Below are 45,675 nucleotides of genomic sequence, written 5' to 3'. Positions count from 1 at the left end.
GTCTGGTAACGGTCGGCTCCGGAAAGTTTCATCACTTTGCCGGACATATCGCCGGAGAAGGTCATCACTTCGCACTGCGGAGCGACGATCTTCACAGTTTTCGCCTTCGAATCGAGCGTGATCTGCCCGCCTGCACTCGTGATGACTCCGTTTTTCCCGAGCTTGTCGAGAGCGGCGCGGGCGGCGACAGGAAGCCTTTCCTCCCAACCGGCATTAAGCGCATCGACCTTCCACACGCCGGGGAACGAAGCGGCGGCGCCGAGCGTGCCGATCCGGCCGTAGAGGCCGAGTTCGGTGAACTCTGCCGGATAATCGCCGGCGCTTCCCGGAGTTCCTGCCAGCGCGCGAATCTGTTCCGGAGTGCAGGTAAAGGCGAAAGCCGGCCCGGCGGGACGAATAAAACCGCGCATGAAAAGCAGATTGCTGATGCGTTCCGCCAGCTGCGCCTGCGGATCGTTGACGTGATCGAAGCCGCGCGGTACATCAACCGTTTTCATGTAATCCCGACTGTGCGACCAGGCGAACCGGTAGAGTCCGTCCCAATCCTGCAGTCCGGCGTAGCCTCCAATCAGCGGAGCCGCTTCAACCCGATACGGATTCGGGTTGCTGAAATTGAATTCAGTAACTGTGTACGGCTTGCCGAAAATCCTTGCCGGCATCATATCCCGCGGGAGCTCCGCGCGATTTGCAATGCACGAATTATTGTTGAAACCATACGGCAGCTGCCAGTCTTGCACCGGAAAAGACGGCCCATCCCAATACTGGTGATTGTCCACGAAATCCAGATGCTCGCGCACTTCATTCATCGTGAACTTGCTGAGCATGTTGAGGTCGGTGATCAGCGCAGTCAGCTTCAGCTCCTCCTTCAGGAAGCGTTTCTGCTCCTCAATACTCCTGATCTGGAGGTCGTTCAGAAATTCGATAAAGAGACCGCCGCGGGAGGCGCGGTTCTCCGGCGTGTCGAGTCCTTTCGTCTTCAAATACTCGACATATTTTTTCTCGAAAAGCGGAACAAGCGCAGAATTACTGTTCCAGCCGAGGATAAGCGGATTTTCATTTACGAGATTCAGCGAATAGAGCGCCGGGTCCTCCGCGTAGGTCAGGCCGGTATACGGATTCCGGTGAGTCAGCAGCCGCCGGGCGAACTCCTTCCAGTTATCCATCGCCGATTCGCTGATCGGAATCAGGGTCTTCATCGCGAAACCATGCAGAGAGTACCCTTTGAACTCCTTCACATCTTTGTTTATATCGACGATACGACTCGCGTAAAGGTCAAGGCAAAGGTAGATGCCATGTTTTTTGAGTTCTGCGAACAGATAGTCGAACTCATCAAGCGCTTTCGGGTTGAAAGTCAGCTCCGGGCGGAAATCAAGCAGTTCGTTTTCAAAGTGGTGAAAACGGAGCGAGTTGTATCCGAGCCGGGTCAGCTTCGCCACGAAATCATCGGCAAGCGCCTTGTCGAGGCAATTCGACGAGCCGACCAGATTAGTACCGAAGAACCGGATTCGTTTTTCCGGCGCATCACGGAAGGCGAAGTGGCCATCTTCGGTGACAATGACCGGACCGTATTTGCCGGCCGGAGCGTCGAGGTAAACCGAAAAATCGAGCGCCGAACCCGCCACGGTATTGCCGTTGAATTCCAACGGCAGCCAATCCTTGCCCTCGGCAAGGTACGACGGAGTCTCGACCTGCCGGAGATTCAGCATGCGATCGCCGAGTGCGGCACCGACAATCATCCAGACGGCGTTGGAACCGTCCGCTGCTTTGAAAGTCAGCCTGGACGGAGTGGCACCGACCGAAAACTGCGACAGGTAAAGCCCGACGAAAGACTCCTCTTTTTCCCCGGTCCAGGCGACGGCGCCATTTTCAAGACTATAGGGCGGCCACCAGTTACCGACATCGCGGCCGGCACGCACCGGAATTTCTTTCGTTCCGCCATCAGCATACTCCGCAATGATCGTGCCGATCGGCATCTGCGCCGGCGTCCAAGCTGAAGCGTGCAGCAAATACAGATACCGGAACCCCTTGCCAGCCCCGTCGGGCGCAACGCTTTTCTCCGCCGGGAATTTTTTCTGCCCGGATGAAAGCACGAGACAGGAACGCCCGCCGTTCCGTTCCGGATCGACGATATCGAAATCGATGCCGAAAACAGAGAGTTTTCCGAACTTCATCATACGCAGATCGGCGGCCGGTCCCTGATCAGTCCAACCGCCCTCCCCATCGTTGGGCGTCTCATCCCTGAACCCCATATTGAACGCCTCTTTGAGATCAATCGGCACGATACGCGGCGATTCGACCTGAATGCTCAAGTCGATGGAAGCCTCGCCGATTTTTCCGGAAACCGGAGTCGTCCCAAGTCTGAACTCGTAATACCGGCTGCCCCATTTCCGGTTGTCCTGAATCTGCAGCAGGAAGTCGCCTTCAATAACAACAGTCCTGTCGCCACTGCCGAACCGGAGCGAACACACCTTTTGGCTGAAAATGGAAATTTTCTCGAACTCTTGCGGCAATACAATCTTTTGACCATCAGCCCAAACATCACCCGCTTCGCTGCTCGGCATGATCATGGTCAATGCAAGAACCGCGGTATCCACCGGCGGGACCGCCGTGAAACGGGCGGAATAGGCGATTCGGCCGTTTTCGGCCGCAACCGCCGAAATCGCGGAATGGAAGTTCTTCCATTTGCCGGAAGTCTTGAACCGCTCGGGACTGCGCTGCGGGAATCCGGCGTCCACTTTGAAATTGTCCGCCTGAAGAGTTTCACTGCGCCAGTCGGAGGCATACCAGGTCCAATGCAGAGTGAGTTTTCCGACGGTCAGGTTGCCGAGGTCATCGACGGCGGGGCTGACAGGCAGCCGGTCGGCAGCCGCAACTGCCACGGCCAGCAACACCAGCAGACCGGTAGTCAATTTCTTCATCATCACCCAAACTTTCTTCTCGTCCAATCTCATTCGGCAGCCCAGGCGATATCTTCTTTCGGGCAGGTGGTCTCTTCCAATTTCCCCTCGTTCGCCATCGATGCATGACCGTCTCCCCAGGCGGCGGAGAACCCCGTACTGCTATGTCCGCGCCACGGAGCGCTTGCCCAGCCGCAGACAGTCTTCAGATAAAGTCTCGCCCAAGGCTCTCCCTGATCATTTCGCCCGTCGGCAAGAAACAGGAAGTTCGACGGCTGCTTTATCGGCTTGAAATTAATCGCGGAATGGCTTGCATCGCGAATAATCCGGTAGGGGCTGGCCGACGACTCGCCATAATATGTTCCATTGATCTTGACCGCGCCCAAATAATTAGCGGGATAGGCGAACATATTGATCTTCCAGTCTTCCACTCCTCCAGCAAGGTTTCCCGCAGAGAAGTTGACATCGGGGCAATTGAGCGCCTTCCAGTCGCCGCGTCCGACCAAACCGGCTTTGAACAGAGCTCCCGCCCATTGTTCCCAGTCCCCCTCGCAAGTGATCATGCCGTTGTAACTGTCGAGATACTGCTGCGTATAAAGCATCATCTGTTTGAGATTGCTGATGCAAGTGGTTCCGCGCGCTTTCTGGCGCGCCTTGTTCAGCGCCGGAAGCAGCATACCGGCCAGAATCGCAATAATCGCGATCACGACGAGCAACTCAATTAAAGTAAATTTTCTTGTTTTCATTTTGTAATCTTTCCTTTATTCCTCATAAATTAAAGTCATTTTCCTCACTGCAATCAAGCAGACTATCAATAACAATTAAACTATCTTTCTACCTCGTCTTTTTCCCGTTGAATTAATTCTCTCCCATGAATGCTTATTGATTTCAATCGACAAACCGGCGTTTTATTTATTTTATTATGACGGATTCACTTCCCAAAGTCAAGCGATCTTCCAGAAAAATCAGATTAAATCGAATTAAGCCACTTTAATTCACTTTTGCCGGAATACATAAATCAGCAATAAAGACCATCGCAGAGTCGGACTTGATCCGGGCAACGCGGCTTAAAGCGGTTTAATCTGATTTACGGCGCTTTTCATCACGGCGTCCTTGACTTCCCGGAGAAGATGACGTATACTGTAAAAAACACATCCTGTTTCGGAGTTGACGGCATGGTTATGAATCTGGAAATCAATACTGCGGTTCCGCACGGCGAACTCGCCAAATCTCTGGCGGACAAGTTGCGCTTTTACATCGCCGACACGCCGGTCCCGGTAGGCGGGCGGCTGCCCTCCAACCGGGAGATCGCCCGCTGCGCCAACGTGAGCCAGGTGACGGCCCGGATGGCGGTGATGTCGCTGCTCCGGGAGGGGATCGTTGAAACGCGCGGGGGCTGCGGCACCTACGTGGTGAAGCATCCCGCCGAACTGCCGCTGGGCCGCACCGGAAAACCGCGGCGGATCGGCATCGTCCTCTCCCCGTGGGATTCCGAAGCCGAACTGGTCTGGAATATCCGCGACCTGCTTTCCGAGGTGATCGGCAGCATCAGCGCCGGGGAGTGCAAGCTGGTGATCCTGACCTACGCGCAATGGCAGGAGTACGCCGCGACCGATCCCGCCCGGGTCATTCTGGAAAACGGCCTTGACACATTGGTCTGGTTCTATGCCGGATCGTGCGAAATCGCCTTCATCGCCCGCATGGAGCAGCAGGGCGTGCGGCAACTGCTGTTTCACCGCCGTCCTCCCGGACTGCACTCACCGGCGATCTTGTACGATGACGCGGGCAGCATCGGCGATATTCTGTCGCAGCTTTCGGAGGAGGAACGGCACCGGACGCTGATCATCTCCGGCGATCCGGCCATGCCGCCGTACAGCTACCGGCTCGACGCCTGGAAGCAGCAGTGCGGCAAACCGGACGCCGACCGGCTGCTGACTCTGCCGGAGGCCCCTTTCCCGCAGTGGACCGGACTGGTTCTGCGCCACGAACTCGAACGGCTGAAACCCAAAGCGGTGGTGGACTTCGCCGGATATATCAATCCGCTGTCGAAACTGGGAGAGGAGTTCTTCCGAAAGCTCGGCCGACCGAAGATTTTCAGCTTCACCCCGCCTGCCGCGTGGCAGGGCGAACACCAACTGCACTACACCTGCTACGAACCGGAACCGCGCGCCATGAGCAAGGCGCTCCGCAGTTTCTTCCAATTCGGCGAAATGGCGGCAACCGTTTACCTGCCGCTGTACCGCCGCCAATACTGAGGAATCCGGCTCATGAAAGTGTTTCAGGAAGGATTGAGGCTGCTGCTCGAACTGGCGCGCCGCCGGGGCGCTCCCGCAACGCCTTCCTCGCTGTCGGAAGCGGTCGGCATCAACCCGTCCACCGCCCGGAAGCTGCTTGAGGATCTGGTTCTGACCGGATTCGCCGAACAGAGTTCCAAGCGAGGCGGCTACACCCTCGGCCCGTCGGCGGGTTATCTTCTCTGCGGCGGGCGATACCGGAATGAGGAACAGAAAAAGTGGGTCGCTCCGCTGCGGGAGTACGCCCTCGGCCATCAACTGCCGGTGCAGATTTCGATGCAGCTGAATTCCGGACGCACCGTCCTGCTGGCGTTCGACGGGAACGGCACGGAAACAACCGGCGGCTTCCCACCGTTTCTGGACGATCTGTACACCTCCGCCGCCGGTCGGCTGCTGCTGGCGCTGGCTCCTGAAACCCGCCGCATCCATCTGATCTGGGAGCACGGCATTCCCGCCGCCGCCCAGTGGCCGGAAGTCGCCGGGGACAAGCAGAAATTCACCGCCGAAATCACCGATATCCGCCGGAACCGCTCCGTGCGGTTCGCCGGGGAAACCGCCTTCGCTTTTTCCGATGAATTCGTCCTCTCCGCTCCAGCGGCCGGGGAACATGAACTCCGCCCGCTGGCGGCGACGCTTGCCGGCGAAAAACTCCCGTAATCCGCCCTTTCCGCAGGCTCCGCGCTTTACAGCCGCCGAAAACCGGCTATATTACAACAAAGGGAATCGGAGTCCCGGAAGAGGAGGAATCAATGGAATATCGCATTTATCGGGAAAATATCCGGGTACGGCACCGCGAAGCGGACCGCAACGGCCGGTTGAAACTGTTGAGCTGGTTCGACTTCCTGCAGGAGGCCGCGGCCAACCATGCCGCCCGGCTCGGCGTCGGGCTGAACGCCCTGACCGAACGCGGCCAGCTCTGGGTGCTCTCGCGCCTGAAGCTGGAAATCCGCCGTTCGCCGCAGATCGGAGAAGAACTGACCGTCGAAACCTATCCGAGCGGCGTGAACCGGTTGTTCTTCACCCGGGAATTTCAGGTTTTCGACAAAAGCGGCGAAGTGATCGCCCGCGCCTCCAGCGCGTGGCTGCTGCTGTCGGCGGCCAAATTGCGACCGCTGCGCCCGGATCAGCTCCCCTGCCCTCTCCCCGACAACTCGGATCTGCCGGTCCATTTCCGGCTGGACGAAAAACTGCCGGGGGACGATGCGCTTGCCGAGGAGTTTGCGGTGCCGGTCCGCTTCTCGATGGAGGATGTCAACGGCCATCTGAACAACGCCGAATACGCAGGGCTGGTGCAGGATTACGTGATGTGGAAAACCGGTGAGGAGCCCCACTTCCAAATCGTCGAGCTGGCTTTCCTCTCCGCCGTCCGCGCCCCGGCCTCGCTGCATATCGCCGGGGCGGTCGACGGGAACCGGCTGTTCGTGCAGGGACGGAATGACGAAGGCGCGCTGAGTTTCACCGCCCGCGCCCTCTTTCAAAGCTGATCCGGCCGCGCTCCGCCGGGACAAACGCATTCCCCCGCGACGGAGCGCCATTTCCGCCAGCCCCATGCGGCCAGAACCGCCAGCGCCCCGAACGGAAGGCGGTAGCCCCAATCTTCATAATGATAGAGATTCTGCTCCGTCATCACGCCGCACGCCGAAGAAAACTCCGCCAATGCGAACAGCGTCCACAGAAACCTGCGCCGGAAGCAGCCGCTTCCCCAGATCACGATCAGAGCCGCCGGTTTCAGCAATCCGCTCAACAGATTCCAGAATTGCAGCCAGATGAACCCCGCGCTCTTGTTGGACCAGTCCCAGCGGTCGGCCTCCTTCATCCCGTCCTGAATCGAGAGCGAAACCGGCGGCAACCGCCATGTCGCCACGCCCTCAACTTCCAGCCGGTCCTCCCGCCACCGGAGCCCCTGCACGGCACCGCAACCCGAGGCGAGCATTTCGCCATGCCGGTTGCGCAGCACAACCAGTCTGGAGGATTCGCCGCCGGACGGTGTCCCGGCCTGCAAAGGAAGCGCATAGATTTCAACCCGGTAGGCCCCGCAGGGAGAATTTTCAACTTCAAGAAGCCGCGCATTTGCGTGACATCGGTGCAGCACCACCGGAACCGCCGCAACAGCCGATACCGCAATCAGTGCGCTCCACGCAATCCAGTTGCGCCGGAATCCCCGCAGGATCGCCCCGCAGAACCGCTCCGCCAATCTCATGATCCGGGCCAACATCTGCCGCCTCCTTTCCATTCACCCTATTATACTGTCTTCACGCAGAAAATACCACTGCCTGCTCCGCAAAAAACACAAAAAAAGAGCAGCCGCAACGACTGCTCTTTTTCGATATTGCCGCAGTTCGGCGAAGCGTCAGCGCTTCGAGAACTGGAACCGGCGGCGCGCTCCCGGCTGACCGGGCTTTTTGCGTTCCTTGACGCGGGCGTCGCGGGTCATCATGCCGGCCGCCTTCAGGGCGGGACGGAGCGTTTCATCCATCTTCACCAGCGCGCGGGCGACACCGTGACGGAGCGCACCGGCCTGACCGGCCATGCCGCCGCCGACGATGCTGGCGACGATATCGACTTTGCCTTCGGAATCGCTGGCCTTCAGGACCTGCGCGACATAGCCGCAAAGCGCTTCACTGTTGAAGTATTCGTTCATTTCCTTGTCGTTCACGACGACTTTGCCGGTGCCGGCTTTGATCCGGACACGCGCCACCGCGCACTTACGCCGACCAGTGGCCCAAATTTCATCAGTCTTCTTAACCATAGCGATCCATTACTCCACAGTAACTTTAGTCGGCTGCTGCGCGGTGTGCGGATGTTCCGCGCCGGCGTAAACCTTGAGCTTGCTGAACTGAGCGCGGCCGAGACGGCCGTGCGGCATCATGCCCCAGACCGCGTCCTTGATGAAACGTTCGGGGTTGCTGGAACGCAGTTCCTTGGCGGTGCGTTCCTTGCGGCCGCTGCGGTACCCGGTGTAGTCCACGTAGACCTTCTCCTCGCCCTTGCGGCCGGTGAAGACGGACTTCTCAGCATTGATGACGATGACGAACGCGCCGGTATCGACGTGCGGAGTATAAGTCGGCTTATCCTTGCCGCGCAGCGCATTCGCGATGCGGACGGCGAGACGGCCAACCGGAGCTTCCGACGCATCGAACAGCAGGTATTCCCGCTGGATTTCGCCGGTTTTTGCCAGATAAGTTTTCATAACTTGTAAATGCCCGTAATAAATGATTGTTTTCCTACGCTGCCGCCCGGATACGAAGTGTTTCGCACATCACCCCATACGGACGAACCGTGAAAATTCCCGTTCCTCCATCCGGCAGTGATGATCGGGTACCGCGTTCAGGATTCCACAAGATTTTATTAAAATATCACACTTTTCAGAAAATGCCAGCGGCTTCCCCGTGAAATTTCCGAAAAAATCGGCGGCGGGAACGCGTCACGGCGCCGGAGTACGGAATATAGCCGCTCTCCGGCTGTTTTTCCACGGCTGCGCCCGATTTTTTTCCGCGCCGGGTTTGATATCGGCGGTTCCGGCGCTAAATTATAATAATAATGTATGATCACGCGGGGAACCTTATGGTAAAATTGGCGGAACGGGCAATTCTGATTCAGGAGTTCGACGGCAGCCGGACCGTATTCGATCCGGTCGGACTGCAGACCAGACTGATCAACTGTTTTCTGGCGGCGGGCCTGCGCGAATCCAGCTATATGGCGGAGGATATCGCGCTGGCGGTCGAATACACGCTGCTCAACAGCCCGCGCCCGGATTCCGTGTTCGGCCGCGGCGAGCTGGGCGCCGCCGTGGTGCGGATGCTTGAGGAAACCGGCTTCCCCGACGTCGCGGCGCTCTTCCGGCGCAACGGCGGCGAAACCACGGTCACCATCGACGCCGAGCCCGGCCCGGTCACCGATCTGCTGCACAAATTCCTCGCCTGCCCGCCGGAACGCTTCCAGCGGGTGGTCGATCAGGTCTGCAATGCAACCCGGCAGCTGAACATCAGAAGCGCCAGCCCGCATCTGCTGCTGGAACTGGCCCGGTACTACGAGCGGCTCGCCGAATCCGAACAGCCGCCCGCGGAGGTCATGGAAGCCGCCGCCGCCCACACGGTCAGCCAGTCGGAGATCACCGCGCTGCTGCCGCCGGAGGTGCGCGAACTGGTCGATGCCGGAGTGATCCGGGTCAACGGGATTTCCACGCTATTTCCCTGCATCCGCTTCTTCTTCATCATGAACCGGTTCGCAGAGAAATTCGCTTTGACCGCCCCGGTCACCGAGCTGGAGATCGGGCCGCTGCTCTACCGGATGAGCGCCATGCTGGAAAAGGCCCGCGCCGCGATCGAAGCCAGCCTGAAAACGCCGGAACCGCTGCCGCTCTATCTGGCGGTGCCGGACATGCTCGACTTCATCGTCGTCTACCTCGGCGGCGAGCGGAGCCGTTCCGAGAAGCTCGGCCGGGAGCTGGCGCGCGCGCTGGCGGCGGATTTCACCCGCGACGTCTACAAGCTCTCGATCAGCTGACGATGAGTTGCCTGGAACAACTGACCCGACTCGGGCTGAACGGCAGGCAGGCCAACGTCTACATCGCGCTGCTGCAGCTCGGCACCGCCTCCGCGATCGAAATCGCCAAGGCGACCCGCTACAAGCACCCGACCGTCTACGACGTGCTCGACGTGCTCAAGGAACGGCGGCTGGTCGCGGAGAGCTTCTCCGGCGGACGCAAGCTCTTCACCGCCGAAGACCCCGAAAACCTGCTCGAGGAGGAGAACCGCCGCCGTCAGGCGCTCGACGCGGTGCTCCCCGATCTCAAGGCGCTGTACGACCAGCAGGCGCACCGTCCCAGAGTGCGCTTCTATCAGGGCGAGGAGGCCTACCGCGCGATCAACCGGCAGCTGCTGAATGTGAAGTCCGGGGAGTATTTTTACTTCGGTTCTGTGCAGGAGATGTTCCAGTTCTGCACGCCGCGCGACCATGAGGAGTACGTCAAAGAGCGGGTGCGGCGCGGCATCCGCTCCTACGCGATCCGGGTCCGCTCCCGCGAGGTGGACTGGGACTACATGCGCCCCGGAGAACAGAACCTGCGGCAGGTCCGCTACCTGCCCCGCAATATCTTTGAGGACGTGGCTTCGCTTTATCTGTTCGACGACACCGTCGCGGTGATGTCCGCGCTCAAGGAGAACTATTCGATGAGCATCGAGAGCCGCGAACTCTTCACGCTGCTCAAAACCATCTGGAACTGCATGTGGGAGACCGCCGAAGAGTAGAACCTCCTTCGGCCCTTTCTTCTCCTCTCTCAAGTAATTTTCGCTGAAAATATCGATCCGGGCTTGACATTTCGCTTTCAATCTGGTATAATTATAGTACCAGATAAAACAAAGGAACAATTCGTCATGAATCCGGTTTTCGACAAAACGGGAAGCCTGCACAAGACGCTGGCGTATGAAATCCTCTCCGGCTTCTATCCGGCCGGCTCGAAGCTGCCGAGCGAACGTGACCTCAGCGAAAAATACCGCATCAGCCGCAACACCGTAAGGTTGACGCTTGAGGAGCTTGAAGCGGCGGGAGCGATCCGGCGGCGGCCCCGTTCCGGCGCGGTCGTCACCGCCGACGCCCCGGCGATCCTGAGAGCCGCCCCGGCGGCACAGGCCGAACTTTCGGCGGCGCTGATCCTGCCTCCCGACCAGATTTCAAACCCGGTCGTGCAGGCGATTTTCACGGTGTTCTGCAAATACTGCTCGGAAAAGGTGCGCATTTCCGTCGTTTTCATCGACCAGCTCGCCTCGGAGGATTTCCGCAGCCTGCGCGCCGACATGGCGATCCTGTTCGCCGTACCGGAAGCCGCGGTCCGCCGCAGACTGGCGCAGCGGATCGGACGCCTGGTCCTGCTCAACGCGACGGCCGGCGACTGCGACTACATCGCGCCGGACAACCGGCTGGCCGGACGCCTGATCGCCGAGCACCTGCTCGAATGCGGCCACCGCTCCATCGGCGGGGTCACCTTTGACGACCGCGACCCCGGCAGCGATTTCCGGCAGCGGCTCGACGGCTGCGCGGAAGTGTTCGACGCGGCCGGAGCGGCGCTGCACCTGACCCGGATTTCCGCGTTGAAATTCAGCGACGCCAGATTCCGGCGCAAATTGGTCGAACCGATGGTGAAAGCGGGACATTCCGCGCTGATCGGCGGCTGCGACGCGATCGCCGCCGAACTCTGCGCCGCCGTGTTCGCCGCCGGGAAACGGGTTCCGGCCGACGTCAGCATCGCGGGGTTCGACGACCAGTTCTACACGCAGTTCATGCTTCCGGCGCTGACCACGGTGAAATACCCGGCGGAAGCCATCGGCATCCACCTCGCCGCCGTCACCGACGAGTTGCTCGCGGGCCGCGACGGGCATATCCGCAAACTGGTTCCCCCGATTCTGGTCAAACGCGCATCCATCCTGAATTTACCACACAGAACTGAAGGAGAAGAAGAATGAAACCTCATTTCATCCCGAACCGCAACCGATTCCGGAAAGAACCATATTTCACTCTGATCGAGTTGCTCGTCGTAATAGTGATCATCGCCATTCTCGCCTCCATGCTGCTGCCCGCGCTGAACCGCGCCCGGGACCGCGCCCGGACCATCAACTGCATCGGCAACATCCGGCAGATCGTTTCGGCGCTGAACTTTTATGCCGACGACAACGGCGACTACTTCCCGCTGTTCCGCGACGGCGACGGCACGGGCAGGTACTGGATCAACCGCCTCACCGACGGCAAGTACGCACCGGAACCGCAATGGGTTGACCGCAGCTACGCCAAGACCTCCCGCGCCCGGCCGACGATCTTCCGCTGCCCCGCCGAAGTGCAGACCAATTCGGGGGATTACGGCGTGCCGATCAGTTGGAGCGCCGGTCAGCGCGATTCGTATGAAAAGATTTTTTTCGACCTGCATGTGAAACGCGGCGGCGTGCGGCGCCCCTCCGCCACGCTGCTGCTGGCCGACGCCCGGGAATACCTCTCCCCCGGCGAGGAACGTCCGGCCATCTGGATTTACGTCAGCGCCGAAAGCTATTACAGCCCCTCCCCCCGCCACAACGGAACCGCCGGCATCGGTTTTTTCGACGGGCACGCCGCCACCGTGCGCTATGCCGACCTGCGGGCGAACACCAACAATATTTTCGGGAAACTCAATCCATGATGAAACTTTTTTCGTTTTCGCTTCTGCTGTTCGCCGTTTCCGCGCTTCCGGCCGCTCCGAGCTGGATCTGGCTGCCGGACCGGAGCCGCTCCGCCGCTTTCCGCAAGACCGTCACACTTGATGAAGAGGTCCGTTCCGCCGTGTTTCACATCGCCTGCGACGGGCGCGCCCTGCTCTACATCAACGGCAAACTGCCGTTCCGGGGAACCGATACGCCGTGGCTTAATCTGGCCGTGCTGAAAGTGCAGCGCTACGACCTCGGCAAGGCTTTCACCAAAGGGGAAAACGTATTCGCCGTCACCGCATGGCCGGGCGAACACGGTGCGGGCTTCATCTGCAAAGGGGAAATCGTATTGAAATCGGGCAGGACCGTCACGGTCGACTCCGGGCCGTCGTTTCTGGCCTTCGACCGCGAATCGCTGCGCGTGCCGGGCGAAGAACTCTGGCAATCGCGGAATCCCTCCGGCTGGAACCTGCCCGGAGGCGATTTTTCCCACTGGAAACCGGCGAAAGTTCTCGGCCCGGCGGAACACCCCTCCTACCGCGACCGGGTGGACACCGCGCCGCTGCGGCGCGACGACTGCTTTTCCGCCGCCCCGGAGAAACAGGGGCGGCTGATGCTGGACGATTTCTCCGACATCTCCAGCTGGCTCGGCGGCCCCCGCCGGGGCCACGCTCCCGCCGCGACCCGGCCGGTCCATTTCAGCTTCGGTTCGGTGCCGGCTCCCGAACGCGACGACGGCTTCTGCGGCGAACTGCGGTTCGCGTTCCGCGAAAAGAACGGCGTGGCGGCCTTCATCAAAAACGCGGTTTACCAGACCTGGAGCCGTCCCGCCGCAATCACCTTCGCCGCCGATCCGGCGGGCCGCGACGGCGCGCTTTCGTTTGAATTCGAGGACAAGGCGGGAAAGCGGTTCCGCACGGCTGAGCTCGCCGTCAGCGGCTCCGGCTGGAAAAACTACACGCTGCCGTTCGACCGCACCACCGTCCCGGAGTTCGACCGGCTGGCTTTCCCGGTCGCGATGCGCAGCCTGCAATTCCGGCTCCGGGAACCGGGAAACGGCGTGATCCGGCTCGACGATATCGCCTATCTCGCGGATGTCTCCAATCCGCGCAAGCAGCTTGAAATCCGCTCCGAATACCGGCAGCTCGCCCATGCGCCGGGCGAACGGGTCCGGCTCGGCTTCCGGGTCCGGAACGCGCTCGCACGGTCGGTGGAGTGCCGTTTCGAGCTGCGCGTCTTTTCACCGGAAGGCGAGCTGCTGCGCCGGCAGCGGGCTTCCGCCGAAATCGGCGCGGCGAGTGTGCAAATGATCCGGTTCGATCTCGACGGCTTCTCCCGGATCGCCCCCTACCGGATCGAGCTTGCCGCCGACAACGGCAGTGTGCGGAACACCTTTCAGGGATGGCTCGGCGTGTTCCGCCCCAACGGACGGCGGCTCAATCACGGCCCGATGTATTTCGGCATCGAGGACCAGGAATTCCACACCGCTCCGTATGAGGCCGGGCTTCACGTCGAATGGATGAAGCTGCTCGGCGTCGACCTGCTGCGCGGCATCTTCATGGGCGGCGCCGCCCAGTACGAACGCGGCGCGCAAACGGGGCTGGAAGCGTTTGCGAAACTCTGGCGGCCCCACTTCGACGCGGGACTGGAGCTGCTGCTCGACTATGCCGCCGACGTGCCGCCGTGGACCATCTCCGACGCGAAAAAGAAGAACGACCCGAACTGGCACCGCAACCGGATGTCCGACCTGCCGGAGATGCTGGCCGAGCATATCGCCGACGTCGCGAAGTTCATCGCCGTCCATCCGCAGATCAGATACTTCGAATGGCTCAACGAACCGGATCTCGGCGGCTTCGGCGGCACCGCCGACGAATACATCGCCAGCCTGAAGCTGGTCTATCCGATCCTGAAACAATACGCGCCTCAGCTCAAGGTGACCACCGGCGGCATGGTCGTGACCCACCCCTACGGCAAGCCGGGCTTCACCCGGCGCGTCTACCGCGAATGCGCCGACTTCTACGACGTCGCCGCCTTCCACTGCCACGACGACATCGAAACCTACAAGCGGTATCAGGCCGAAATCGAAAAACTCGCCCCCGGCAAGCCGGTCGCCAACACCGAAGCGGGCAGCCGCTCCTACCAGAGCGCCCCTGAGCTTTTCTTCATACAGGCGGCAGTGCTGGTCAAGAAGATCGCCTACGCGAAAAGCCGCGGCTCGGAGTTCTACATCTGGTTTATGCTGCAGGATTACTGGGATAAATACGTGAACGCCGACGACTCCTTCGGCCTCGTCACCGTGGACAACCAGCCCAAGCCCTCCTTTCTCGCCTACAACGAACTGATCCGCCGGCTCGCCGGCCTCGCACCGGCTCCGGCGGCGGAGCTTGATCCGAGGCTTGAAACGCTCCGTTTCACCGGCAAGGAGCGGGAAGTCTTCGTCTGCTGGCCCCGACAGGATTCCGGGAACTTCCTGTTCGCGCTGCGTTCCGGAGCCGACGTGGTACGGACCGATATTTTCGGTTCCTCCGAAACCATCCGCCCCCGGAACGGCATCGCGATGCTCACCAGCTCCGCCCTGCCCTTCTACCTCTCGGCTCCGCCCGGAGCCGTATCACCGGGAATCCAGCCGCTGACGCCGCGCGGCCGCCGGTCGGGAATCCCCGGCGGAAGCTGTCGCTGCCGCTTCACCCTCACCAATCCGTTGCCGGAAACCGCCTGTTTGGAATTGGCCGTCAACGGTCGAAAGCTCGCACGCCGCCTGGAGCCGGGCGCTTCCGCCGATCTGGAACTGCCCCTGATCATTCCGGCGGATGCGCTTCCGGGTACGGTTGCGAAAATTCCGGCACGGCTCCGGCTCGGAGAAACCGAACAACCCGCCGAACTGGAAATCGCCGTCGCACTGCCGGTGCCGCCCGCCGGAACGCCGCCTCATCCGCTGCGGCTCGACTCCGCCGCGCAGTTGACCGAACTTGCCTTCGATCCGGTCACACCTCGCTGGAGCGGCCCGGACGACCTGTCGGCAACCATCCGGATCAACCACGACATGAAGAACCTGCTCTTTGACATCGAAGTACGCGATCAGGAACACTGTACGCCCTTCGACGGAGACCGGATCTGGAAGAACGACTCCATTCAGGTCGCCCTCTCCCCGGAGGACGGCAAACAGGTTACCGAACTGACCGTCTCCGGCTCCACCCGCGACCGGGCCGCCGTCTGGCGGCATCGCGCCCCCGACGCCGCACAGAAAGGAAGCTGGCCGATTCAGGCGGAAGTGGTCCGCGACAGCGGCGTCACCCGCTACCGGTTCGCGGTTCCGCTCGCGGAAACCGGTATTCCGGCCCACTCCGGCACCCGGTTCCGGCTGTCGCTTCTGGTCAACGACAACGACGGCGGCAAACGCCTGCGGCTGATGGAATTCAGCCGCGGCATCGAAAACGATAAATCACCGGAGCTGTTCGGCCGGGCCAGACTCCTGTGATCCCCCCTTACTGGGCGGCGCTGAATTTGTGTTCCATTTCGGCATAAACGCCGCTCTGCGCCATCAGCTCCCGATGGGTGCCGATCTCGGCGATCCTGCCGTCCTTCATCACCACGATCCGGTCGGCGTCACGAATGGTGGAGAGGCGGTGCGCGACGATGAAGGTGGTACGCCCCTTCACCAGCCGGTCGAGCGCCCCCTTGATCTGCGATTCGGAATCCACGTCCAGCGCACTGGTCGCTTCGTCGAGAATCAATACGCGCGGATCGCGCAGCAGCGCGCGGGCGATCGCGATGCGCTGCTTCTGACCGCCGGAGAGACGCGCGCCGTTTTCGCGCACCTGCGTGTTCAGCCCCTCCGGCAGCGAATCGATCAGCGTCATCAGGTCGGCGTTGCGCACCGCGTCCATCAGCTCGAACTCCGTCGGGTTGGCTCCGTAACAGATATTGTCGCGGATCGTGCCGTCGAAGAGCAGCGTCTCCTGCGTGACCACCGAGATAAAGGTGCGGTAGCTGCGCAGATCCAGCTCGTTCATATCGCGTCCGTCCAGCAGCAGCCTGCCCGCCGTCGGCCGGACGAAGCCGATCACCAGATGGGCGATCGTGGATTTCCCCGCCCCCGACGGCCCCACCAGCGCGATGGTTTCGCCGGCGGGCACATGCAGGCAGATATCCTCCAGCGCATGCGCCTCGCAGCCCGGATACTGGAAGCTGACGTGGTCGAATACAAAATCACCGGTCACCGTGGTCACCTCCGGCTTGTCTTCGTTCAGCTCGATATCGGGGCACTCCAGCACTTCGCCGATCGACTTGACCGACTCCATGCCCTTGGTGATCGCGGGCAGGCAGTTCATCGCCGCGAGCACCGTGCCGGTGATGGTGCCGAAATAGTTCGCCAGCAGCCCGATGTCGCCGACGCCGATCTTCAGGATGCCCTTTTTGTACAGGAACGCGATCAGCACCAGCGTGAAGAGGTTGAACAGCATCAGGATCACCCAGTTCACCGAACCGAAGATCGAGTTCACGTAATCGACCTGAAGCCCCGCCTTGCGGATCTCTTCCAGCCGCCGGTCCACCCGGCTGATCTCCACGTCTTCGACGTGGTGGGCGCGGGTGATCGGAATCAGCCGGAGCATTTCAGTGACCCGCCCGGACATATCCTCGATGCTTTTGCGGAACTCCCGGTTGGTCTGCGCCATGCGCTTGCGGATCGCGACGTAAAGCACCACCGCCAGCGGCACCGCCGCCACGTAGAACACAATGAACAGCGGCGCCTTGATCGCGGTCACCGTCACCGCCACCGCCAGCGTGCAGATGATGTGCGGCACGGTGTCGAGCAGCATGCGGGTCATGTTTTCGATGCTCTCCACATCTCGCGTGACCTTGTTCTGCAGCGACCCCATCTTCGACGAGGTGTGGTACGGAATCGAGAGATGCTGAAGCCGGGTGCAGAGCGCCGACCGCAGATTGCGTTCGACGGTGCGGCACGGCACGCTCATCAGCCACACGTAATACATGTGGGTCGGGATGTTCTGCACAATCACCACAAAACCGATACCGAGGATCCAGTAAAGCCGTTGGTAGAACACCTCCGGCGGCAATCCGCTTTCCGTGATCATATTGACGACTTCCGCGGTCAGGATCGGCAGCACATAAGCCGGTGCGGCCTTGACCACATACATCAGCCAGACCATCAGGAAGCGCAGCTTGTACCCGGCATAAAAACCGAGATAATTCTGAAATGCCCGACGATTGCGATATTCGCGATGGAGCAGCTCTCTCATATAAAAACCTGAAACTATTAAACCTGAACTCAATTCAATCCACGAAAAAACAAACCAAAACAGGAAAGACGGATACGATCAGCATCGTATCCGTCTGAGCCATCCGAGGTGGAGAAAGAACAACCTGTCCGGCACGACCGGAAAACATAAACAATATCGGTAGCGCGCGCGGCACTCCGCCGCGCCGAACGAATACCCGTTTCTGTTGTAACTCCGCCGGTTCATATTCTCACACACCATACATCCGGATGAGGTTTTCAGGACCATGCACCAAAAAGCGGCGGCCCCGACGGACCGCCGCACCGGGTTCCATCGATCAGATGACCGTCAGCTCCGTCTCGCCGTCGAACAGATGGGCGTTCGGCAGCAGCACCGCAAAGCTGACCTGCTCGCCGACCTTGACCTGCCGGTGGGGATCGACGCGGGCGATGAAGGTGTTCTCGCCGGTGTTCAGGTACACGAACGTCTCCGAACCCATCGGCTCGATCACCTCCACCCGGGCGGTCACGCGCGGCATGCCGGGAGCCTCCTCGGCCTGCTTGGTGCCGATATCCTCCGGCCGGACGCCGAACGTCATTTTCTTATCCGCATAGGGAGCGATCTTCTCTTTCCACTCAGCCGGCACCTCGAACTGGAAGCCCGGCTCGACGAACATCAGCTTGCCGTCCTTGTGCACGATCATGCCGTCGAAGAAGTTCATCGGCGGCGTGCCGATGAAGCCCGCCACGAATTTGTTGCACGGGTGATCGTACAGGTCGATCGGAGCCGCGACCTGCTGCACCACGCCGTCCTTCATCACGCAGATCCGGTCCCCCATGGTCATCGCTTCGGTCTGGTCGTGGGTCACGTAGATCATCGTGCTCTCAAGATGCTGGTGGAGCTTGGAGATTTCGGTGCGCATCTGCACGCGCATCTTGGCGTCGAGGTTCGACAGCGGTTCGTCGAAAAGAAACGCCTTCGGCTTGCGTACAATCGCGCGGCCGACGGCGACGCGCTGGCGCTGGCCGCCGGAGAGCTGTTTCGGACGGCGCTCAAGGTACTCCTCAAGCCCGAGAATCTTGGCCGCCTCCTTCACGCGGTAATCGATATCCTCCTTGGAGAAATTGCGCAGCTTCAGCCCGAACGCCATATTGTCGTACACCGACATGTGCGGATACAGCGCGTAGTTCTGAAACACCATCGCGATATCGCGGTCTTTCGGCGCCACATTGTTCACGACGCGGTCGCCGATCTTCACTTCGCCCTTTGAAATCTCCTCCAGCCCGGCGATCATGCGCAGCGTGGTGGATTTGCCGCACCCGGAGGGGCCGACCAGCACCATGAACTCGCGGTCCCTGATTTCGAGATTCACATCTTTGACGGCGGCCACTTTGCCGTCATAGATCTTCCAGACGTGTTCCAGAATTACTTCTGCCATTGTGATACATTCCTTGACTTAAGCGTTCCCGATGCCGAAGCGGCCACTGACGACCTGCGGATTGCTCCGGTTCACCGAACCGGTCCGTCTCCGGGCACACCGAAAACATGCTCTTAAAGCTAGAGAATATAAACCGGGCCGGGCCGTTTTCAAGTTCGATCAATAAAAAAGCGGCGGAAAAACCTCCGCCGCCTCTTTCCGTGGCGCACCGCGCACTCAGCGGTAGCACTTCCAGGTGACCGATTTCACGCTGTCCCACAGGCTGGAGTTGATGTCGATCTTCTTGCGGGAACTGGTCGCGACCGGAATCGGCACATGCGTGAAGCGGTCGTTCCAGTGGCCGATCACCACGTCGGTGCGGCCCGCCATCGCCGCGTGCACCGCGTGCTGCGCAAGCATTTCGCAGAACACCGCGTCGGTGCCGTGCGCCGGCAGGCTGCGGATCAGGTACGACGGATCGAAATATTTGACGCTGAGGTCGAGATTGATCTCCTTGCCCCATGCGACAATCTTCTCATGCAGAAATTCGCCGATATTATGGTGCAGCACATTGCCGGACTTGTCGCGGCGACTGGACTCCTCCTCGAACAGGTGCTGGCCCGCGCCTTCGGAGACGATGATCACCGCGTGCTTGCGTTCGCGCAGCCGGCGTTCCAGGCTCGGCAGCAGCGCGTGTTCGCCCTCGTACAGGCTGAACGCATCCTCGGGCACCAGACAGTAGTTCACATGGGTGTTGGCCAGCGTCGCATAGGCGGCGATGAAGCCGGAATCGCGCCCCATCACATGGATCAGGCCGACGCCGTGCGGCGTGCCCTTCGCCTCGTTGTGGGCGGAGGAAATCACCGAATTGGTCGCGTAGACCGCGGTTTCGAAGCCGAAGGTTTTGTCGATGAAGTTGATGTCGTTGTCGATGGTCTTGGGGATGCAGACCACGCTGATGTTGAGGCCGCGCCGTTCGACTTCCATCGCGATGTCGTGCGCGCAGCGCAGCGTGCCGTCGCCGCCGATGCAGAACAGGATTTTGATGTTCATGCGCTTGAGCGTTTCAACCATCGTGACCTCGTCCTGGCGGCCGCGGGAGCTGCCGAGCACGGTGCCGCCGATCTCATGGATGCCGTCCACCGAATCCGGGGTCAGCAGCATCGGCTCGTAGCCGAACGACGGGATCAGCCCCTGATAGCCGTACCGGATGCCGAACACGATCGGCACGTTGTACCGGACCATCAGCGTGCGGGTCAGCCCCTTGATCACGTCGTTGAGTCCGGGGCAGAGCCCGCCGGCGGTCAGGATTGCCGCGTGGGTCCACGCCGGATCATGATAGATCTTTTCGCGCGGCCCGGCCTGTTCGAAAGCGCTGAGCCTGCCGTTTTCGTTGTACTCTCTGATCACTTCGTCGGCGTCTTTTCCGTAGATCACGGAAGAGTTCTCGGGAATAAACTTCACCCCGGACAGCGGCGAATCAATCGTCGCTTCCCCGAGGCGTTTTACAGTCAGATCCGGTACGGCCATATTTCATTCTCCAAAAAATTCGGGCGTTGTGCGGGTTGTTTCCGTCCAGGCGGGCGGAGTAGATAAAATACTCCGCTTTTCCCCGAAAATCAAACTCCGATCCGGCAAAAGGGCTTGAATTTCACGGGTTCGGGATTTATATTTCTTTTCAAGAACACCCGGAACATTGTCAGATTGACCAAATACTACAGGATTGTCCGAATCATGAAAAAGTTTTTCCTCGCCGCACTGTTTTCCGCCGCCGTGCTGCTGAGCGTTTCCGCCGAAACCGTTCCGTTCCGCAGCGGCGAGCTGCTGGCGGCGGAGCTCTCGACCGTCCGTCCCAAAATCAACAATTTCGACAAGTTCGCCTACCCGGAAACCTTTGAAAAGCCGATCTACGCGGTGCTGGTCGTCCGGCTCGCCCCGGGGCGGACGCTCAGCAATTACGACTATTCGATCGACGCTTTCGGCGTGACCTCGCCCTGCATCGCGATCAAAGCCGGCAACGGCGATTTCGACTCCGGCCGCCGCGAAATCCGCGAGGTGAAAAAGGGTGAAAAATACTCTCTGCTCTTTTTGCTGAACGGCAGTCTCGTCGGCCTGACCCCGCAGGAAAAGCTGATCCTGAAATGCAATTTCCCGCCGGCGGAACGCGCCGAACAGACGATTTTCCTGAACAACCTCGGCTCCAGGCCGTTCACCGCCCCCGGCCGCATCCCGGACGCGGGCATCATGAAGGTCAATTGAGCCGTGACGCCCTCCAAGCGCCCGCTGTTCCTGCCGACCAGCCGCAAAGAGATGGAACAGGCGGGTTACGATGAACTGGATATCCTGCTGATCACCGGCGACTGCTACGTGGACCACCCCTCTTTCGGCGTCGCGATCATCGGGCGTCTGCTCGAATCGCTCGGCTACCGGGTCGGGCTGATCGCCCAGCCGGACTGGAAGGACCCGGAAGCCCTGAAAATCATGGGCCGTCCCCGGATCGGCTGCGGCGTGACCAGCGGCAATATGGATTCGATGGTCAACATCTACACCGTCGGCCGCCGCCTCCGCAAAGACGACTGTTTCAGCGAAAACGGCGAAATCGGCAAACGCCCGCCCCACGCCCTGACCGTCTACGCACAGCTGGTGCGGCAGGCGTTTCCGGGCATCAACGTGCAGCTCGGCGGACTGGAAGCGAGCTTCCGCCGGGTCGCCCATTACGACTACTGGCAGGATAAGATCCGCCCGTCGGTGCTGATCGACTCCAAGGCCGACGTGCTCGTCTACGGCATGGGCGAACGTCCCACTCCCGAAGTCTACCGCCGCTGGGCGGAGGGGCTGCCGCTCGACGGCATCCGCGGAACCGCGCGGCTGCTCGGCAAAAAAGCCGCTGAAGCGTTCGACCCGAAGGATCAATATCTGGAATTGCCGAGCTACGAGGAGACGCTGGCCGACAAGGATGCGCTGATGACTTCGACCAGGATGATCGAAGCGGAGATGAACTATCTCGGCGGGCGCGGCCTGTTCCAGCGTTACGGCGACCGGATCGTCGTGATCGAACCGCCGCCGGAGGTGCTGACCCCCGAAGAACTCGACAAGGTCCACGAACTGCCCTACGCACGGATGCCCCATCCGAAATACAAGGGCCGGATTCCGGCGTTTGAGACGATCAAGGATTCGATCCAGGCGGTGCGGGGCTGCCCCGGCGGCTGCGCCTTCTGCGGGCTGGTCGTCCATCAGGGGCGGCACGTGATGAGCCGCAGCGAGGATTCGATCATGCGCGAACTCGACGCGATCGCCGACCAGCCGTTCTTCAAGGGGACGGTCAGCGACGTCGGCGGCGCGGCGGGCAACATCTACCAGAGCAGGTATGATCTGGAGCGGTGCAGACGGTGCAAACGCTCCAGCTGCCTCTACCCGGCGCCGTGCCCGAACTACACCTGCACCGGGCTGGAGATCGTGCGGCTGCTGCGCCGGATGAGCGCCCACCCGAAGGTCAAACACGTCTACATCAACTCCGGCATCCGCCTCGACCTCGCGCTGCGCCAGCCCGAACTGCTGCGCGAGCTGATTTCCAAGCACGTGTCGGGACACCTGAAGGTCGCTCCCGAACACCTGAATCCAGAAGTGCTCAAATTGATGCGCAAAAGCTCGGCGGAGGAGTTCTACAAATTCATGGAGCTTTTCGAGAAGATCAGCAAGGAGTGCGGCAAGGAGCAGTACCTGATCCCGCTTTTCATCTCGAACTTCCCCGGCTGCTCCGGCAAGGAGATGAAAACCGTCGACGACTTCCTCGAAAAACACCATTGGAGCCTCCAGCAGGTGCAGGATTACATCCCGCTGCCGATGACCATGGGCGCGGCGATGTACTACACCGGCAAAGCTCCCGACGGCCGCGAAATCGTGGTGAACCGCGGCCTCGCCGAACGGCGCGAGCAGATCGGCGTCCTGAAGAAACGGCGTTCGGGCAACGCGATCAACTCCGATCCGGCCCGCCGCTGCTGGGAAAAAGCACCCCGCCGTCCCGGCCGCAACCGCCCGGCGGGAGGTTTTAAAAAGCCGGGCCGGTAAAGGCGCGTTACACCGGAGAAAGTCCGGCGAACAGATTTTTCCATGAAAGCAGACGGTGCAATCACATGGCTCGGCGGGCACAGGCGGCTGGTTTTCCGGCTTGTGCTGCTGTGGTTGTTCATGTGCAGCGCCGCGGCGACCGCCCTGATCGTGCTGATGCGCGGCAATTGCGATGTGTTTGAAGTGCACCGGCACGAAATCACCGCGCCGCGCTGGGGAAGCGGCGCACCGCGGCTCCGGGTCGCGGTGCTGGCGGATTTCCATGTCCGCCCGACGCCGGAGGACCTGAAACGGCTCGAACGGATCGTCGCAGCCGCCAACGCCGAAGCCCCCGACCTGATTTTGCTGCCCGGCGATTTCGTCGCCGGCCATCTTCCGTCCCACTCCGCAACCCCGGAGGAGATCGCCGTGCGGCTCGGAGAACTCAAAGCGGAACTCGGCGTCTACGCAGTGCTCGGCAACCACGACCACTGGCAGCAGCCGCAGCGAATAGAGGCCGCGCTGGCCGCCAACGGGATCGTGCTTCTGGAGAACCGTTCCATCCGGCTCGAAGCCGACGGCAAGCCGTTCCATCTGGTCGGCGTCACCGACTGGCTGAAACAGCGGGAACCGGACTGGGGCGCGCTGCTCCCGCCGGACTCCCTGCCCTCTCTGGTGATGACCCATACGCCCGACGTTTTCGATTCGATGCCGGAAAAACCGGCGCTGGCGGTGGCGGGACACACCCACGGTGGCCAGATCGACCTGCCGCTGCTGGGAGCGCCCGCCGTTCCCTCCCGCTTCGGGGAACGCTATCAGCACGGGTTGATCCGGGATCGCGGCAACCTCGTTTTCGTGACAGCCGGCCTCGGCTACAGCATCCTGAAGCTGCGGCTGAACTGCCCGCCGGAGATCGCGATTCTCGACCTGATTCCGCCGCCGGGAAATCCGAACCGAATTTGAATATTCGCTGCTTGCAACTTTCCGCGCAGGGTCTATATTAGTCCAATACGCATATCATATAGTCAATATGGAATAAAATACGGAGCATCGACATGGACCAGATTCCGCAGTGGCGGCCGGAGCCGGAGTGCTATCGCGCCGCGCTTCCGCTCAATTTCCCGCCGGAAGCCAACTTCATCTACCGCAGCACCAACAATATGACGCCGGTGCTGCCGGGCTCGTCGGTTCATTCGGCGGACAGCTTCGACGCCGACCTGCCGAGCCACGACGTGGTGGTGGTCGGCGATGCGGGCACCTCCGATTATCTGCTGGTGGGAGCTTTGACCGCCCACCGCTCCCAGACCTACTTCACGGTCCGCCGCCGCAGCGGGCGGCTCCACTCGATCGCGGTCGCGCAGCCTTCCGTGAAGCCCGGCGAAAAACCCGAAGAGCTGCTGGTCAAATCCGGCAGCGACTGGCGGGAACTGCTGAAGTTCTACGCGGAGGAGTCCGCGCGCCGGATGGGCGTGAAGCCCGTCTCCGCCGAAACCAACCTCGCAGGTTACTGTTCATGGTACTACTACTACGCGGACGTGACCGAACGGGATTTCCTCGACAACCTCGAAGCCCTCGCGGCCCGGAGCGATTCGCCCTATTCCAGCGGAATCGCCCAGATCGACGACGGCTACCAGACCTTTCAGGGCGACTGGCTGGACCAGGACGCCTCGTGGCCGACGCCGCTGGCCGAAATCGCCCGCAACGCCGCATCCAAGGGGCTGACGCCGGGAATCTGGCTGATGCCGATGCTCGCGTCGACCGCCAGCCGCACTTTCCGGGAGCACCCGGAGTACTTTGTGTGCAATGAAAAGGGAGAACCGCTGGTGTTCGCGGGCTGGTCCCCCGCCCCGGACAACCACTGGGCCTGCCTTGACGCGACGCAGCAGGCGGTCCGCGACCACCTGACCCATGTATTCAAAACCTTCCGCAGCTGGGGTTTCCGCTACTTCAAGCTGGACGGGCTCGGCTACGGCCTGCCGGAAGGACGGCGGCAGGACGCCGGAGCCACCGCGGTCAGCGCGTTCCGGCTCGCGTTGAAAACGATCCGCGAAGCGGTGCCCGATGCGTTCATTCTCGGCTGCTGCCCGCCGTTCATGGCCTGCCTCGGCTATGTCGACGCCTGCCGGGTCAGCTGCGACACTTCGCGCTACTGGATCAGCCAGGACCCGCGCCCGCTGAACTGCGACAACTCCCCCGGACTCCCCGGCATCCGGAATGCGTGGCACGGCACGATCATGAACTGGTGGATGTTCGACCGCTGGTTCCGCGCTGATCCCGACACGGTGATGGCGCGGCAGGACAACGCCTTTTACACCCTCGGCGAAGCGCGCATTTCGACCCTCGCCGCGATTCTCACCGGCGTGTCGATCACCAGCGACCACCTCGGCACCATCGCACCCGAACGTTACCGGCTGCTGGAGCTGGCCGCGAGCCTCCGGCTCCGCGACGCGGCTCCGGCCCGCTGGGAGCCGTTCCGCTGGCCGCAGGTTTTCACCGGAACCGTAGACGGCAGGAAGGCGGCCGCCTTCGTCAACGACACCGATCAGGAGATGACTTTCGAGCTTTCGGAGGGAGGGCTCGGCGCCTCCGCCGAGGAGGTGCTGATCGGCCTCGGACGAATATCCGGCCCTCTCACGCTGCCGCCGCACGACGCGGCACTGCTGATCGAATAACCAACCGGCGCCTCAGTGAGGCGCCTTTTTTATTACAAGGAGATTCAAACATGATTCAGAAAATGTTTGCGGCGCTGTTCGCCGCGACCGCCCTGCTGTCAGCGGCGGCAGCCAGGACGCCGGAGGCTCCGGCGTGGATTCAAAAGGCCGAAAGCCGCACGGAACAGCTCGCGCCGGGAGTCCGACTGACCACTTTCGACCGCGTCCGGGTATTCGGAAAACCGCAGTTTATTTCGGTTCTCCGGGCAGACCTCTCCACGCCGGGCCTCCGGCTCGGGCTTGCGGAGTGCGACGGCGGCAACTATGAGACCGTCAGCCATTTCGGCAGAAGACTCGACGCACTGGCCGCGGTCAACGCCGGATTCTTCGCGATGAAAGGCAATCCGATGGGCGTGCGCTACTTGAAGATCGACGGCAAAGTGCTCAACGCCGATCTCGGCGGCGACCCGGAGCGGGCCTATTTCGTCCTCGATCAAACCGGCAGGCCCGCGATTGTCGGCCCCGCGGACTTTGCACCGGAACGATGCCGTTCGGCGGTCTACGGCAACCGGCTGCTGCTGAAAGACGGCAAGGTGCCGCCGCTCGGCGATGACAAGGCGCGCCATCCGCGCACTGCGGCAGGATTGTCCGGAAACACCCTGCTTTTGGTGGTCATCGACGGCCGGGCCAGAGAGAGCGCGGGAGTCACCTTCGCCGAACTCGCCACGCTGCTGAAGGATCTCGGCTGCACCGATGCGGTCAACCTCGACGGCGGCGGCTCCAGCACGATGTGGACCAGGCACCACGGAGTGGTCAACCACCCGAGCGACAACAGGAAATTCGATCACGCGGGCGAGCGTCCCGTGCATAACGCGCTGTACCTCATCTCCGGCCGCTGACCGGAACTATTTTCCGGGGCCTTCGGCAAGCCGGTAGCGGTACATGTCGGCGCTGACTTTGCGCGCGGCATCGACCATCTCCCGGTAAGGCGTATCGGTCACGTCGACGAAGCCGCACTGGATGTTCTCATCGTCCGCAGGCCGTCCGGTCGCCATCTGGTCGGTGTACTTGAAGTAATGCACACCGGCGATCTGCGGATTCCACAGGGCGCTGCGGACATAGCGGTCAAAGCCGCGGGCGCGCTCCGCCTGGTTCGCGGCAGGCTGCAATCCCGGATGCGCCGGACCGTTGGCGGCGGTGCCGTAGTGCCACTCGCCGACGATCACCGGCATATCGACTCCGGCCGGCAGACGCCAGGCGCTGATCTCCGGGCGGTAGAGATTGAACGAGCATCCGTCGAGATACTTCGCGGAAGTGGCGATCACCTTTTCGTTGCGGTCGTTGAAGCGGCAGCCGAAGTAGAGTTTGCCGGGGGCTTCGCGGTTGATGACCTCTTTGCAGGTCCGGAAATAACGGTTGACGATGACGTCGTTGAACTCCTCCAGATCCGCCCGCGCCTTTTCGGGTTCGGCGGGCATCGCGGTACTGTTCAGAAACGCGCCGAAGTCGGCATATCCGGTACCCCAGACCTTGTTGAGCGCGGCAATATCGTTGCCATATTTATTTCTGTAATATTCGGTCATTGCGATTTTCGCCGGCTGGGAGGCCGGGGAGCGCAGCGCGCCTTCCGCGAGAAAAGTGTCGGTTTTCCCCCAGGAAAGTTCGTTATCGATAAAGTATCCGATGCAGAAGGGATCATCAACAGTGTATTTCTGTCTGGTTTGCAACGCCTCTTTGATTCCGGCGGCGAACTCGGGATTGAAAACATCCGGAAACTTCTGCCAGCCAATTTGCCTGCATCCTTCGATTACATCGTAAAATTTGGCGAACTCCACGGCGGTGATGTAGGGATGATGGAACTCTGTCTTCAGAATATCCGGGTGCACCCAGTTGCCATTGGTATTGAACCCCCAACTGGAAAAACGGCGCTGGGAACGAGTCACGAATTCCTTGTGATATTCCTTGCCGTATTTGCGGAACATATTGTAACAATAGAAGTGAAACTGCAGAATATTGGTGTCCTGGTTACCGCCCTTGCCTTTATAGAAGCCGAAACGGGGGAAACGTTCTTTCGTGTAGAAATCCGCATTTTCCGCACTGTTTTCCGGCAGCTCTTCAAAGTAATTTTCCCGAAATGTGATCGCGGTAACACTGTCGGCTTTATCATGAGTTGTATTCATTCCGAGCGACCAGAAGAGTTTGCCCTCCGGGTCGGTCAGGAACCATTTCCCCTTGTACTTGACTGTGCCCCAGCCGCCTTTCTTCTCCCCGAAGGTCGGCCCGTCCGCCCAGCCGCCGAAACGGTTCCGGCCGGGAACGGCGGGATTGGCGGCAAGTTCGCGGTCCTCCGCCAGCTTGCGCTCTCCGAGCTGGGCGACATCGGTCACTTTGCCGGGCCAGTCGGCATGTTTGTACTGGCCGAACCGGTCGATGAAGGGATAGAAGGCCTCCTTGCTCCTCAACGCTTCGGGAAGCGGTTTCACCGGTTCTTCCACGCGGAAATTGGAGAGTTCAAAGCGCATCGGCCTGTCGGCGTCGGGATTGCTCGTCCAGATGCGGAGCTGGGCGACCCGGTCCGGCACGATCTTGTGATCGCCCTTGACGAAACCGTCGGGCAGACGCTGCATCCCCTCGGGCGCCCATGCCGAACTCTCTTTGACGGCGCGGCCGTAGCGGACGCGCAGCGGCGCTTTTTCACCGGGAAGCAGCGCGATCGAGGAATAAGCGATATGGGCGAAGGCGTTCGAGTTCTTCCCCTCCTTCAGGTTGACGATCTCCATCCGGAGCTGCATCGGATATTTGTTGTTATTCCTGACATCCACAGCCAGAATCGCGCCTTGGGAAAGGTCGAAATACTTTTCGCCTTTCTTCGGAGTGACGATCGTCCCCTGCCAGCGACCGCCTTTCGGCGGCAGTTCAAGCGCGAGCCGGTCGCCGGTCACTTTCACCTTGTCGGTCTTGTTGAACGGGGCGAAAACGGCGCCGCCCCGGGCGATGCTGAAAAGCTGCCTGTCAGCCGCGGCCAGACCCGCCGCCAGCAGCAAAGCGGCGGCACATGAAGAAAATTTCATCATTCTTTCCTCGTTATTTTTTGTACCGGAGCAATCAATGCACTTCCCGTGCTCCATTGCTATTAAACCATTGAGAAGCTTCAATTGGCGACGACTGCAAATCTTTACCCGACATAGCCTTCACATGCCCATCGGCAAAAGCAAGGTTCCCCCGGCCCTGATGGGCTTCATAAAAAAGTCCAGCCTGCCAACTCCAATAGTTATGAAAACGGAATCTGTAAGCCCTTCTCTGATCACCAGGAGAATCCAGCAAACGAGTATCCGCATAAAGCGGCAATGCCGATACTGACTTCATTTTGGTCAAGGAGGCAAATTCCCCCTGTGTGGCAATCCCTATCCGGCAAGCGAACCGCCCCATACGTGCCATTACTTCGTCAGGCACATTAGAATCGCTCCAGTCAACGGCCCCGTAAACATTTTGCTCAAGGTCATTATTGAGTTTGGTCGAACCAGGACATCTGACTACATTCCAACCAATATAACTTCCATGCCCTTTGGTCAACCACCAGTCGTTATTCCAGGGACCTCCCGGCGCATCACCGTTACAAAGCCAATTGCACCACATTCCATTTTCAGTCAAAACACTGGTTGGAATAAAATCCCCATTATCGTTCCCATACATCAGCGCGCCGGAAATGACCTGTTTCAAATTGCTGACACAGGAAGTCGCCCGTGCTTTTTCACGAGCCTTGTTCAGTGCAGGCAGCAACATGGCTGCCAATATCGCGATAATTGCAATTACAACAAGCAATTCAATCAATGTGAATAGTAAGCTGATCTGCATTCTCGATTTTGCATGTACACTCATTTTTTACTTCCTTCTATGTCAGGTTTTATCAAGTTATTGTTACAGCTTCTCTCGTTTTTTTCTATGAAACTTCTCACTTTCAAAGCAAACACCCCCTTTCTTTTTTTAGAATTCAACACAAAATAAATTAAATCATTATCATTCATGACAATATCGTTTTCATTTCAACTCCCTGCATCATTATCGGGAAACAACAAACCGTCAGGCATCCGGCGGCGCAGCCACCGAACTCCGGATCACCAACTCCGGAAGCAGATATTCACGGGGCAGCCCCGATTGTTTCCCACGCAGATAATCGCTCAGGCAATGAATGGCCCGTTTACCCCGGCTGATGAGCGGCAACCGGATCGTGGTCAAACCGGGGGACAGATATTTGGCGAAAGACTGATCGTCACATCCAGCAACGGAAATATCCTCCGGGATGCGCAGGCCATTGTCGAAACAGGCCTTGTAACATCCGAAAGCGATCTCGTCATTGGCACAGACAAACGCGGTGGCCCTTCCCTGCCCTTTCAGGAACTGCACAGTCTGCTGGTATCCCGCCTCCTTGTCACGTCCGATTCCGTCGATATGTCCGATCGGACAGGGCGGAACCAGAAAGCGGTCGGCGGATTCACCGATCGCCGCCATGAATTCGCGATAAGCGCGCACCCGCTCCTGATAACTCTGATTGGGAGGTTCCGCACAGAGATAAGCAATCCGACGATGTCCCTGAGAGTGCACATATTTCAGCATCTGCAACATCGCATGGTAGGAATCCGTGCAGAAATAACCGATCAGCTCTCCCTCCAGAGGAGTTCCGACCAGCATGCAGGGGATTCCGGCCGCTGCCAGCGTTGAAATTTCGTCAAGCCACGCCGCTCCGCTGATCACCGCCACGGCATTACAGCGCCAGATGCGGCAAACCCGCAGCAACGGCAGACGGCCGGTATAACGCTGAATCGACAGTTCAATTCCTTCGGCATTCGCCGCCAGTCCCATGCCGGTCAGGATCGTGGCGATATAGTCGGTGATATCCCCGACGCCGACGATCACGCTGATCCGCAGAAGCCGCTCAACCGACTTATCCGGCGTGAAATTATTTTTTTCGACAACGGCCATGACCTGTCGGCGCAAAGCTTCGCTGACATCGGGATGGTTGTTCAGCACCCGGGAGACCGACGCCAGCGAAACACCGGCTTCCTCGGCCACCAGCCTGATATTGATTTTTTTGCTTTTTCTGGGCATGATCTCTGATTTCGCCTTTTTGTTCTTCGTTCAATATTATACTCGAAACATCCGCCGATGTCAAGAGAGAATCGAAAAAAAACAATTAAAAACCGGAATTTAATCATTTATTTCCGAAAATGTATTTTATACAATATATTCCCCGGAAATATGCAAAACTGTGTTTTGAACAGATTTACCGATCGTTCTTCACAGGCCTGCCATTGGCCGGGGCGGTGCCGGAACGCGGGCGGAAGCGGTAGTCGATCAGTACATCATCCGAAACCGGTTCGCCCGCCAGCAGCTTGCGGAACAGCTCGCAACTGTGCCGCACCAGCGCGCCGAAGTCCTGTTCCAGACTGGCCGGCGGCGGAACCAGATGGCCCGCCACGCCGGGCTGCGACCACGCGATCACCGAAATATCCTCCGGCACCCGTTTGCCCAGCAGCCGCAGCGTGTGCAGCGTGACCAGCTCCATTCCTTCATTCAGGATGATCAATGCGGTGATTCCCCGGTCCAGCAGCGACTTCACCGCGTCGGCGAAATCATCGTCGCCGGGAGCGGCGTAAAGCTCTTCCGGCAATCCGTGCTGCGCCATCACGGCCCGGAAGGTCCGGTCGCGGGCGTAGCTGTTCCAGTTGTTCGGGTCGCCGAAAGAGTTGATTCCGCCCAGGCGCCCGATCCGGCGGTGCCCCAGCTTGAGCAAATGGTCCAGCGCCAGACGCATCCCCTGCTCGTCGTTGGAGCCGACCGTGTAGATGCCGTCCAGATGGCGCGGGCTGGTGTTGATGCAGACCAGCGGCATCGCGTGCCGCCTGCCCCAGTAGGCCTCCAGCCCGCTCTGCGCCATCAGCGAAATCGCGCCGCAGAACTCCTGTTGTTCGAGCACTTCGAGGTGTTCGGCGGAAATCACCACCGGCATGAAACCGGACGGAGCCAGCTCCCGGTACAGCCGTTCCAGCAAGCCGCCGAAGTATCCGCCGAAACTGAAGTGCGGCACGATCAGCGCGACGGTGCGGCACGCGTCGCTGCGGTATCCGGTCCGGCGCGCGCACATCAATATCCGGCGGCGGGTGTCGGCACTGATCCGGGGCGAACCCGCCAGCGCCCGCGACACCGTCGCGACCGATACGCCGCACTGCCGGGCGATCTCCTGCAAAGTAGGTTTCATCTGAACTCCTTTTTCCACAATATACCGGTTCAGGCGCCGTTCCGCAAACCGGATTTTACATTTTTTGCACAAACCAACATTTTATTGCGCACGATAACCGGGAAAAAACCTTGATTTCACCGGTTCCTTCTATATATTGTATGGCAAGCGAAAACAACAGGAGAGTATTCCAATATGGCTTGCAGTCTTGATCTGAGCGGCGTCTGGTCGCTGAAAAGTTCCGAATGGAAAGAGGAAACCATCCCGGCGAACCTGCCGGGCGACAACTATTCCGCGCTGCTCGCGGCGGGGAAGATCCCGGACCCGCACTACGGGCGCAACGAACTGGCCGTGCAGGAGTTCCGCAGGCACGACTGGGAGTATTCGCGCGACTTCGACGTGCCGGCGGAGCTGCTCGGCTATGAGCACGTCTATTTGACAGCCGAGATGGTCGACACCTTCGCGACCGTGCTCATCAACGGCAAAAAGGTGCTTTCCTGCGAAAACATGTTCACCCGTTACCGCGCCGACGTCAAAGCCGCGCTGCGGGCCGGCTCCAACCGGATTGAAATCCGCTTCAAGTCCGCCGAGAACGAGGCGAAAAAAGCCGCCGCCGAACAGCCCTTCCCGGTGCCGATGAACGGCTGCAGCAAAGTTCCGAACCTGAACCTGATCCGCAAGGTGCACTGTCACGGCGGCTGGGACTGGGGCCTTACGCTGATGGTCACCGGCGTCTATATGCCGCTGACGCTGACCGGCGTGAACACCGCACGAATCGACTATCTGTACGCCGACCAGAAGCATGAAAAGAACCGCGTCACAGTGACCGCCGTGGCGGAGCTGTTTGCAGAAAAGGCGGGCAAACTGCCGGTCACCTTCCGCTTCTACGGGGAAACCCGCACGGTCAATGCAACGGTCCGGCCCGGCGTGAACCGGGTCAAGGCGCAGTTCGTGGTGGAAAATCCGCGCCTGTGGTGGCCCAACGGGCTCGGGGAGCCGGCGCTTTATCCGCTCGCGGTCGAAACTCCCGACGAGACGCTCGAGCAGGAGATCGGGCTGCGCACGATCGAGGTGGTGAATGAAAAAGATGAATACGGCATTTCGATGCTGTTCCGGGTCAACGGCTTCGACGTGTTCGCCAAAGGGGCGGACTGGATTCCGGCCGACGCGTTCCCGGAGCGCCAGACGCCCGAGGTCCTCGACGACCTGCTCGAATCCGCCCGGCTCGCCAACATGAACATGCTCCGCGTCTGGGGCGGCGGCCAGTATGAGTTTGAGGAGTTCTACCGGCTCTGCGACCGCAAGGGGCTGATGGTGTGGCAGGATATGATGTTCAGCTGCAGCCTCTACCCCTCCACCGAGACCTTCATAAGCAACGTGAAAACCGAGCTGGCCCACCAGATTCCCCGGCTGCGCCACCACGCCTGCCTCGCATTGTGGTGCGGCGACAACGAGGTGATCGGCGCGACCGGCTGGTACGGCTCTGAAAAACGGGTCTCCTATTTGATCAACTACGACCGGCTCAACCGCGAGCTGGCCCGGATGGTGGCGGAACTCGACCCCACCCGGATGTTCTGGCCGAGTTCGCCGTGCGGCGGCCCCGGCAATTTCAACGACGGCTGGCACGACGACTCCTGCGGCGACATGCACTACTGGGAGGTGTGGCACGGGGCGAAGGATTTCAGCGCCTATTACGCGGTGAAACCGCGTTTCTGCTCGGAGTTCGGCTACCAGTCGTTCCCGTCGCTCGAAACCGTGGAGAAATTCTGTCCGCCGGATCAGCGCAACGTTTTTTCGCCGGTGATGGACCACCACCAGAAGTGCGACAAAGGCAACGCCCCGATCATCGGCATGTTCGGCAAATACTTCCGGATGCCGGAGAGCTTCGCGGACTTCCTCTACCTGTCGCAGGCGCAGCAGGCGCTCGCGATCAAAACCGGCGTCGAATTCTGGCGCACCCTGAAGCCGCGCTGCATGGGCACGCTCTTCTGGCAGCTCAACGACAACTGGCCGGTCGCCTCCTGGGCAAGCATCGAATACGGCGGCAAGTGGAAGCAATTGCAATACCACGCCAGACGCTTCTACCAGCCGGTGATCGCGGTGGTCTACAAGGATCAGGAAGGGGTCACCCGGCTCCACGCGGTCAGCGACCTGCGCTGCAGGTCGAAGATTTCGGTCAAGGCGGAAATCCTCGACTTCGACGGCAAACTGCTGAAAAGTTTCGAGCTGGAAAGTTCCCTGAAGCCGGGCGAAAGCAAATGCCTGAAAACCTTCAAGCCCGCCGAGCTGGCCGGACTTGATCCGGACGGCTGCTTCATGGAGCTGACCAGCCAGGCCGAAACTGCGGACGGCGAACTTCTGACCCACGAGAACAGCTGTTTCTTCAGCGTCTACAAGCACTGCGACCTGCGGCGCGCCGAGGTGAAGACCGCCGTCCGGCCCGCCGGAGAGAACCGGTTTGAAGTGACGCTCACCACCGACAGGCCCGCCTTCTTCGTCACGCTGGACACGCCCGGAATCCGGGGCATCTTCAGCGACAACAGCTTCACGCTGGTGCCGGGCCGGACCAAAGTGCTGACTTTCAGCGCGAAGGAAAAGACGGCGGCGACGGCGCTGGAAAAGGCGCTGACGCTGAACTACCTGCGCAAAACCTACAACTGAGGTGTTTTCATGCTGAACCGAACCGCACCGGAGGCGCAGGGCATCCCCTCCGCCGCGATTGAACGCTTCGTCGACGCGATGGCGCAACTGGATTCTCCGCACAGCTTCATGCTGCTTCGCCACGGCAATGTCGCCGCGGAGGGATGGTGGAAGCCCTACCGTCCCGAAGCGCCGCATTTGCTTTTTTCGTTGAGCAAGAGCTTCACCTCCTGCGCCGTCGGCCTCGCCCGCGAAGAGGGGCTGCTCGGCCTCGACGACCCGGTCGCGAAGTTTTTTCCCGCGGAACTGACCCGCGGCGCCGATCCGCGCTGCCGGGAGATGACAATACGCCATCTGCTGACGATGGCGACCGGGCACGACCGCTGCGCGCTGGAGTATATGACCTCCGCCGACGACTGGGCCGCGGCCTTCTTCCAAAGCCCGCTGGCCTATCGCCCCGGCGAACGTTTCGTGTACAATTCCGGGGCGACCTATATGCTTTCGGCGCTGCTGCGCCGGATCATCGGCCGATCGCTGACCGCCTATCTGCGTTCCCGGCTGCTGGAGCCGCTCGGCTTCGGCGAACGCAACTGGGAAACCTGTCCGAAAGGGATCGAAGTCGGCGGCTGGGGCTTCTACGCGACGACCGAAGAACTCGCCCGCTTCGCCCAGATGCTGCTGCAGGGCGGCAAGTGGCAGGGCAGGCAACTGGTGCCGGCCGATTACCTGAAAATGGCCACCTCATTCCAGATCGACAATTCGATGAACGACCAGCCCGACTGGCGGGTCGGCTACGGGTTCCAGTTCTGGCGCTGCCGCCACAACGCGTTCCGCGGCGACGGCGCATTCGGGCAGTACGCGCTGGTGATGCCGGAGCAGGATGCGGTCCTCGCCATCACCAGCGGTCTCCGCAATATGCAGCAGGTGCTGGACCTGGTCTGGCAGCACCTGCTCCCGGCGATGTCCCCGGCTCCGCTGCCCGCCGATCCGGCTGCCGCCGGACGCCTTGCGGAACGGATCGCCCGGCTGACGCTCCCGGTCCTCGGAACCACGGGGCGCGCCCTGCCCCGGCAGAGCTACCGGCTCAACGCCAACGAAGGAGGCTTCACCCGGCTGGAGTTTGAATCCGGCCCCGACAGCTGCCGCCTGACGCTGGCCGGCCCGAACGGCCCTGAAACCATTCTCGCCGGTTTCGGCCATCGCGAGGAGAGCGTGGTGAAGTTCGACTCGCAGTTTCCGCACAGTGTCGCCGCCAGCGCCGAATTTACCGACGACCGGACGCTGACGATTCTGGCGAGCAGCTACAACACGCCGTACCAGATCCGGCTGGTCTGCCGCTTCGACGGGGAACACGTCGCGCTGGAACACCGCGCCAACCTGACCTTCCTCGTCGACCAGTGGCCGATCCTGACCGGCTGCCGCGCCTGAAGCGGCCTTTTCGCTTGCAGAAGCGGAATTGCCGCGCTATATTAGTATAGAAGGTTTATAAATAGGATTATTTCAGGAGCCGATCATGACGGTGACGACCGCCGGGTGGATGCTGCCGATCCTCGGTTCGGCGCTCGGACTCGGATTCTACGATATCTGCAAGAAACACGCGGTGCGCGAAAACGCGGTGATGCCGGTGCTGTTTTTCGCGACATTCACCGGAACGCTGTTCTTTACGCTGGCGACTTTGCTTTCCGGGCATTTCATGGAGTTCATCCGCTGCCCGCTGCACGACTGGCTGCTGATTCTCGCGAAGTCGGTTCTGGTCGGAACCAGCTGGACCTGCGTTTACTACGCGATGCGCGACCTGCCGATTTCAATCGCGGCGCCGATCCGGGCCTCCGCGCCGTTGTGGACCTTTTTCGGCAGCCTGCTGCTGTTCAGCGAATTTCCGACGCTGCTGCAGGGGCTGGGGATGCTGACCATTTTCATCGGCTACTACGCCTTTTCGGTATTGGGGAAACTGGAGGGGATCAGCTTCCGCCGTCATCGCGGCATGCACCTGATCCTGATCGGCACGCTGCTCGGAGCGGTTTCGGCGCTCTACGACAAATATCTGATGGGAGTGCTGCACATCCCGCGCAACACGGTGCAATTGTGGTTTTCGATCGATCTGGTGTTCCTGCTGGGCGGGGCGTGGCTGATCCGCCGGGCCGCTTTCAAACCGGACCGGAAATTCGTGTGGCGCTGGACCATCCCCGCCACCGGCATACTGCTGATCGCCGCCGACTGGCTCTATTTCTACACGGTGAGCCTGCCGGACATGCCGATTTCGATCCTGTCGCTGGTGCGCCGCTGCAGCTGCATCGTGACTTTCGCGGTCGGCAGCTGGTACTTCCGCGACGCCAACCTGAAGCGGAAGGCTTTTGCGCTGGGCATGATCCTGCTCGGCGTCGTGCTGCTGGCGCTGAACTAAAAAGCCTTGGCCATCAGGAAAGCCGCCGTACCGTAGCCGGCCAGTTTCTCCATGTCGACGCCCGGCTTCTCGCGGTATCCCATCCGCCGCCAGAAAGTTTCCGCGCCCTGAATCGCCACCAGATGGGAGCCGGCCAGTTTCCGCGCCCGCGCCGCCTCCTCGAACCGGCGCAGCAGCAGCTCCCCGACTCCCCTGCCCCGCATCTCAGGCAGCACCGCCATATCGTGCAGATAAAGGGAGTCGCACTCCTCCGGCAACTCCTCCAGCTCCTGATGCAAGGCGACTGCGGAATCGCTTCGCCACGGGTGTCCGAGCAGATACCCCACGACCCGCTTTTCTTCCTCGCAGACGAAACAGCATCCGGCCCCCGCCGCGAGCTTGCTCGCCATCACCGCCGGGCTTTCCGGCGTGATCGCGTGGTAACAGCGCTTCTGGATCAGCATCACGGCGGACAGATCGTCCGGCCGCATCTCACGAATCAACATCATCGACCTCCGATTGCCGCATACTATAGCATGCCGGAGCCGGAAAAGCAAAACGGCGGCCCCCGTCCGCCGGGAACCGCCGTCCTTGAACTCCGACGCCGGAGCTTACAGGATGTCGAGCAATTCGACGTCGAAGATCAGCGCGGCATTCGGCGGAATCGCCTGTCCGGCGCCGTGTTCGCCGTAACCGAGCCTGGCGGGGATGAAGAGCCGGTACTTGCTGCCGGGGGACATCAGCTGAAGCGCCTCGGTCCAGCCGGCGATCACCTGATTCACGCCGAATTCGGCCGGTTCACCGCGGCGGACGGAGCTGTCGAACTCGGTGCCGTCGAGCAGCGTCCCGGTGTAATGGACGCGCACCTTGCTGTGGGCGAGCGGCTTGTCGCCCTTGCCTTCGGCGATCACCTCGTACTGGAGGCCGCTGGCGGTGGTTTTCACGCCTTCGCGGGCGCCGTTTTCGGCCATGAACTTCTTTTCGGCCTCGATGTTGGCGGCGGCGAGGCCGTCGACCTGCTTCTGGACGGCGGCCTGCATCTTCGCCTGCAACACCTGCATCGCCTTCACATACTCCTCCTGAGAGAGCTTCGGGGACTTGGCGAGGAAGTCGCGGACGCCGTCCAGCGCCGCCTGGGTATTGACTTCGATGGGAGTGCGGGTCAGGTATTCTCCCATATTCATGCCCATGGCATAGCTGAGAAAATCGATTTCACTGGCAAATTTGTCGCTCATGACGGCTCCTTGAACTGATACTTTTCATTAGGGAAACAGAATGATTCGTACATTACCCCGCCAAGCGTAAAAAATCAAGTCTCCCCCTGAAAATAACGGCAAGAGTTCCGGGAAAACGTTAAAAAAGGCAAAAATCACCAAAAAACAATGAAGTTTTCCCAAAAAGTTGTCTGTGCGGTGTTGAAAAATGGGAATGCGCCTCCTATAGTACACATTAGAGAGACAGCCAGCAATGGAAACAAGCTGAAAATGATGAAACAGTCGGCCCGGATATGAACAAACGAACAAAACGAAATTTTACCTTAATTGAGCTGTTGGTCGTGATGCTCTTAATGGGCGTCCTGATGACCCTGATGCTCCCCGCCTTCAAACGGATGATCAGCGGCAACCAAGTCGATCAGATGGCCTCTAATTTAAAATTAGCATTAGAGCAAGCCCAGTCACATGCTATTACTGCGCGACGTTACGTAGCAGTTATCTTGCCTAGTGGTTGGACAGGGCAGGAAGCCCAGTATAACTTGGGCGGCTCTCGAATGGCGTATGTTAAAAAGGATTCGACAGGAACGAGTTGGCAATTTATTCGCTGGGTGCCGGATTATGAGTGGCGAATACCTGTTCCGGGGGCTCACTTGCTGGCCGTAGCAGATGAAGCTACCAAAAACGACTATGGAAATTTCGTAGAAGGCCAAGGTTTAGACTTAGGTAATTCTCCATATCCTATCACGCATAGGCTTATCACGGCTGGTGGAACCAACCCTTTGCTTCATACCATTACGAATTACCAAGATTCAGCAAGCGATACTCGTACTTATTGCGCTGTTATCTTTTCTCCTTATGGCGGAATCAGACATGATGAGAATCTTTACTTGGCTATAGCAGAAGCCATTCCCAATGGAAACAACTTTGTATTTCCCAGTCGTGATACGACTGGTCCCACTAACTTTTTAGTTTTGGAAATAAATCGTTTTACAGGTCGTGTCAACTATTATAAACCTTAGTGGTATAATTTCAGATGAAAAAGATACAAAAAAAGTTTTTCAACATGGTTGAAATAGCCTTGGCAATGGCAATCATTGCAATTGGCTTATCCAGTATACTTGTACTATTTCCAGTTGGAGTAAATGCCAATAAGTCGGCAATTGCAGATAATAATCTTGCAGATATCGCAGAATATGTAATGAGTCATCTACGTGCAGGTTGCTCTTCTGAATGGTACTTGCACCAGCAAAATGCTTCAGCAGACAAATTTTTCACACAACATATGAAAACCAGCTTGGTCGATATCAACAATGATACTGATGCCAAGGTTGCAAATAATAGTTTAAATCTTTCTGATTGGACATCATTGAATTCCAGCTCCTCTACAGGTGCAACCCGCTTACTAAGATTAAACAAACCCAATGTTAACGGGATTTTTCTCTTTCAGCAATTAACACGATTGCCCGACGGAACAGATATTGCAGATTTTTCCACTATCATAAAAGTTTGGCTGGATCAAGACTTTGATCTCTTTTATCCTGATCCTTATGCAACAACAATGTATCAGGAATTAACTGCTGCTGATGCAAGTCGCCTTAATCTGGGAGATTACGCCAAGGCTTTCTGTATTGAATTAAGTTGGCCTGCCGAAGTTCCATATGAAAACCGTGAGAAAAGAATATTTCGCTTCGAATTATTTAATGAATCTTATGAAGCCAAATAATACAAAGGCCTGCTATGAAATACCAGAACAAGAAACAAATATTTCATATTTTTACACTAGTTGAACTGCTGGTTGCAATGTCTGTATTCAGCATATTATTGGTGCTGATGCTACAATTTTTTTCCGGTGCACAAAAAATGTGGACAGGAATGGAAGAAAAAAATAATCTTTATGCAGATGCACGTGTTGCCATGGACTTAATGTCTACATTACTTCAATCCACCTATTATTCTGCAGGCGGAACTCCTTTTATCATTGAAAATCCCAATACCGATAATTCTAAAATATACTTTGCAGCCCAATCAAAAATGGATAATCTTCCAGGGACAAAAGATATTCGTTTTATTTCTTTCCAACGCACAGGAACGCATAACGAGAAACTCGTAATGGCAATCTTTGCAGATAATGGTACTGATGATTCAGGTCCAACAGCATATAGTTATTTCTTCCCTCCTTATGGCGAAGGAGCTGTTACTTCTTATGAAGTTGCCAAGAATCTGCTTGTTACCAAACTTGACAATAAGGTATCAACCACTCAAGACGATAATTCTGCAATTGTCTTAAATAATGTTACAGGTCTGCGCTTCATTCCCTTTGCAAGAATGACGACAGGAGGGGGAAGTGAAATTATTGCTCCCTCTGGCAATAAATATGATAGGAAACCCCCATATTTAATTGAAATACAGTTATCATTGATGGATAAAAAGAATTTTGATACATGGAGTAATTTACCCACTGCTCAACAGGATGCTTTCAGACAACAGCATGAACGTACCTTTACCCGTGCTGTTTTTTTAGGAGGTCGTTGGGCTGAAACTTTATAAGATAATAAATACAGCGTGGAGATTTTATATGAAAAAGGGAAAAAAAATACAAAATAAGCGGCATGGCGTTGCTTTATTATTTGCACTCGGAATTTTATCTTTATTGCTAATCTTGGGACTGGCATTTGTCAGTAATGCCCTTTTAGCGCGCAAGGTCGCTTTCAATAATAGTACCAGAAGCCAAGCCAAGATGTTGGCTCAATCAGCAATTAATAGAGTTGCAATCTCTTTGATGTTGTACCAATACCAAGCTGAACACCAAACAGATCTCAGTAAACAGTTTTGGCCAACTGAATTTACTGCAATTTATAGCTATGACAAAGTTAAGACCTTAAATTCAGATTCAGGTGAAACTACAAATGATCAATTGACAGGTGATAATTCCAAGTTAAATTATCTGAATAATGATTTAGATTATAAAGGCTCGAATAGCAAGGCCGTATGGACATATTTTTATGATTCCGGCGATAAGAGCGATACTGATCGTAAAATTATTGGTCGTGTTGCCTATCAGGTTTTGCCATCAACCTCATCCAGCCGTATCAATCTAAAATCAGTCTTGGGAGGCTTTGTTGCTAATAGTGGTCGAGTTCCTTGGAACGATCGTATCGGCAAAGAAATCGATGAATTATATATTGATAAAACCACAATCTTGCAAGGTTGGAGTACAATTAATGATGGGACATATATTCCTCAAACCTATGATGAACTATATGGTCCCTATGACGGGAACTTCGACTTTAATGATACCACCGAAACTGGTAAGAAACATAGGGCGTGGATCGAGCGTTGGTTTACAGAAGGAACTGATCCCAGCGTAAAAGAGGCTTATATTTATTATAAGAGAAATGGGGATGATACTACCTATTTTCATCGTTTTCCTCTGATCTCTTGGAAGCCTTTTGAGGCTGAAAACTATACCCCAGATGATTGGTATGATCGTTTCAAGAGCAGCATATCTGATACAACAATTACCCCAAATGCTCCTAGTGCAATTGATGCTTTGACCCATGACAGCCGTCCTTTCAATGAGACGGATACTCGTACTCCCTTTAATTCAGGTTTACCGTTTCTAAGAAGAATTGCAGATGATGAAGGAACATTTGCAACAACTGGCATCAACGGACTTTCCGGTTTGGAGAATCGCCGTCGCCAAATTGCAGCTAACTTTAACGACTATTGTGATGCTGATTATATCCCAACATCCAATATCTCCGCCAAAGACTGGTTGACCAAAGAGCCTGATTATACCGGAAATGAAAAAACTCCATACATCTACGAAATCGGTTTTTCATCTCAAATCAGCCATGATAGTGGGACTGCGGGTATTGCAGTTAACAAAACAGATCGCAGTTTCAAATTTGATTTGGAAATAACACCCGCAGTGAAATTAATTAATATTTATGATGGAATTTCAGATGATTTAAGTAATTTTGATTTCTATCATACACTCCGGGGAATTGAATTAAAAGGTAAGATTACCAAGGTTGCTTACAATAATTTCACTTATCGGACAGAAGCAGGTAACCCGGCTACAAATAATACCGTATCTACCCCCATGGAAATTGATCTAGCTACATATGGTAAAGTCGAGTTTTCCAAGAAATGGGAAAAAAATGAAACAGCCAATGACATAACAGAGGTCAATTCTTCTCAATCAATTTCTTTTTCTGCAGCAGATTTTACTGATGGGTATGCTTTTAAAACTGGAACGGGAGCTTTTTTTAAGACCTCCTATACTTCAGTAACTGATGATGCAGGCACCCCCACCCCAGTAATACCTGAACTGACATTAGCCATGGTAAAGGAAAAATATCCGAGTGCAGTAGAATTAGTAAGCTCGGAATCCGATATCGAGATCAAGGAAGTTGAACTGACTGATTTCAGCATTCAAAATGGTCGTATGGTTTTAATGGCTGATTATAAACATTTAGGAGGGGCAACGACCGAACGGATTGGTCTTGATTATGTCAAACCTCAATTAACAAAGAAGCTGGAGCAGACAGGAGCTTCTATTACTTTTGATGACACAAAGAATTCATATAAATTCCTGTTTGGCGGAATGCGCGGACAAGACCCACGCCAAAATCTAAACGAAGATGATTGGTCTGTTTCGGATCCTTCAATAAAAGGTTTTGATGAAGCGACTAACAAATGGGCAGATGTAATGGATGTTGAAACAAGTGGAACTCCAGACAGTTATAAAGGAACTGTAAATAGGGAAACAGAGGCTGATCCACGAGGTAAATCGCCCAATGCAGATCAGGAAACAGTTGATGATCCAGCTAATGGTCATCTCTCCACTGCGTATATTCGTAATGCTCCAATGAAAAGCCCATGGGAAATCGGTGTAATTCATCGTGGTGCGGCTTGGGAAACAATTAATCTCAAGCATGCCGGTAGCCCTAATGCTTCTTCCTCTGACATTACCCCCATGGATATGGAACCTAATCACAACGCTTGGACTAAATCCGGGACTTCTTATCAGGCCGGAGATGGTGGAATTTTAGAGCAAATAAAAATGACAACTGGCATTCGTGCTTTAGGTAAAGTTGATCTTAACATGCTTCCTCAGCATTATAGTGGTTATACCGCCAATGATGATGATATCGCTAAGGCATTATTTTTGAATCTCTCGTTAGGACAGTCAATCAGTAACTTTGCTGATGTGACTTCCGGCAACCGTATTGATACAGTCAGCGATAATCCCTTGAAAACAAAGCCTATCAAGGAGGATCCTTTTGTATTGCGCACAGAATTTATCAATTGGGAGGACGCAGGTAATACCTTAAAGACGGGTTTTGGTAAGTTAGGATATAACAATGGAGCTTCATCTCCAAGTTTTACCACTGATGCAAGTCAAGAAGAAGTAATTGGAAAAACAATTAATTTGATGACTGCCGGCGGATCACTTCCGAATACAATCAAAGTGCTCATTGTAGCCCAAACCATACGCGACTTGGGAGATTCGGCAGGAATACCCATTACGCGAATTGATAAAGATGGAATAGGTCAAACTAGACCCGCAAAGAATGGACAATTCGATTACGAAGAAGTTGGATCAGATCCGGAAGATAATATTTACTATGATGAAATCACTGGAGAAGTCAAAATGATTGTAACCATCGATCGTAATCCGGAAACAGGTAAGATGATGGTTCGGAAAATTGATTATATTGATTGATTCACACTTGTGAAATCAAGGTCGTCCGGGAGTTTCTTGAAGCTCCCGGACGATTTTTATGTATGCGCCCAATGAGCTACATGTCTGAGGCATTTCCGGTGTCTTGAAAGGGAAAAATTGAAAAATTATTTGGTGTTAGACTTCCAGTTTGGGGGAAGCAGAGATTCGATTTGATTTGCCGAAGTAGAGGAAAGACGCGGAAGCACGTCTTCCAGCCATTGGCGGAAGCAGATGTTGTTCGCTTTGCAAGAGGCTGCAAAAGAATAAAGGATCGCCAACCGCTGCCCGCCGGTTTCGCTTCCGGCAAACAGACAGTTTTTCCGAATGATAGCGACACCTCGATTGAGGCGTTCAGCGGGATTGTTGTCGATGTTGAGCTTGGGATTGTTCAGGAACTTTTTCAGTTCCGCTTCGATATTCAACGCATAGTTGACCGCTTTCGCCACTGGCGACGATGGCCGTTCGGAGTCTCGAAGCACCTTGGCCTGCTCAAAAAACTCGGCAACCAGCTTTTGCGACATTCGGCGTGCCGTTTTCCGTTCTTGGAAGAGAGCGGTTTCCGTCCCTTTTTTCTCAGCACGTTCCTTTGCATCGTGCTCAATCTGATAAAGATCCCGCACGAGTTTCAGAAGCGGCTCGACTTTCAAATAGCCGTTGTCAAAGGCCACGACCAGATAGCGCCGGACATGTGCCCAACAGCATGCGACATCGCATTCGAGCTTGTCGTAGCCGATGTAAGAATCCCGCAAAATTGTTCCGGAATAATCTCCGAGCAAACTTTCCGCAACATCTTGAGACCGCGACGGCGAAAAGTGAAACGCGATCATCGGCGGTCCGACACCGGTCAACCGACACCACATATATGCGTTTTTGCATTTCCTCGCCCCCTTGACCATCATCTTGATGAAGGTTTCGTCCACATGAAGGATGTCACACTGCATAATCAGCAAGGTCATCCGGTCATACAGAGGTAATAAAGCATCGGAAGTGCGTTTGTAAAGGTCTTCGAGCGTCGAAGGTGCCACAGGCAGGCCCTCGTTGCCGAACATCCGCGCCTGCCGTTCAAGCGGAATCGCGTTTTCGACCTTGTCGGCCACCACCTTGGCTACAAAAGAGACATCGTAACGGCTTCGACCGCTGGCAGAATCGAACACGTCTCCAGGAGCTGGGGCGGTGACAACGCCACGCAATGCGTCATCAGGGGCTGCATATTTGGCACGCTTGAAATGGATCACATACAGTCCCGTCCGGTAGGCGATTCGTTCGCTTTCGGCATAGCCGATCAGCGTCATGCCCTGCCGTTGATCCTCCGGGACATCAATCACGCGCTCTTCGCGCGGCAGATCAGCCGGAATCTCTGCGAGAGCGTTAGGCTGACGCGCGTGACGGTCGTGTTCCGCAACGGTGATGTTTGGGGATTCTTTTACTGGTTCAGGAAGGGTTTCTTCCGGAAAAAGAGCGGGGGTGTCATCTGTCGGAAGATAATGTTCGGACTTGGAACCGAACATCTGGCGCTTGAACCAAGACAATTCGTTACTGAGTTTTTCAATTTCCTCAGCTTGTTCCCAGATGACGCTTTTCGCCTCTGCTAAAGTTGTAACCTCCGGTAATACCATACAGAAAATATACCGGATTCGAGCTCAAATTCAAGTGAGTTCAGGCACTTTTTTCGCATATCTTTTGTAATAACGTTGCGGTTTGATTCCCGACAGAATCGCGGATAATTCGCGACTGGTCAATTCGATTCGGCCGTTGGC

General features: G+C 57.6%; 35 protein-coding genes. 20 read left to right on the top strand and 15 right to left on the bottom strand.

Translation table 11 applies throughout. From position 1 onward, the window contains the following. On the bottom strand, positions 1 to 2,921 hold a 2,921-nt coding region (locus tag C8D82_RS17390; protein WP_133245271.1), incomplete at its 3' end, for a hypothetical protein. A 26-nt stretch (positions 2,922 to 2,947) separates the two neighbouring features. Then, positions 2,948 to 3,643, bottom strand: a complete 696-nt coding sequence (locus C8D82_RS21700) for a type II secretion system protein (RefSeq protein WP_207776171.1) — start codon at positions 3,641 to 3,643, stop codon at positions 2,948 to 2,950. A 429-nt stretch (positions 3,644 to 4,072) separates the two neighbouring features. Here C8D82_RS21700 and C8D82_RS17380 point away from each other — a divergent pair, with 429 nt between their 5' ends. From C8D82_RS17380 to C8D82_RS17370, 3 genes are all read left to right on the top strand, one after another. Beyond that, complete coding sequence (locus tag C8D82_RS17380; RefSeq protein WP_165833162.1) at positions 4,073 to 5,152, top strand: GntR family transcriptional regulator; 1,080 nt, start codon at positions 4,073 to 4,075, stop codon at positions 5,150 to 5,152. A gap of 12 nt (positions 5,153 to 5,164) precedes the next feature. Continuing rightward, positions 5,165 to 5,848, top strand: coding sequence for a helix-turn-helix domain-containing protein (locus C8D82_RS17375; RefSeq protein WP_116885560.1), 684 nt, complete (start codon positions 5,165 to 5,167; stop codon positions 5,846 to 5,848). Positions 5,849 to 5,940: 92 nt separating this feature from the next. Continuing rightward, a complete protein-coding gene (locus tag C8D82_RS17370) occupies positions 5,941 to 6,675 on the top strand; it encodes an acyl-[acyl-carrier-protein] thioesterase (RefSeq protein ID WP_116885559.1) in 735 nt (244 codons plus the stop codon). Here C8D82_RS17370 and C8D82_RS17365 read toward each other — a convergent pair. The 3 genes from C8D82_RS17365 to rplM all read right to left on the bottom strand — a co-directional run bounded on the left by C8D82_RS17365 (position 6,666) and on the right by rplM (position 8,381). Next, the gene (locus C8D82_RS17365) at positions 6,666 to 7,406 is read right to left on the bottom strand and encodes a hypothetical protein (RefSeq protein ID WP_116885558.1); all 741 of its coding nucleotides are present in this window, start codon (positions 7,404 to 7,406) and stop codon (positions 6,666 to 6,668) included. The genes C8D82_RS17370 and C8D82_RS17365 overlap by 10 nt on opposite strands. Positions 7,407 to 7,541: 135 nt before the next feature. Beyond that, complete coding sequence (gene rpsI / locus C8D82_RS17360; RefSeq protein ID WP_116885557.1) at positions 7,542 to 7,940, bottom strand: 30S ribosomal protein S9; 399 nt, start codon at positions 7,938 to 7,940, stop codon at positions 7,542 to 7,544. A 9-nt stretch (positions 7,941 to 7,949) separates the two neighbouring features. Beyond that, positions 7,950 to 8,381: a 50S ribosomal protein L13 gene (gene rplM, locus C8D82_RS17355; protein ID WP_116885556.1), complete on the bottom strand. Its 432-nt coding sequence runs from the start codon at positions 8,379 to 8,381 to the stop codon at positions 7,950 to 7,952. A 374-nt stretch (positions 8,382 to 8,755) separates the two neighbouring features. On the opposite strand from rplM, the gene C8D82_RS17350 reads away from it, so the two are divergent. From C8D82_RS17350 to C8D82_RS17330, 5 genes are all read left to right on the top strand, one after another. Then, on the top strand, positions 8,756 to 9,697 hold the full coding sequence (locus C8D82_RS17350; protein ID WP_116885555.1) for a hypothetical protein: 942 nt from the start codon (positions 8,756 to 8,758) through the stop codon (positions 9,695 to 9,697). A 2-nt stretch (positions 9,698 to 9,699) separates the two neighbouring features. Further along, positions 9,700 to 10,440 carry a TrmB family transcriptional regulator gene (locus C8D82_RS17345; protein ID WP_116885554.1) on the top strand — a complete coding sequence of 247 codons (741 nt, stop codon included), beginning with the start codon at positions 9,700 to 9,702 and terminating at the stop codon, positions 10,438 to 10,440. 126 nt (positions 10,441 to 10,566) lie between these two features. Next, a complete protein-coding gene (locus C8D82_RS17340) occupies positions 10,567 to 11,652 on the top strand; it encodes a GntR family transcriptional regulator (RefSeq protein ID WP_116885553.1) in 1,086 nt (361 codons plus the stop codon). After that, entirely contained in the window at positions 11,649 to 12,356 is a 708-nt protein-coding gene (locus tag C8D82_RS17335; RefSeq protein WP_116885563.1) for a type II secretion system protein, read from the top strand. The genes C8D82_RS17340 and C8D82_RS17335 overlap by 4 nt, the downstream gene beginning before the upstream one ends. Then, positions 12,353 to 15,838 carry a hypothetical protein gene (locus C8D82_RS17330; RefSeq protein WP_116885552.1) on the top strand — a complete coding sequence of 1,162 codons (3,486 nt, stop codon included), beginning with the start codon at positions 12,353 to 12,355 and terminating at the stop codon, positions 15,836 to 15,838. The genes C8D82_RS17335 and C8D82_RS17330 overlap by 4 nt, the downstream gene beginning before the upstream one ends. Positions 15,839 to 15,845: 7 nt before the next feature. On the opposite strand, the gene C8D82_RS17325 is transcribed toward C8D82_RS17330, so the two are convergent. The 3 genes from C8D82_RS17325 to C8D82_RS17315 all read right to left on the bottom strand — a co-directional run bounded on the left by C8D82_RS17325 (position 15,846) and on the right by C8D82_RS17315 (position 20,547). Next, positions 15,846 to 17,621: an ABC transporter ATP-binding protein gene (locus C8D82_RS17325; RefSeq protein ID WP_116885551.1), complete on the bottom strand. Its 1,776-nt coding sequence runs from the start codon at positions 17,619 to 17,621 to the stop codon at positions 15,846 to 15,848. Between the two features lie 316 nt (positions 17,622 to 17,937). After that, entirely contained in the window at positions 17,938 to 19,038 is a 1,101-nt protein-coding gene (locus C8D82_RS17320; protein ID WP_116885550.1) for an ABC transporter ATP-binding protein, read from the bottom strand. 216 nt (positions 19,039 to 19,254) lie between these two features. Next, entirely contained in the window at positions 19,255 to 20,547 is a 1,293-nt protein-coding gene (locus C8D82_RS17315) for an ATP-dependent 6-phosphofructokinase (protein WP_116885549.1), read from the bottom strand. 204 nt (positions 20,548 to 20,751) lie between these two features. Here C8D82_RS17315 and C8D82_RS17310 point away from each other — a divergent pair, with 204 nt between their 5' ends. The 5 genes from C8D82_RS17310 (at position 20,752) to C8D82_RS17290 (ending at position 26,614) form a co-directional block, all read left to right on the top strand. Then, the gene (locus C8D82_RS17310) at positions 20,752 to 21,276 is read left to right on the top strand and encodes a hypothetical protein (RefSeq protein ID WP_133245270.1); all 525 of its coding nucleotides are present in this window, start codon (positions 20,752 to 20,754) and stop codon (positions 21,274 to 21,276) included. Between the two features lie 3 nt (positions 21,277 to 21,279). Beyond that, a complete protein-coding gene (locus C8D82_RS17305; protein WP_116885547.1) occupies positions 21,280 to 23,085 on the top strand; it encodes a YgiQ family radical SAM protein in 1,806 nt (601 codons plus the stop codon). A 42-nt stretch (positions 23,086 to 23,127) separates the two neighbouring features. Continuing rightward, on the top strand, positions 23,128 to 24,027 hold the full coding sequence (locus C8D82_RS17300; RefSeq protein WP_116885546.1) for a metallophosphoesterase: 900 nt from the start codon (positions 23,128 to 23,130) through the stop codon (positions 24,025 to 24,027). Positions 24,028 to 24,119: 92 nt separating this feature from the next. Next, positions 24,120 to 25,736 carry an alpha-galactosidase gene (locus C8D82_RS17295; protein ID WP_116885545.1) on the top strand — a complete coding sequence of 539 codons (1,617 nt, stop codon included), beginning with the start codon at positions 24,120 to 24,122 and terminating at the stop codon, positions 25,734 to 25,736. Positions 25,737 to 25,786: 50 nt separating this feature from the next. Continuing rightward, positions 25,787 to 26,614 (top strand): phosphodiester glycosidase family protein, encoded by an 828-nt coding sequence (locus C8D82_RS17290; RefSeq protein WP_116885544.1) that lies wholly within the window; start codon positions 25,787 to 25,789, stop codon positions 26,612 to 26,614. Between the two features lie 6 nt (positions 26,615 to 26,620). Here the strand turns inward: C8D82_RS17290 and C8D82_RS17285 are convergent, their stop codons facing one another. The 4 genes from C8D82_RS17285 to C8D82_RS17270 all read right to left on the bottom strand — a co-directional run bounded on the left by C8D82_RS17285 (position 26,621) and on the right by C8D82_RS17270 (position 31,971). Further along, a complete protein-coding gene (locus tag C8D82_RS17285; RefSeq protein WP_133245269.1) occupies positions 26,621 to 28,789 on the bottom strand; it encodes an alpha-amylase family protein in 2,169 nt (722 codons plus the stop codon). A gap of 31 nt (positions 28,790 to 28,820) precedes the next feature. After that, positions 28,821 to 29,594: a prepilin-type N-terminal cleavage/methylation domain-containing protein gene (locus tag C8D82_RS17280; RefSeq protein ID WP_116885542.1), complete on the bottom strand. Its 774-nt coding sequence runs from the start codon at positions 29,592 to 29,594 to the stop codon at positions 28,821 to 28,823. A 201-nt stretch (positions 29,595 to 29,795) separates the two neighbouring features. After that, complete coding sequence (locus C8D82_RS17275) at positions 29,796 to 30,821, bottom strand: LacI family DNA-binding transcriptional regulator (RefSeq protein ID WP_116885541.1); 1,026 nt, start codon at positions 30,819 to 30,821, stop codon at positions 29,796 to 29,798. A 175-nt stretch (positions 30,822 to 30,996) separates the two neighbouring features. Further along, the gene (locus C8D82_RS17270) at positions 30,997 to 31,971 is read right to left on the bottom strand and encodes a LacI family DNA-binding transcriptional regulator (protein ID WP_133245268.1); all 975 of its coding nucleotides are present in this window, start codon (positions 31,969 to 31,971) and stop codon (positions 30,997 to 30,999) included. Positions 31,972 to 32,145: 174 nt separating this feature from the next. Between C8D82_RS17270 and C8D82_RS17265 the strand changes: the two genes are divergently transcribed. The 3 genes from C8D82_RS17265 to C8D82_RS17255 all read left to right on the top strand — a co-directional run bounded on the left by C8D82_RS17265 (position 32,146) and on the right by C8D82_RS17255 (position 36,994). Beyond that, positions 32,146 to 34,611, top strand: a complete 2,466-nt coding sequence (locus tag C8D82_RS17265; RefSeq protein WP_116885539.1) for a beta-mannosidase — start codon at positions 32,146 to 32,148, stop codon at positions 34,609 to 34,611. Positions 34,612 to 34,620: 9 nt separating this feature from the next. Then, on the top strand, positions 34,621 to 36,018 hold the full coding sequence (locus C8D82_RS17260; RefSeq protein WP_116885538.1) for a serine hydrolase domain-containing protein: 1,398 nt from the start codon (positions 34,621 to 34,623) through the stop codon (positions 36,016 to 36,018). Between the two features lie 85 nt (positions 36,019 to 36,103). Then, a complete protein-coding gene (locus C8D82_RS17255) occupies positions 36,104 to 36,994 on the top strand; it encodes a DMT family transporter (protein WP_116885537.1) in 891 nt (296 codons plus the stop codon). On the opposite strand, the gene C8D82_RS17250 is transcribed toward C8D82_RS17255, so the two are convergent. After that, a complete protein-coding gene (locus tag C8D82_RS17250; protein WP_116885536.1) occupies positions 36,991 to 37,482 on the bottom strand; it encodes a GNAT family N-acetyltransferase in 492 nt (163 codons plus the stop codon). The two genes, C8D82_RS17255 and C8D82_RS17250, sit on opposite strands and share 4 nt — an antisense overlap. A gap of 102 nt (positions 37,483 to 37,584) precedes the next feature. Then, the gene (locus C8D82_RS17245; protein WP_116885535.1) at positions 37,585 to 38,208 is read right to left on the bottom strand and encodes a BamJ family beta-barrel-assembly machinery protein; all 624 of its coding nucleotides are present in this window, start codon (positions 38,206 to 38,208) and stop codon (positions 37,585 to 37,587) included. Positions 38,209 to 38,480: 272 nt separating this feature from the next. On the opposite strand from C8D82_RS17245, the gene C8D82_RS17240 reads away from it, so the two are divergent. The 4 genes from C8D82_RS17240 to C8D82_RS20840 are packed head-to-tail and all read left to right on the top strand — an operon-like array spanning position 38,481 to position 43,918. Then, the gene (locus C8D82_RS17240) at positions 38,481 to 39,206 is read left to right on the top strand and encodes a prepilin-type N-terminal cleavage/methylation domain-containing protein (RefSeq protein ID WP_116885534.1); all 726 of its coding nucleotides are present in this window, start codon (positions 38,481 to 38,483) and stop codon (positions 39,204 to 39,206) included. Positions 39,207 to 39,220: 14 nt separating this feature from the next. Further along, positions 39,221 to 39,910, top strand: coding sequence for a hypothetical protein (locus C8D82_RS20850; protein WP_133245267.1), 690 nt, complete (start codon positions 39,221 to 39,223; stop codon positions 39,908 to 39,910). A gap of 14 nt (positions 39,911 to 39,924) precedes the next feature. Next, positions 39,925 to 40,734: a PulJ/GspJ family protein gene (locus C8D82_RS20845; protein ID WP_133245266.1), complete on the top strand. Its 810-nt coding sequence runs from the start codon at positions 39,925 to 39,927 to the stop codon at positions 40,732 to 40,734. A 28-nt stretch (positions 40,735 to 40,762) separates the two neighbouring features. Next, on the top strand, positions 40,763 to 43,918 hold the full coding sequence (locus C8D82_RS20840; RefSeq protein WP_133245265.1) for a hypothetical protein: 3,156 nt from the start codon (positions 40,763 to 40,765) through the stop codon (positions 43,916 to 43,918). A gap of 125 nt (positions 43,919 to 44,043) precedes the next feature. Here C8D82_RS20840 and tnpC read toward each other — a convergent pair whose 3' ends face one another. Further along, complete coding sequence (tnpC, locus tag C8D82_RS17235; RefSeq protein WP_116885533.1) at positions 44,044 to 45,534, bottom strand: IS66 family transposase; 1,491 nt, start codon at positions 45,532 to 45,534, stop codon at positions 44,044 to 44,046. Positions 45,535 to 45,675: the final 141 nt, after the last annotated feature.

Origin of the sequence: Victivallis vadensis, assembly GCF_003096415.1 — a bacterium.
GTDB classification, from domain to species: domain Bacteria; phylum Verrucomicrobiota; class Lentisphaeria; order Victivallales; family Victivallaceae; genus Victivallis; species Victivallis vadensis.
This window is presented reverse-complemented; position numbering and strand designations above follow the sequence as displayed.

What these genes read in the sequence shown, in the direction of transcription:
- C8D82_RS17290 (WP_116885544.1), top strand. Translation starts at nt 25,787, where the DNA reads ATGATTCAGAAAATGTTTGCGGCGCTGTTCGCCGCGACCGCCCTGCTG.
- C8D82_RS17375 (WP_116885560.1), top strand. Translation starts at nt 5,165, where the DNA reads ATGAAAGTGTTTCAGGAAGGATTGAGGCTGCTGCTCGAACTGGCGCGC.
- C8D82_RS21700 (WP_207776171.1), bottom strand. Translation starts at nt 3,643, where the DNA reads ATGAAAACAAGAAAATTTACTTTAATTGAGTTGCTCGTCGTGATCGCG.
- C8D82_RS17330 (WP_116885552.1), top strand. Translation starts at nt 12,353, where the DNA reads ATGATGAAACTTTTTTCGTTTTCGCTTCTGCTGTTCGCCGTTTCCGCG.
- C8D82_RS17265 (WP_116885539.1), top strand. Translation starts at nt 32,146, where the DNA reads ATGGCTTGCAGTCTTGATCTGAGCGGCGTCTGGTCGCTGAAAAGTTCC.
- rpsI (WP_116885557.1), bottom strand. Translation starts at nt 7,940, where the DNA reads ATGGTTAAGAAGACTGATGAAATTTGGGCCACTGGTCGGCGTAAGTGC.
- C8D82_RS17285 (WP_133245269.1), bottom strand. Translation starts at nt 28,789, where the DNA reads ATGATGAAATTTTCTTCATGTGCCGCCGCTTTGCTGCTGGCGGCGGGT.
- C8D82_RS17320 (WP_116885550.1), bottom strand. Translation starts at nt 19,038, where the DNA reads ATGGCAGAAGTAATTCTGGAACACGTCTGGAAGATCTATGACGGCAAA.
- C8D82_RS17350 (WP_116885555.1), top strand. Translation starts at nt 8,756, where the DNA reads ATGGTAAAATTGGCGGAACGGGCAATTCTGATTCAGGAGTTCGACGGC.
- C8D82_RS17335 (WP_116885563.1), top strand. Translation starts at nt 11,649, where the DNA reads ATGAAACCTCATTTCATCCCGAACCGCAACCGATTCCGGAAAGAACCA.
- C8D82_RS17240 (WP_116885534.1), top strand. Translation starts at nt 38,481, where the DNA reads ATGAACAAACGAACAAAACGAAATTTTACCTTAATTGAGCTGTTGGTC.
- C8D82_RS17280 (WP_116885542.1), bottom strand. Translation starts at nt 29,594, where the DNA reads ATGAGTGTACATGCAAAATCGAGAATGCAGATCAGCTTACTATTCACA.
- C8D82_RS17295 (WP_116885545.1), top strand. Translation starts at nt 24,120, where the DNA reads ATGGACCAGATTCCGCAGTGGCGGCCGGAGCCGGAGTGCTATCGCGCC.
- C8D82_RS17245 (WP_116885535.1), bottom strand. Translation starts at nt 38,208, where the DNA reads ATGAGCGACAAATTTGCCAGTGAAATCGATTTTCTCAGCTATGCCATG.
- C8D82_RS17300 (WP_116885546.1), top strand. Translation starts at nt 23,128, where the DNA reads ATGAAAGCAGACGGTGCAATCACATGGCTCGGCGGGCACAGGCGGCTG.
- C8D82_RS20845 (WP_133245266.1), top strand. Translation starts at nt 39,925, where the DNA reads ATGAAATACCAGAACAAGAAACAAATATTTCATATTTTTACACTAGTT.
- C8D82_RS20850 (WP_133245267.1), top strand. Translation starts at nt 39,221, where the DNA reads ATGAAAAAGATACAAAAAAAGTTTTTCAACATGGTTGAAATAGCCTTG.
- C8D82_RS17310 (WP_133245270.1), top strand. Translation starts at nt 20,752, where the DNA reads ATGAAAAAGTTTTTCCTCGCCGCACTGTTTTCCGCCGCCGTGCTGCTG.
- C8D82_RS17325 (WP_116885551.1), bottom strand. Translation starts at nt 17,621, where the DNA reads ATGAGAGAGCTGCTCCATCGCGAATATCGCAATCGTCGGGCATTTCAG.
- C8D82_RS17250 (WP_116885536.1), bottom strand. Translation starts at nt 37,482, where the DNA reads ATGATGTTGATTCGTGAGATGCGGCCGGACGATCTGTCCGCCGTGATG.
- C8D82_RS17270 (WP_133245268.1), bottom strand. Translation starts at nt 31,971, where the DNA reads ATGAAACCTACTTTGCAGGAGATCGCCCGGCAGTGCGGCGTATCGGTC.
- C8D82_RS17260 (WP_116885538.1), top strand. Translation starts at nt 34,621, where the DNA reads ATGCTGAACCGAACCGCACCGGAGGCGCAGGGCATCCCCTCCGCCGCG.
- C8D82_RS17345 (WP_116885554.1), top strand. Translation starts at nt 9,700, where the DNA reads ATGAGTTGCCTGGAACAACTGACCCGACTCGGGCTGAACGGCAGGCAG.
- C8D82_RS17340 (WP_116885553.1), top strand. Translation starts at nt 10,567, where the DNA reads ATGAATCCGGTTTTCGACAAAACGGGAAGCCTGCACAAGACGCTGGCG.
- C8D82_RS20840 (WP_133245265.1), top strand. Translation starts at nt 40,763, where the DNA reads ATGAAAAAGGGAAAAAAAATACAAAATAAGCGGCATGGCGTTGCTTTA.
- rplM (WP_116885556.1), bottom strand. Translation starts at nt 8,381, where the DNA reads ATGAAAACTTATCTGGCAAAAACCGGCGAAATCCAGCGGGAATACCTG.
- C8D82_RS17255 (WP_116885537.1), top strand. Translation starts at nt 36,104, where the DNA reads ATGACGGTGACGACCGCCGGGTGGATGCTGCCGATCCTCGGTTCGGCG.
- C8D82_RS17370 (WP_116885559.1), top strand. Translation starts at nt 5,941, where the DNA reads ATGGAATATCGCATTTATCGGGAAAATATCCGGGTACGGCACCGCGAA.
- C8D82_RS17380 (WP_165833162.1), top strand. Translation starts at nt 4,073, where the DNA reads ATGGTTATGAATCTGGAAATCAATACTGCGGTTCCGCACGGCGAACTC.
- C8D82_RS17365 (WP_116885558.1), bottom strand. Translation starts at nt 7,406, where the DNA reads ATGTTGGCCCGGATCATGAGATTGGCGGAGCGGTTCTGCGGGGCGATC.
- C8D82_RS17275 (WP_116885541.1), bottom strand. Translation starts at nt 30,821, where the DNA reads ATGCCCAGAAAAAGCAAAAAAATCAATATCAGGCTGGTGGCCGAGGAA.
- C8D82_RS17315 (WP_116885549.1), bottom strand. Translation starts at nt 20,547, where the DNA reads ATGGCCGTACCGGATCTGACTGTAAAACGCCTCGGGGAAGCGACGATT.
- tnpC (WP_116885533.1), bottom strand. Translation starts at nt 45,534, where the DNA reads ATGGTATTACCGGAGGTTACAACTTTAGCAGAGGCGAAAAGCGTCATC.